The 55,414-nt window shown below is 38.1% G+C and carries 70 protein-coding genes (1 of these 70 running past the window's edge); 26 read left to right on the forward strand and 44 right to left on the reverse strand.

All coding sequences use genetic code 11. From position 1 onward, the window contains the following. Window positions 1–158: 158 nt before the first annotated feature. Both NST66_RS16430 and NST66_RS16435 read left to right on the forward strand, forming a co-directional pair. A complete protein-coding gene (locus NST66_RS16430) occupies window positions 159–461 on the forward strand; it encodes a TM2 domain-containing protein (RefSeq protein ID WP_080963371.1) in 303 nt (100 codons plus the stop codon). Between the two features lie 808 nt (window positions 462–1,269). Beyond that, window positions 1,270–1,470, forward strand: a complete 201-nt coding sequence (locus NST66_RS16435; protein WP_099331191.1) for a hypothetical protein — start codon at window positions 1,270–1,272, stop codon at window positions 1,468–1,470. A 62-nt stretch (window positions 1,471–1,532) separates the two neighbouring features. Here the strand turns inward: NST66_RS16435 and NST66_RS16440 are convergent, their stop codons facing one another. Next, a complete protein-coding gene (locus NST66_RS16440) occupies window positions 1,533–2,030 on the reverse strand; it encodes a hypothetical protein (protein ID WP_340843532.1) in 498 nt (165 codons plus the stop codon). A 108-nt stretch (window positions 2,031–2,138) separates the two neighbouring features. Here NST66_RS16440 and NST66_RS16445 point away from each other — a divergent pair, with 108 nt between their 5' ends. Then, a complete protein-coding gene (locus tag NST66_RS16445; protein WP_167387326.1) occupies window positions 2,139–2,309 on the forward strand; it encodes a hypothetical protein in 171 nt (56 codons plus the stop codon). 14 nt (window positions 2,310–2,323) lie between these two features. After that, window positions 2,324–3,097 carry a Cof-type HAD-IIB family hydrolase gene (locus tag NST66_RS16450; RefSeq protein ID WP_340843533.1) on the forward strand — a complete coding sequence of 258 codons (774 nt, stop codon included), beginning with the start codon at window positions 2,324–2,326 and terminating at the stop codon, window positions 3,095–3,097. 26 nt (window positions 3,098–3,123) lie between these two features. On the opposite strand, the gene NST66_RS16455 is transcribed toward NST66_RS16450, so the two are convergent. The 3 genes from NST66_RS16455 to NST66_RS16465 all read right to left on the reverse strand — a co-directional run bounded on the left by NST66_RS16455 (window position 3,124) and on the right by NST66_RS16465 (window position 5,978). Then, window positions 3,124–3,489: a cupin domain-containing protein gene (locus NST66_RS16455; RefSeq protein ID WP_340843534.1), complete on the reverse strand. Its 366-nt coding sequence runs from the start codon at window positions 3,487–3,489 to the stop codon at window positions 3,124–3,126. Between the two features lie 31 nt (window positions 3,490–3,520). Next, a complete protein-coding gene (locus NST66_RS16460) occupies window positions 3,521–4,774 on the reverse strand; it encodes an erythromycin esterase family protein (RefSeq protein WP_340843535.1) in 1,254 nt (417 codons plus the stop codon). A 139-nt stretch (window positions 4,775–4,913) separates the two neighbouring features. Beyond that, entirely contained in the window at window positions 4,914–5,978 is a 1,065-nt protein-coding gene (locus tag NST66_RS16465; protein ID WP_049165707.1) for a hypothetical protein, read from the reverse strand. A 189-nt stretch (window positions 5,979–6,167) separates the two neighbouring features. Here NST66_RS16465 and NST66_RS16470 point away from each other — a divergent pair, with 189 nt between their 5' ends. Further along, entirely contained in the window at window positions 6,168–6,461 is a 294-nt protein-coding gene (locus tag NST66_RS16470; protein WP_049165710.1) for a hypothetical protein, read from the forward strand. A gap of 258 nt (window positions 6,462–6,719) precedes the next feature. Here the strand turns inward: NST66_RS16470 and NST66_RS16475 are convergent, their stop codons facing one another. Then, window positions 6,720–6,848 (reverse strand): hypothetical protein, encoded by a 129-nt coding sequence (locus NST66_RS16475; protein WP_255256928.1) that lies wholly within the window; start codon window positions 6,846–6,848, stop codon window positions 6,720–6,722. A gap of 42 nt (window positions 6,849–6,890) precedes the next feature. Beyond that, a complete protein-coding gene (locus NST66_RS16480) occupies window positions 6,891–7,217 on the reverse strand; it encodes an antibiotic biosynthesis monooxygenase family protein (protein WP_049165712.1) in 327 nt (108 codons plus the stop codon). A gap of 232 nt (window positions 7,218–7,449) precedes the next feature. Between NST66_RS16480 and NST66_RS16485 the strand changes: the two genes are divergently transcribed. Both NST66_RS16485 and NST66_RS16490 read left to right on the forward strand, forming a co-directional pair. Further along, window positions 7,450–8,274, forward strand: coding sequence for a hypothetical protein (locus tag NST66_RS16485; protein WP_049165715.1), 825 nt, complete (start codon window positions 7,450–7,452; stop codon window positions 8,272–8,274). Window positions 8,275–8,565: 291 nt separating this feature from the next. Further along, complete coding sequence (locus NST66_RS16490) at window positions 8,566–9,432, forward strand: alpha/beta fold hydrolase (RefSeq protein WP_258524408.1); 867 nt, start codon at window positions 8,566–8,568, stop codon at window positions 9,430–9,432. Between the two features lie 232 nt (window positions 9,433–9,664). On the opposite strand, the gene NST66_RS16495 is transcribed toward NST66_RS16490, so the two are convergent. The 9 genes from NST66_RS16495 to NST66_RS16535 all read right to left on the reverse strand — a co-directional run bounded on the left by NST66_RS16495 (window position 9,665) and on the right by NST66_RS16535 (window position 16,583). Then, window positions 9,665–11,128 (reverse strand): sensor histidine kinase, encoded by a 1,464-nt coding sequence (locus tag NST66_RS16495; RefSeq protein WP_340843537.1) that lies wholly within the window; start codon window positions 11,126–11,128, stop codon window positions 9,665–9,667. Then, window positions 11,116–11,793 (reverse strand): response regulator transcription factor, encoded by a 678-nt coding sequence (locus NST66_RS16500; protein ID WP_071272509.1) that lies wholly within the window; start codon window positions 11,791–11,793, stop codon window positions 11,116–11,118. Before NST66_RS16500 ends, NST66_RS16495 begins: the two co-directional genes overlap by 13 nt. Before the next feature lie 7 nt (window positions 11,794–11,800). Continuing rightward, the gene (locus tag NST66_RS16505) at window positions 11,801–12,574 is read right to left on the reverse strand and encodes an ABC transporter permease (RefSeq protein ID WP_081356372.1); all 774 of its coding nucleotides are present in this window, start codon (window positions 12,572–12,574) and stop codon (window positions 11,801–11,803) included. Window positions 12,575–12,587: 13 nt separating this feature from the next. After that, on the reverse strand, window positions 12,588–13,415 hold the full coding sequence (locus tag NST66_RS16510; protein ID WP_071272503.1) for an ABC transporter permease: 828 nt from the start codon (window positions 13,413–13,415) through the stop codon (window positions 12,588–12,590). After that, window positions 13,412–14,137, reverse strand: a complete 726-nt coding sequence (locus NST66_RS16515; protein WP_340843539.1) for an ABC transporter ATP-binding protein — start codon at window positions 14,135–14,137, stop codon at window positions 13,412–13,414. The genes NST66_RS16510 and NST66_RS16515 overlap by 4 nt, the downstream gene beginning before the upstream one ends. 63 nt (window positions 14,138–14,200) lie before the next feature. Then, entirely contained in the window at window positions 14,201–14,464 is a 264-nt protein-coding gene (locus NST66_RS16520; protein ID WP_340843540.1) for a YesK family protein, read from the reverse strand. 67 nt (window positions 14,465–14,531) lie between these two features. Next, window positions 14,532–15,611, reverse strand: a complete 1,080-nt coding sequence (locus NST66_RS16525) for a DUF4030 domain-containing protein (RefSeq protein WP_340843541.1) — start codon at window positions 15,609–15,611, stop codon at window positions 14,532–14,534. Next, complete coding sequence (locus NST66_RS16530; protein WP_340843542.1) at window positions 15,595–16,122, reverse strand: RNA polymerase sigma factor; 528 nt, start codon at window positions 16,120–16,122, stop codon at window positions 15,595–15,597. Before NST66_RS16530 ends, NST66_RS16525 begins: the two co-directional genes overlap by 17 nt. Before the next feature lie 149 nt (window positions 16,123–16,271). Further along, window positions 16,272–16,583, reverse strand: a complete 312-nt coding sequence (locus NST66_RS16535) for a hypothetical protein (RefSeq protein WP_340843543.1) — start codon at window positions 16,581–16,583, stop codon at window positions 16,272–16,274. A gap of 449 nt (window positions 16,584–17,032) precedes the next feature. Here NST66_RS16535 and NST66_RS16540 point away from each other — a divergent pair, with 449 nt between their 5' ends. The 3 genes from NST66_RS16540 to NST66_RS16550 are packed head-to-tail and all read left to right on the forward strand — an operon-like array spanning window position 17,033 to window position 18,253. After that, the gene (locus NST66_RS16540; RefSeq protein ID WP_071272491.1) at window positions 17,033–17,515 is read left to right on the forward strand and encodes a DUF2975 domain-containing protein; all 483 of its coding nucleotides are present in this window, start codon (window positions 17,033–17,035) and stop codon (window positions 17,513–17,515) included. A gap of 29 nt (window positions 17,516–17,544) precedes the next feature. After that, on the forward strand, window positions 17,545–18,024 hold the full coding sequence (locus tag NST66_RS16545; protein ID WP_016766552.1) for a DUF2975 domain-containing protein: 480 nt from the start codon (window positions 17,545–17,547) through the stop codon (window positions 18,022–18,024). Between the two features lie 10 nt (window positions 18,025–18,034). Beyond that, window positions 18,035–18,253: a helix-turn-helix domain-containing protein gene (locus NST66_RS16550; protein WP_013058154.1), complete on the forward strand. Its 219-nt coding sequence runs from the start codon at window positions 18,035–18,037 to the stop codon at window positions 18,251–18,253. Window positions 18,254–18,521: 268 nt separating this feature from the next. On the opposite strand, the gene NST66_RS16555 is transcribed toward NST66_RS16550, so the two are convergent. From NST66_RS16555 to NST66_RS16570, 4 genes are all read right to left on the reverse strand, one after another. Beyond that, on the reverse strand, window positions 18,522–18,941 hold the full coding sequence (locus tag NST66_RS16555) for a GNAT family N-acetyltransferase (protein ID WP_340843544.1): 420 nt from the start codon (window positions 18,939–18,941) through the stop codon (window positions 18,522–18,524). Window positions 18,942–19,138: 197 nt separating this feature from the next. Further along, window positions 19,139–19,546, reverse strand: a complete 408-nt coding sequence (locus NST66_RS16560; protein WP_340843545.1) for a universal stress protein — start codon at window positions 19,544–19,546, stop codon at window positions 19,139–19,141. 14 nt (window positions 19,547–19,560) lie between these two features. After that, window positions 19,561–21,027 (reverse strand): SulP family inorganic anion transporter, encoded by a 1,467-nt coding sequence (locus tag NST66_RS16565; RefSeq protein ID WP_340843546.1) that lies wholly within the window; start codon window positions 21,025–21,027, stop codon window positions 19,561–19,563. 231 nt (window positions 21,028–21,258) lie between these two features. After that, window positions 21,259–21,462, reverse strand: coding sequence for a helix-turn-helix domain-containing protein (locus NST66_RS16570; RefSeq protein ID WP_071272476.1), 204 nt, complete (start codon window positions 21,460–21,462; stop codon window positions 21,259–21,261). Window positions 21,463–21,693: 231 nt separating this feature from the next. Here NST66_RS16570 and NST66_RS16575 point away from each other — a divergent pair, with 231 nt between their 5' ends. Then, entirely contained in the window at window positions 21,694–22,236 is a 543-nt protein-coding gene (locus NST66_RS16575) for a recombinase family protein (RefSeq protein ID WP_045290869.1), read from the forward strand. A 62-nt stretch (window positions 22,237–22,298) separates the two neighbouring features. Here the strand turns inward: NST66_RS16575 and NST66_RS16580 are convergent, their stop codons facing one another. The 3 genes from NST66_RS16580 to NST66_RS16590 form a co-directional block, all read right to left on the reverse strand. After that, window positions 22,299–22,910, reverse strand: a complete 612-nt coding sequence (locus NST66_RS16580) for a DUF421 domain-containing protein (protein WP_045290871.1) — start codon at window positions 22,908–22,910, stop codon at window positions 22,299–22,301. 175 nt (window positions 22,911–23,085) lie between these two features. Beyond that, the gene (locus NST66_RS16585; RefSeq protein WP_340843547.1) at window positions 23,086–23,469 is read right to left on the reverse strand and encodes a DUF302 domain-containing protein; all 384 of its coding nucleotides are present in this window, start codon (window positions 23,467–23,469) and stop codon (window positions 23,086–23,088) included. A 124-nt stretch (window positions 23,470–23,593) separates the two neighbouring features. Next, window positions 23,594–24,310, reverse strand: a complete 717-nt coding sequence (locus NST66_RS16590; protein WP_071272470.1) for a DUF4396 domain-containing protein — start codon at window positions 24,308–24,310, stop codon at window positions 23,594–23,596. Window positions 24,311–24,492: 182 nt separating this feature from the next. Between NST66_RS16590 and NST66_RS16595 the strand changes: the two genes are divergently transcribed. Next, complete coding sequence (locus tag NST66_RS16595) at window positions 24,493–24,822, forward strand: four-helix bundle copper-binding protein (protein ID WP_045290877.1); 330 nt, start codon at window positions 24,493–24,495, stop codon at window positions 24,820–24,822. Window positions 24,823–24,905: 83 nt separating this feature from the next. Here the strand turns inward: NST66_RS16595 and NST66_RS16600 are convergent, their stop codons facing one another. Beyond that, window positions 24,906–25,748 (reverse strand): LysR family transcriptional regulator, encoded by an 843-nt coding sequence (locus tag NST66_RS16600; protein ID WP_340843548.1) that lies wholly within the window; start codon window positions 25,746–25,748, stop codon window positions 24,906–24,908. A 117-nt stretch (window positions 25,749–25,865) separates the two neighbouring features. Here NST66_RS16600 and NST66_RS16605 point away from each other — a divergent pair, with 117 nt between their 5' ends. Beyond that, window positions 25,866–26,609 carry an SDR family NAD(P)-dependent oxidoreductase gene (locus NST66_RS16605; RefSeq protein ID WP_088048609.1) on the forward strand — a complete coding sequence of 248 codons (744 nt, stop codon included), beginning with the start codon at window positions 25,866–25,868 and terminating at the stop codon, window positions 26,607–26,609. Between the two features lie 68 nt (window positions 26,610–26,677). Here NST66_RS16605 and NST66_RS16610 read toward each other — a convergent pair whose 3' ends face one another. Beyond that, window positions 26,678–27,409, reverse strand: a complete 732-nt coding sequence (locus tag NST66_RS16610) for a nucleotidyltransferase domain-containing protein (protein ID WP_071272461.1) — start codon at window positions 27,407–27,409, stop codon at window positions 26,678–26,680. Between the two features lie 222 nt (window positions 27,410–27,631). Between NST66_RS16610 and NST66_RS16615 the strand changes: the two genes are divergently transcribed. Together NST66_RS16615 and NST66_RS16620 are read left to right on the forward strand one after the other, a co-directional pair. Further along, complete coding sequence (locus NST66_RS16615) at window positions 27,632–27,892, forward strand: HPr family phosphocarrier protein (protein WP_049165740.1); 261 nt, start codon at window positions 27,632–27,634, stop codon at window positions 27,890–27,892. A gap of 197 nt (window positions 27,893–28,089) precedes the next feature. After that, complete coding sequence (locus NST66_RS16620) at window positions 28,090–29,151, forward strand: NAD(P)-dependent alcohol dehydrogenase (protein ID WP_013058175.1); 1,062 nt, start codon at window positions 28,090–28,092, stop codon at window positions 29,149–29,151. Window positions 29,152–29,229: 78 nt separating this feature from the next. On the opposite strand, the gene NST66_RS16625 is transcribed toward NST66_RS16620, so the two are convergent. The 3 genes from NST66_RS16625 to NST66_RS16635 all read right to left on the reverse strand — a co-directional run bounded on the left by NST66_RS16625 (window position 29,230) and on the right by NST66_RS16635 (window position 30,475). Then, entirely contained in the window at window positions 29,230–29,619 is a 390-nt protein-coding gene (locus tag NST66_RS16625) for a MerR family transcriptional regulator (protein WP_028414679.1), read from the reverse strand. A 248-nt stretch (window positions 29,620–29,867) separates the two neighbouring features. After that, window positions 29,868–30,044: an aspartyl-phosphate phosphatase Spo0E family protein gene (locus NST66_RS16630; RefSeq protein WP_223260221.1), complete on the reverse strand. Its 177-nt coding sequence runs from the start codon at window positions 30,042–30,044 to the stop codon at window positions 29,868–29,870. Between the two features lie 242 nt (window positions 30,045–30,286). Continuing rightward, window positions 30,287–30,475, reverse strand: coding sequence for a hypothetical protein (locus NST66_RS16635; RefSeq protein WP_028414680.1), 189 nt, complete (start codon window positions 30,473–30,475; stop codon window positions 30,287–30,289). A 275-nt stretch (window positions 30,476–30,750) separates the two neighbouring features. Between NST66_RS16635 and NST66_RS16640 the strand changes: the two genes are divergently transcribed. Then, on the forward strand, window positions 30,751–31,278 hold the full coding sequence (locus NST66_RS16640) for a cupin domain-containing protein (RefSeq protein WP_049165744.1): 528 nt from the start codon (window positions 30,751–30,753) through the stop codon (window positions 31,276–31,278). 465 nt (window positions 31,279–31,743) lie between these two features. Here the strand turns inward: NST66_RS16640 and NST66_RS16645 are convergent, their stop codons facing one another. From NST66_RS16645 to NST66_RS16665, 5 genes are all read right to left on the reverse strand, one after another. Then, window positions 31,744–31,899 (reverse strand): hypothetical protein, encoded by a 156-nt coding sequence (locus NST66_RS16645; RefSeq protein WP_186807063.1) that lies wholly within the window; start codon window positions 31,897–31,899, stop codon window positions 31,744–31,746. 185 nt (window positions 31,900–32,084) lie between these two features. After that, window positions 32,085–32,789, reverse strand: coding sequence for a hypothetical protein (locus tag NST66_RS16650; protein WP_049165748.1), 705 nt, complete (start codon window positions 32,787–32,789; stop codon window positions 32,085–32,087). 16 nt (window positions 32,790–32,805) lie between these two features. Continuing rightward, window positions 32,806–33,963 (reverse strand): ParM/StbA family protein, encoded by a 1,158-nt coding sequence (locus NST66_RS16655; protein ID WP_340843550.1) that lies wholly within the window; start codon window positions 33,961–33,963, stop codon window positions 32,806–32,808. Between the two features lie 338 nt (window positions 33,964–34,301). Continuing rightward, window positions 34,302–34,436, reverse strand: a complete 135-nt coding sequence (locus NST66_RS16660; RefSeq protein WP_255256570.1) for a hypothetical protein — start codon at window positions 34,434–34,436, stop codon at window positions 34,302–34,304. A 132-nt stretch (window positions 34,437–34,568) separates the two neighbouring features. Next, complete coding sequence (locus NST66_RS16665) at window positions 34,569–35,441, reverse strand: STAS domain-containing protein (RefSeq protein WP_228307354.1); 873 nt, start codon at window positions 35,439–35,441, stop codon at window positions 34,569–34,571. 231 nt (window positions 35,442–35,672) lie between these two features. Here NST66_RS16665 and NST66_RS16670 point away from each other — a divergent pair, with 231 nt between their 5' ends. Then, window positions 35,673–35,885 carry a cold-shock protein gene (locus tag NST66_RS16670; protein WP_049165754.1) on the forward strand — a complete coding sequence of 71 codons (213 nt, stop codon included), beginning with the start codon at window positions 35,673–35,675 and terminating at the stop codon, window positions 35,883–35,885. 446 nt (window positions 35,886–36,331) lie between these two features. Then, a complete protein-coding gene (locus NST66_RS16675) occupies window positions 36,332–36,838 on the forward strand; it encodes a hypothetical protein (RefSeq protein WP_028414687.1) in 507 nt (168 codons plus the stop codon). Between the two features lie 113 nt (window positions 36,839–36,951). Here NST66_RS16675 and NST66_RS16680 read toward each other — a convergent pair whose 3' ends face one another. The 4 genes from NST66_RS16680 to NST66_RS16695 form a co-directional block, all read right to left on the reverse strand. Further along, window positions 36,952–37,449, reverse strand: coding sequence for an ankyrin repeat domain-containing protein (locus NST66_RS16680; protein WP_028414688.1), 498 nt, complete (start codon window positions 37,447–37,449; stop codon window positions 36,952–36,954). Between the two features lie 136 nt (window positions 37,450–37,585). Further along, the gene (locus NST66_RS16685) at window positions 37,586–39,097 is read right to left on the reverse strand and encodes a methyl-accepting chemotaxis protein (RefSeq protein ID WP_049165757.1); all 1,512 of its coding nucleotides are present in this window, start codon (window positions 39,095–39,097) and stop codon (window positions 37,586–37,588) included. A 16-nt stretch (window positions 39,098–39,113) separates the two neighbouring features. Further along, the gene (locus tag NST66_RS16690; RefSeq protein ID WP_034328140.1) at window positions 39,114–40,757 is read right to left on the reverse strand and encodes a sensor domain-containing diguanylate cyclase; all 1,644 of its coding nucleotides are present in this window, start codon (window positions 40,755–40,757) and stop codon (window positions 39,114–39,116) included. Between the two features lie 338 nt (window positions 40,758–41,095). After that, the gene (locus NST66_RS16695; protein WP_221817660.1) at window positions 41,096–42,436 is read right to left on the reverse strand and encodes an SH3 domain-containing protein; all 1,341 of its coding nucleotides are present in this window, start codon (window positions 42,434–42,436) and stop codon (window positions 41,096–41,098) included. A 347-nt stretch (window positions 42,437–42,783) separates the two neighbouring features. On the opposite strand from NST66_RS16695, the gene NST66_RS16700 reads away from it, so the two are divergent. From NST66_RS16700 to NST66_RS16710, 3 genes are all read left to right on the forward strand, one after another. Then, window positions 42,784–43,995: an AGE family epimerase/isomerase gene (locus NST66_RS16700; RefSeq protein ID WP_310877647.1), complete on the forward strand. Its 1,212-nt coding sequence runs from the start codon at window positions 42,784–42,786 to the stop codon at window positions 43,993–43,995. Window positions 43,996–44,123: 128 nt separating this feature from the next. Beyond that, window positions 44,124–44,429, forward strand: a complete 306-nt coding sequence (locus tag NST66_RS16705; protein ID WP_243494952.1) for a hypothetical protein — start codon at window positions 44,124–44,126, stop codon at window positions 44,427–44,429. Between the two features lie 17 nt (window positions 44,430–44,446). After that, the gene (locus NST66_RS16710) at window positions 44,447–44,749 is read left to right on the forward strand and encodes a hypothetical protein (protein ID WP_205689803.1); all 303 of its coding nucleotides are present in this window, start codon (window positions 44,447–44,449) and stop codon (window positions 44,747–44,749) included. Between the two features lie 199 nt (window positions 44,750–44,948). On the opposite strand, the gene NST66_RS16715 is transcribed toward NST66_RS16710, so the two are convergent. Beyond that, entirely contained in the window at window positions 44,949–45,890 is a 942-nt protein-coding gene (locus NST66_RS16715; protein WP_243494953.1) for a magnesium transporter CorA family protein, read from the reverse strand. A gap of 165 nt (window positions 45,891–46,055) precedes the next feature. Between NST66_RS16715 and NST66_RS16720 the strand changes: the two genes are divergently transcribed. Further along, window positions 46,056–46,913: an STAS domain-containing protein gene (locus NST66_RS16720; protein WP_099331198.1), complete on the forward strand. Its 858-nt coding sequence runs from the start codon at window positions 46,056–46,058 to the stop codon at window positions 46,911–46,913. A 42-nt stretch (window positions 46,914–46,955) separates the two neighbouring features. Here NST66_RS16720 and NST66_RS16725 read toward each other — a convergent pair whose 3' ends face one another. Together NST66_RS16725 and NST66_RS16730 are read right to left on the reverse strand one after the other, a co-directional pair. Continuing rightward, the gene (locus NST66_RS16725) at window positions 46,956–47,180 is read right to left on the reverse strand and encodes a hypothetical protein (protein ID WP_243494954.1); all 225 of its coding nucleotides are present in this window, start codon (window positions 47,178–47,180) and stop codon (window positions 46,956–46,958) included. A 32-nt stretch (window positions 47,181–47,212) separates the two neighbouring features. Then, window positions 47,213–48,082, reverse strand: a complete 870-nt coding sequence (locus NST66_RS16730; protein WP_028414695.1) for an SDR family oxidoreductase — start codon at window positions 48,080–48,082, stop codon at window positions 47,213–47,215. A 222-nt stretch (window positions 48,083–48,304) separates the two neighbouring features. Between NST66_RS16730 and NST66_RS16735 the strand changes: the two genes are divergently transcribed. Next, window positions 48,305–48,643, forward strand: coding sequence for a general stress protein (locus NST66_RS16735; RefSeq protein WP_243494955.1), 339 nt, complete (start codon window positions 48,305–48,307; stop codon window positions 48,641–48,643). Window positions 48,644–48,724: 81 nt separating this feature from the next. Next, window positions 48,725–48,880 carry an intracellular growth attenuator family protein gene (locus NST66_RS16740; protein WP_141483553.1) on the forward strand — a complete coding sequence of 52 codons (156 nt, stop codon included), beginning with the start codon at window positions 48,725–48,727 and terminating at the stop codon, window positions 48,878–48,880. A gap of 22 nt (window positions 48,881–48,902) precedes the next feature. Here NST66_RS16740 and NST66_RS16745 read toward each other — a convergent pair whose 3' ends face one another. From NST66_RS16745 to NST66_RS16770, 5 genes are all read right to left on the reverse strand, one after another. Continuing rightward, a complete protein-coding gene (locus NST66_RS16745) occupies window positions 48,903–50,558 on the reverse strand; it encodes a M14 family metallopeptidase (RefSeq protein WP_243494956.1) in 1,656 nt (551 codons plus the stop codon). A 580-nt stretch (window positions 50,559–51,138) separates the two neighbouring features. Further along, window positions 51,139–51,723 carry a hypothetical protein gene (locus NST66_RS16755; RefSeq protein WP_155009934.1) on the reverse strand — a complete coding sequence of 195 codons (585 nt, stop codon included), beginning with the start codon at window positions 51,721–51,723 and terminating at the stop codon, window positions 51,139–51,141. Between the two features lie 156 nt (window positions 51,724–51,879). Then, window positions 51,880–52,959: a DNA alkylation repair protein gene (locus NST66_RS16760; protein WP_049165773.1), complete on the reverse strand. Its 1,080-nt coding sequence runs from the start codon at window positions 52,957–52,959 to the stop codon at window positions 51,880–51,882. Between the two features lie 2 nt (window positions 52,960–52,961). Continuing rightward, window positions 52,962–53,444, reverse strand: a complete 483-nt coding sequence (locus NST66_RS16765) for a GNAT family N-acetyltransferase (RefSeq protein WP_047750316.1) — start codon at window positions 53,442–53,444, stop codon at window positions 52,962–52,964. A gap of 81 nt (window positions 53,445–53,525) precedes the next feature. After that, complete coding sequence (locus tag NST66_RS16770) at window positions 53,526–54,011, reverse strand: hypothetical protein (RefSeq protein WP_047750315.1); 486 nt, start codon at window positions 54,009–54,011, stop codon at window positions 53,526–53,528. A 160-nt stretch (window positions 54,012–54,171) separates the two neighbouring features. Between NST66_RS16770 and NST66_RS16775 the strand changes: the two genes are divergently transcribed. Further along, window positions 54,172–55,302 (forward strand): GerAB/ArcD/ProY family transporter, encoded by a 1,131-nt coding sequence (locus tag NST66_RS16775; RefSeq protein WP_028414702.1) that lies wholly within the window; start codon window positions 54,172–54,174, stop codon window positions 55,300–55,302. 74 nt (window positions 55,303–55,376) lie between these two features. After that, a protein-coding gene (locus NST66_RS16780; protein WP_028414703.1) for a hypothetical protein crosses the window boundary here: on the forward strand, window positions 55,377–55,414 show its 5' end (the start). The gene runs 433 nt beyond the window's last position; the window shows 38 of its 471 coding nt (coding positions 1–38); the start codon lies at window positions 55,377–55,379; its stop codon lies off the right edge, out of view.

Here is a 55,414-nt window from a genome sequence, read left to right on the forward strand (position 1 = left end):
AACCATTTAATAGTAAGAAAGCGTTTATATAGGAGCAAATTGTTACATTAGAAGAGTATAATACACCATATGGAAATTAAATGAGTCTTTAGACACCTATATGTGGTATATTATTAATCGTTGAAAAAATATATATAAATATTCGGGGGAAGTAAAATTTGAATAACTTATTAGCAAAGAAAGACTTAACAGCCGAGCAACTAGCAATGGTTCAATCAGAAATGAATAAAAAAGGTAAATCAAAAGGAATTGCTTATGCTTTATGGTTCTTTCTAGGTGGCCTGGGCGGACACCGTTACTATTCAGGAAACATTGGAATGGCAATTGCAATGACTTTAACACTTGGTGGATTAGGTATCTGGGCTTTCATTGACGTATTTATGATTGGTGGAGCAATTGAAAAGAAAAACGAAGAGATTGAATTTGAAGCTATTCAATTAGTGAAAACGCTAAATAACTAATTAGAGGCGCACTAGCTCTCTTTTTTTAATAGATCAATATATTTAAATTGAGTTCATGTAAATATAATAACAAAGTAAACACCACAAAGAACAAACGGCAGCTGCAGTTTGTTCTTTTTATATGCTATTAAGGCAATTCATCATTAAAAATCCTCTGCCACGGCTCCGCTGTTTGCGTACGTGTAAGTAAACTGTAAGAGTTCTTGCCCATATTGATTCATGCTCAATTTCATTGTTGTACTTCTTATGTACGTGCTACGAGAAAAGATAGCCGGTAAAGACAATAAACCCTGTAACGAGGATTAGTACACCGCTAATTACCACTGTTAGAATACTTCTTAGAGCCGATGTCCAATTGTTTATTCCAAAAAATCCTGCGATGCTGATGAAAAATAGAATAATTGCTAAACATAAATTTATATTCAATAATGAAGGGTGATTAAAAGCGATGAAAAAGAAAACCACACACATTAACGCACATATAAATGACCAAATGTTGATAATTCGTGCCACTATAACTAACCTCCCTTATCTATAAAATAAACCATATTACCTTTTAAATCTCAGTAATTATAATACCTTTTCTTCTTTTACTACATCCGATACTGTCATAGCTGTCTTAAAAAAAGAGCTATACTATACGCTATGGATTCTACCATAATACGGTAGTTTATACTAAACCGTTAACTACCTTATATAAAAACTCACCATAGATTTCATAGGAGTTTCATCATTTTGTAATTAATTGGATAATAAGGTATATTGTTATAAATGGTAATAATTTCATAAACCGAAAGCGAGGATACATATGGGCCTGTTACTAATTGCGGTTATTATCACGCTATCCATCATTTTAGATTACTTTATTTTTGACTATGAAGATAAGCACTGGGGCTGGTTGAAGAAAGCTTCTACACCCTTTAGAAGAAGTGTTATTGGCTGTTACTTGCTTATGTCGTTTGTTATTTATTTTGGTTTGAGTCTTCCGTATATTAAGCCTTTTTTATAAATATTAGTCTGCCTAAACTGGTTAGCCTATAACTCTTATCTAAAGGTTACAGGCTAACCCACTCATTTCACCACCACTACAAATTGTTTGTCTTCAAATTTGAACATTTCCCCTAATTCATAGATATACTTCTTTTTGTCTAATTTATAATACTTTCCAAAATACAGCGTTTTCAAGTTAATACTTATATCTAGACTTGAATCTTTTTCTTCCGCTTCACCTCCGTCTAAGCAAGAGTATAATTCAATGTAACAGCCCTCTATAAGGTGTTCTTCAATATAAGTAAATAACTCTCTTATCGATTTAGGATGTGTATCACAAGATAATTCATAGATATATGGCAAGGTGAATACGTGCTTGATGTCGCTATACCCGTCGGTTAAACGATTAACACTAATACCGTACGCATCTTCTTCTTTTTCATAGATTGTAATTATCTTTTCTTTCTTTGAATTTCGATTAAAGGAAGAAACTTCGGATAAAGGCACCAACGTTTCTTTTGTGCCAAAACTTCCTGTAGGCAATTCATAAGGAGATCCTATATAGTGATGTACAGTCATATTCGTCACTTCTCTTTGCTTATGTAAAATACTATTATTCTATCACTCTTATTAAGATTACATACAAATACAAGGAAAATATGTATAATAAAACCAGGAGGTGACAGCATGAAGAAACTACTGCCTTTTCTATTTTTAGCCGCTCTCTATTTGTATGACTCTTCATACAATCATACTGCTTTTTTACATAAACCGGTTGTTTCGGCGTTTTTATATGTAGGTGCTATTTTTGCCTGTTCGCTACTGCTTGTAAATGTAAAAAAAGAGCGTGCTGTTTAAATAAGGAGATTACTATGAGCTATAAAATTGTATTCTTTGACGTAGATGGAACTCTTACTCATCACGAAAACGGGACTATTTCCACCAAAACTCGAGAGATTGTAAAAAGTTTAAAGCACAAAGGATTAAAAATCGTAGCCGCTACCGGAAGGCCTTTATCTCTCTGTGAAGAAATTAGAGAATTAGGTATAGATACGCTTATTACCGCAAACGGCGCGTTTACTGTACATAATGAAGAAGTCATCCATAAGCTTTCCATGGATAAGGACGTTGCGCGTGAAGTCTTTGAATACGCAGCCTCCCAAAATCACGGCCTTTCATTTTACACAAAAGAGCTCAGCATGAACGGTGTCAAAGATGACAACATTTTAAAAGCACTAAAGGAAACATTATCGCTCAGTGGTTATCCTCAAATGAATGAGCGTATTTATGATGAAGACATTTATTTAATGTGCTTGTATGCCAATGAGGAAACCGCCGAGCAGTATGCACAGCGATTTCCTCAGTTACTATTTAAAAGATGGCACCCTTTTATCGTAAGTGTGCTTCAAGAAGAAATTACAAAATCGGTAGCTATCCTGAAGGTCTTAGACTATTTTAACATCCATCAATCCGAGGCTATTGCATTCGGAGACGGAGAAAATGATATTGATATGATAGAGTTAGCCGGCCTTGGAATTGCGATGGGTAACAGCTCTGATAAATTGAAAAGCGTCGCAGATTTTGTCACGAAGAAATCGAGTGAAGACGGGATTGAGTTTGCCCTTAAAAAATTTAAAGTCCTATAGAAAAGTCACACGCCTAGATAACTTATCTAAGCGTGCTTTTTCCTTTCCATAAATGTTTCAGGATTTAGCTCCTCCGATTGAATGACAATGGCCGCCATACCGGTTTCACTTCCCGATGTATGCCATTCTCCTTTTTCCCACAGTGCTGCTTCTCCACGTTTAATGGGTATTCTTTTTTGATTCTCTCCTGTTACCCACCCTTCACCTTCGACGACGATAAATAGCTGAGGTATAGGTGCTTCGTGATATCCTACGGTTCCTTCTCCGTCTATATACATATAACCGATCATAGCTGCTTTATTTGTTTGTGTTATTTTTACATAAGTAGCTAAATGCGACTGATATTTTTCTATTTTTTTGCTATGTTCTTTACTGAATTTGTAGATTTTCAATGTACACCTCTTCTTTGTTCATTACGATTTCTTATTTATTTTTACTGCGTTTAAGATACTCAGGCGTAGACACAGACTCAACAAATAAAGCACCATCTAGCTGGTCACGCGGTACAAACAAAGTAGGCATAGTACCGCTTTCTAAAAAGATCGTTTTAGTGAATATCCACTTGTTGTCTGAGTTTTTTTCAAGCTGTGAGAAATCCGTAAATAACGCCGGTGACTGCACTTGATGCATGTAATCTTCTAGACTTTTTTTAGGCGGCTTCTCTATTTTATATGCCTGCCCTGTATCCGTATGTATTTCACCTTCATACATAAATAAGCCTAAGTAATAAGACTGTTTTTTTATTTCATTAGAGACAATCGCTCCTAGAGGTTCAAATCCCATAAACGTTTTGTATTGTTTAAAAATATGAAGATTATGTGCCCAAATAATGATATTTTCCTCAGGATACAGCTCCTGACAAACCCACTCTAGATTTTCTTTCATTCTTTTTTCTCTTACTCTTTTATACGTTCGGTGATTATGGTGAATATGGTTAATAAAATACAAGCGATTTTGCAGGCATCGAATAATCATTTTAACCTTACATACAAGCTCTTGATTTTCAAGATACAAAACGTATTCTTCATGTAGATAGGCTTCTAAATCTCCTATCACCGTGCTTACTTTTTCTTTAAACTCTTCAAACTCACGTAGCATTTCTGTTGGGACTTTTTTTCTTCTCGCTTTATATTGCCCTAGCTGGTAGTACCATTTATATACGCCTGCTTCAAAGTATTCTATCTTTTCTATCACGTCTTCAGACACTACGGGACTCAGCTGCTGAACAAATTTTATGAAGAGATCAGGATTAGAAGAAGGATTAATATCGATTCCTATTAAACTTAAATCTGATTTTTTCATCAGCTGAAACAAAGGCAGATTTTCTTTTGTTGCCCATAAAGAATAAATCGCGTTTTTTAAAAAGTCTTCATCTGTAAACTCTTTCTTTAACTCGTTAGCGCTGTAGCATTCCGCTAAGCCGCTCTCAAATGCCAGTACGGTAAAATTCATTTCTTTATGTAGAAATTCTATTATTTTTGACTTCATCATATTATGTTCTCTTATGTTATGACCGTTTTCCCCTAACCACACAATTCTCTTATCTTTTACGATATGACGGAGAAATTCAAACTCTTGCAGCGTACATTCAGTTGGTTTGCTTAAATGGATTGAGTTTTCAGATAGCCATTCTATAGAGTTTAAATACTTCTCTTTTCCTTTTGAAAAAATTCCCATTCCTATCCCCCTTCACTATGTTACCTATTACTTCCATTTTACTAAAATACAGCTAGCACTTCACTATTTATGTCCGGTAACTAATCAACAGCAAAAAGACCTTATAGATATCTCTATAAGGTCTTATCTTTCTAGAATTCTAGATCAGCTCATCCCGCTTAGCTTTCTCCAAACGTTCTTTGACTATTTTCTTAAACGCATGTGGATCATCTACGCGAATGGCGACCTGCTGGTATTTCTTTTTAATTCCCATAAAAAGCGTCGCCTCTACTGGAGACTTTAATGTTAGTAAAAGATCAGGATGAACGGTTTCAAAATCGCGTGCGATAAATTCAATCGTGGTGCTGGGTATTTTTTGTTTCAGGATGTGAGTGTCCTCTATTATTTCTTCAATATCTTTAAAAGAGATTTCCATACGCTTAGCTAAACCAAACGAAATGTATATGCGATCCTCTTCCACTCGTAAAGGGTTAAGCCTTAATGCTTGAATATCTCCTATAAAGAAAATAATGCTATAAATATTAAGGATTAGTAAAACGATTGAAAGAGTCATAGACGTGTTGTGCAGCAGCCAGTGAAGTCCTAATGTTTCAATAACAATCGCGTGAATAATCATAATTTGAAACGTGACAAAACTTGAGCGTTTATACAGAGTAAACGTATTCTCTTCAGTACTCGGCTGCTTCTTCCACGTTCCAAACGCATAGTAAAACATCAGCATTTCTGAACACAGTACGTGTATAAACGGTTGTTTAGAGAACTTTTCGTTTACAGCCCGTGAAAAGGAAAATAACAGCGGTAAAGAGCTTGATTTGATCCTTCTTAAAATAGGCGGTACGTTTTTGACTAGCATAAATAGCAGTGAAAGTTCAAATAAAATGAGTACTCCTTCTATGCCAACTCCTAGCCACATAACCGACTGAAAAGAAGCCAAGTATTCACTTGGAATGATAAAACGCGCAGCAATAAGGCCTGTAGCCATTAATACAATAAAGTATTTTAGACTGAACTTACGCTGCCAAGCTAGAAATAAGAGCGGAGCCACAAGGCTTAAGTCTAAAATAGAACCTACTACTACTCCGTTGAAATTACCAGGCAACGACTGAAGTCCAAAAGAAGAATGATATAACACGTAATTTGAACTTATTACTAACAGCAGTAAAAAAAGAGCGACCAGAGACACTGTTTTTTTATGAAGAACCAAATAACCCACCTCACTTTTAGTTGGTGAAACACAAAAATTCCTGTTACTTCCATTTTACCAATGGAGTTGATTTAAGTCACTTTGTAGCGTGACATTGTGTTATAAAATCATTTTTTATTTACCAATTCTTCTATACAAATAATTTACAATGTAAAAAGAGTTTTACATTTATTGTAAGGAGGAGTAAGAATGGATTGGGTTAAAATTGTGTATTCATTCATCCTGTTAGTTTGCGGAATTTTGATTTTTGTTTCATCATCTTCTCGAAAAGGTGATGAAAGAAAGAAGTTTATCAGTACGAAGGCTCAATCATACTCATTTGTGGTAGTTATAGGTATGCTGATTTTAGAAGTTATAGAGTCCATTTACCGGACTTTTCAAGGGAAAAGTTCTTATGATGGCATTGGCATTTCGCCGCTAATATTTCTAACGATGATTTCAGTTATATATTTGATAACGTTTCTTACCTACAGAAAAAAATAAGGTGATTAAATGAAAGCTCACAAGTAAGAAATAAAGAAATTGAGCTCATATTTTCTGGTGAAACGATAAATATAACCTCACTTTATAATTAGCCTCTAGATGACATCGGACAGTAAATGAGCTTGTTATAAGTGCTTTTTTAAAAAGTAATAACTAGACCTCCTACTGAGGTTTTTTTTATGCACTCTTAAAATAAAACATCTCCCTTAACTAAACTCAGGAGATGATATTATAAACGGTGAGTTCATTAGCGTTTTCTCACTCTCTATTCTGTTTCTCAAGTAAATCAATGATTCTATCATTTTGCTTAACGATTGTTTTTAGCTTTGCTTCTAATGAACACAAAGTAATAAAAACGGCTATAAATCCTATAACGCCATAAAACATAACGGCTTCTCCCTTGTTGCAAAATAATCAGCCATATACGTCCTACATCTCAAAAAAGCTATGTCTTTCCACTTTACACACTCTAAGCGAAAACGTTTGATACCATTCTGTTTTTCCTTTGTGCTGGGCTGCGCGGTGAGCTGAATGTTCTTTCCACATTTTGATTGATTCTAAGGAATCCCAGTATGAAACGGTAATGCCTAAATCTTGATCTCTGGCACTTTCTATTCCTAAAAAGCCTTTTTGTTTAGATGCAAGCTCGACCATTTTATCTGCCATTAGTCCATAACCCTTCTCACCTTCCGTTCTTTCAGAAGCAAAAATAACGGCATAATAAGGCGGTTCGGGGGTTTTAGCAATTCCACTCATATTGATTTCCTCCTTTAGACATCATATTAATAATAAAAAAGTATAAATGCATAATTAATTTTTCTATTACCTTTATCTTCTTTTAGTACTATTTTTATAAATTCCATTATAATACCTTTTTAAGTTTACCTATACAAAATGTAACATTTAATAGTATATAAAGATAAATATTCCATTTATATGATATAGTCTTTATAAGTAAGTAATAAACAAATAGAAATGGAGTTTCAACATGAGGAACATAAGCAAGATAACAACTGGGACCATTACGATCGCTTTGGCGCTTGGATTAATGGGGTGCAGTCACGCACGTTCAAACAATAAAAGCATAGATGAAACCGAAGCAAAAAAAGAGCTGACCATAGAGCTGAAATTTCTGCAAAACGAGTGTGAACGGTTAATCAATAAAGATGGAAAATTAGACGATAAAACGTTTCAAAGCTACAAAAATGATTTTAACCTGCTGTCTGCGTCTATTAATAGTACGTCAAAAGTAGAAACACAAAGTGATAGCGAGCTAAAAAAAAGCATAGCCCACTTAGCAAAAGACGTGGATACTTTAACAGAAAAAGAGTATGTAACATCCTATAAACAATTCAATTCAAGCAAGACGATCTATGAAGTTACGCTCATGAACAATATGCATGACGTCATAGATGCAACGAAAACTTCAGAAGAAAGCAGTAACGTGTTAGACTCATTTGATGATAAACACTTTCATTCTTCCGAAGCACAAATAAAAAAAGATATGGGGCCTGCGATTAATCATATCAACACCGCATCTAAATATAAAATAGAGCTCATGCAAGACGAAATCCAAAAGCACCGCGATAGTTTCACCAAGCTCCAGCTCGAACAATTAAAAAAAGCCACTCATAATTTTGATTTGTCTCTTAACGATCAAATTAAATCGATTCAATCCTATAAACCTATAAGTGGAGATTATAATATAAGTAGAAACTTTCGCTATAATTCCTATGATAAATATACAAATGCCTGTGTATACATTACTGACTTTGAATCTAATTTAGGAATTGCCAAGGCCGGTGATTTTTAAAAAAAGGCTCTCTATAAAGTACTTTTAGAGAGCCTTTTTGCTGTATTCATTACAAACGCGATTTCTTTATTTCTAGCGTTCTATAAATATTTTCTTCTCATGAGCCAGATAAAGCATCGCGTACATCCTAGGAATATCAAGGTTATATTTCATAAATAATAACCAAAATAAGGGTTTTAAGAGAGCTTTATAGCTCATTTATCGCGTAAGGAAACCTTATTGTTTGATACATCAACTAATAAAGAGTAAAGTTTTTCTATAATAAAGGTTAAAAGCGAAAGGATGAGTAACATGTTTAAAGACGGTTATGTAAAAGTAAATGATGTAAATCTTCATTATGTAACAAAAGGTGAAGGCGAGCTTATGCTGTTTTTACACGGATTCCCTTACTTTTGGTACACGTGGCACCATCAGTTAGAAGAGTTTTCCAAAGATTATCGCGTGGTAGCTGTAGATATGCGAGGCTATAACTTATCAGATAAGCCAGAAGAAATTTCTTCTTACAGCATGCCCATTCTAATGGAAGATGTAAAACAGCTAATTGAAGCATTTGGTGAAAAAGAGTGTGTGCTAGTGGCGCATGATTGGGGCGGCGCTGTAGCATGGGCATTTGCTTATACATATCCGCAGTATGTCAAAAAATTAGTGATGTTTGATGCACCGCACCCTTACACATTTATAAGAGAGCTTGCTGAAAATCCTGCTCAACGAGAAGCAAGCAGCTATATGAGCTTTTTCCAAAAGCCAAACTCTCAGGATGAGCTACTCGCGAATCATAGTAAAAAATTAAGAAACATGCTGACGGAGCCTGGCATCAAAAAAGGCTATTTAACAAAAGAAGAAGAAGCTAAATACGTAGAGGCGTGGAACCAGCCGAATGCAATGAAATCCATGCTTAACTACTACCGTGCGTCTTCCCTTTATCCGTTTGAAGAGCGCGTTCATAAACCTGTAGCACTGCCGCATAAAGTATTCGAATCTCCAACTTTAATTGTATGGGGAAATGCGGACGAAGCGTTTGAAAATAGTAATTTAGATGGAATTGAAGAGTACGTTCCAAACGTAACGATTCACCGCTTAGATGGTGTAGGACATGCTCCTCAGCATGAGCAGCCAGAAAAAGTGAATGAATTTATGAGAGAGTTTTTAAGCAAATAAACGAGAGAAAGACTGCAGAATACGGTATACCGCCGTTTTGCAGTCTTTTTTTAAATGCTAAAAGCTGATTTCATCTATTTTTTACATGATTGGTTTATTTTTCAACGTTTTAACAAGTGCATACCGGGTATAAATTTTACTGTACAGATGCAGTCCCCCCAAAGGAACATGTACATTTCTTTCTTACTTACCCTTTTTGGAACTCTCTTTTTGAGGGTTCTTTTTTATGCGTTTACTTCTTTCCCATCGGAAGAACAATCTTAAATAATGCCCCTCCCGTCTCTTTATTATCGACCGTGATGCTTCCTCCGTGGTTTTTCACAATGGAATGAGCAATATAAAGACCTAGCCCTAAGTTTCCGTGGCCGCTTGTTCTCGATGCATCTTCTCTGTAAAACTTTTTAAACACCTGCTCTTTGTTTGATAACGCAAAGCCGGGACCCGTATCATGTATTTCAAAGATTACTTCGTTCTGATGAATGACGGTATTCCACGCTATCTCCCCTCGTTCAGGCGTGTAGCGAATACAGTTTGTAATGATATTATCTAGCACTTGAGAAATACGCTGAGGATCTCCATAAAATTGGTTTGGTCCTCCTGTTTCACTAAGCGACGATACAAATGTAATCTCTTTTTTTTGACATAAAAGCTGAAACTCGCCTGTTTTCTCATGAACAAATGAGGATATATTAATAGGCTCACGCTTTACGGCAAAGCCCGGATTTTCGATCACAGATACTTCTTGCAGCTGATTTAATAGTTGAATAGATCGAAGTGTGTTCGTGTAAATGGTATGTAAATATCGATTAAGCCTCTCCGGATCCTTTTTGCTTCCTTCTACTAAAATTTCCGTATGCCCATGAATAATCGTAAGAGGCGTTCGTAAATCATGCGCAATAGCAGCCGTCATATCTTTGCGGTCTTCTTCTAGCTGCCACTGTTTAGTTAGCGATTGCTTTAATTCTTTTCGCATTTCTTCAAAGGCGTGAAGCAGCTGACTTAATTCTTTTGCGTCTTGAGTCAGGGACAGCGAAAAATCTAAATTATTATGCTGAATGTTTTTGGCTGCGGTCATCAGCTCGTTAAAAGGCCGTTCAATTTTTTTACTAAATCGTCTTCCAAATAAATAAGCAAACAAGTAAAAGTAAAGAAACGGACTGACTAACGATAAAAACGTTACAAGCGCAACGATCCATTTAATATTAGGATTAGTAGAGGCCATATTTAGTTGATATCTTAGCGCAATCGCTCCGTTTACTTCGTCTTTTGAATTAAAAAGCGGATAAACTTTTATAATATATTTACCTGAATGGATATTGGTGTTGACCTGAGAATAAAGATCACGTTTATTTTTTATGTATGAAGTGGACATGGACCCATACACGATTTGCCCTTCTCTATTTATAATTTGATAATCCATTCCTTCTAGCGGAATAACCGATTCTACTTGGTTTTTAGCATCTTTAGAAATGAGCGCATCTTCTTTTTCTTTGACGAACTGAAGAATATCGGGAATTTGTTTTTCATAATAATTTGCGGGATTCAGTGCTCCGGGCATAAGAAACCAGTTTACTGCAATAACGATTCCCCACGTTAAAAGCGTCGCAAGCAGGCTATACAGCAAAATCAAATGAAAAGATAAAACAAACTGCGCTTTTAACGTCGCCCGGTTCATCCATTCTTTTATTTTACCCATTTGTAGCCAATGCCCCAAACGGTTGAGATATAAGATGTTTCGTCATATTTTAATAGTTTTGCTCTAATTTTTTTCACATGTTCTGTAATCGTAGATGAATCTCCTTCCGCGTCGTAGCCCCACACTTTTTCATACAGCTGCTCACGTGTAAACACCTGACCTGGATGAAGAGCGAGGAAATGAATGATCTCAAATTCTCTCGAAGTAAACGGAATTACTTCATTGTTATGTAAAATTTGATACCCATTTAAATCAATGGTTAACTCTCCAAAATGAAGCCTGTTATAGGAATTGCTGCTAATTCTCTGCTCTCGGCGCAGATGGGCATAAATACGGGCTTTTAGTTCTTTCATGCTAAAAGGCTTAACTAAATAATCATCTCCACCGACTAATAGTCCTTTTACCCGATCCTGCTCCGTTTGTTTGGCGCTCAAAAAGATAATGGGGCATGATATGCTTTTTCGAATCATTTCACAAAGTGCAAAGCCGTCCATGCCTGGCATCATCACATCCAGCACAATTAAATCTGGATTTATCTTTAACTTTTTTAAGGCTTCTTGCCCTTCGTAAGCGAACATCACCTCATATCCTTCATCTTGCAGCGCATCTTTCATAAATGAAATAATGTCTTTTTCGTCGTCCACTAGTAAAATTGTTTGATTCATCTCCAGCTCACCCTACCCATTCTTTCTTTTTCCATACGAATAGGTTTATTATAAGACTAATAATCAAAATTGGAAATAATAGGTTTACTAAAAATTCAGAGTTTGACTTACTTAGTTCATGAAAAACAGAATCGGTTACGGAGAAAAAGAAGCTTAGTTTATCTGACACATACACACTTCCAATTAAGGCACCAATAGTTGCGATGTAAGATAAAATAGAATTAGGCATAAGAACGCTCAGGATACTCCCGATACTGATAACTGCCATAAAGATACAAAAACAAACGCCGTAAAATTTCAGCGAATATAGGAATGCTCCAGTAGTTCCTACAGTCTGTCCTCCTAAAAACGTTGTTTCATTCACATGAGGCATAGCTACTTTTCCAACAACCGTCCCCACTACCCAAGTCAGGCTAAGAAGAAGAAAGACTAGCAAACATTGAACGGCCCATTTTACAAAAAACAGCTTCACACGATGATGCGATCGAATTAATACCATGCGCAGAGCTCCTGACGTGTACTCGCTGTTAAAGCTATCTGCCACAAACATTGGAATGACAATAAACGTAATCACAAACGCTAGCTCTCGGAGAAACAAAGGCGCTGAATTTAAAGAGTCAATTTTCACGTCATGAGCCGCATCAAAAAACGAAGTACCTCCCATTCGAAATAAAAAGAACCAAATAAAAGCAAGTAACCCTACGTACACGGCCAATACAGCCGCTGTTTTTTTTCGTTTAAACGTTCGCTCTAATTCACTGATGAAAAGTCCTGTCATCATCTCTTCTCTCCTTTTATAAAAATGATTCTTTTTTTCGAATAGCTACATACGTTAAACCGCTAAAAAATAGAATATAAAAACCTAAGATACCCAGATTCCAGCCTACAAACTGCGGTTTTTCTGCCATCATGACTGTAATCCCCTGCCATTGAATCATCGGTACGGAAGTAAAAAACAGCTGTCCAAAAAGCTCTTCACTCATCCACTGCCTAAACCCTGTTAATAAATTTGGATATGAAAAGGAAATCAGTATAAAAGCAACCCCCATTCCAACAGCCGTAGTGGCTGTTTTGCTGATAACAGAGATAAAAAACAGCACACAGCATATCGCAATAGTTGTTAAATAGGCATACCCATAGAATGAAAGATTATATACTAGCGCTTCTTTTATGTTGAAAACATGACTGTGATAAAACACAAAGTAGCTTTGCGGATGTTCAAACAGCATAAACCCTATCACATAGCTCATACAAAAATACGTAATAAAAAACAGTAAATTAAACAGCAGAATCACTGCGGCTTTTGCTAGGATGATTTCTTTAAACGAATATGATCGTATCATGACCATTCGCAGCTGTCCTGACCGGTACTCGCGGGTAACGACGAGCGTAATAAAAACTAAGAACATGGCATTAAAAACGGTAAATAACATTTCAACTAAGCTCAGTACAGGGAAGTTTCCGGCAAACGTATACTGTGGTAAATTGACTGTGAGTGCTCCGTTTTCTTTTTGGAGATAGGAAGAAGCAACTAACAGCACAACAGGAACTAATAAAAAGGTCAGCCACGCCACTTTTCGTTTCCAAAGTCTTTCCCACTCCGCTACTAACAGCTCCTTCATTGTGACACCAGCTCTACAAACGCATCTTCAAGATTTTTACCGGATGCTAGCTGGTCCAGAGCGCCGTCCCATGTTAACTCTCCTTCTCTCATTACCACAATTTGATCACATACTCGCTGTAATTCATCCAGCAAATGACTAGAAATCAGAATCGTTTTGTTATAGTCGCGTTTTAACGTAAAAAGTAGCTCGCGCAGTTCACGTACGCCCATTGGATCTAAGCCGTTGGCCGGCTCATCTAGTATTAATAAGTCCGGGTCGCCTAAAAGCGCTTGAGCAATGCCGAGCCTTTGCTTCATCCCAAGAGAATACGTTCGAACTTTATCGTTTTCTCTGCCGGTTAATCCCACAATATCAAGCACTTCTCTTACTTTTTGCTGCCTTTCTTGCTTTGTATGAAATGAATGCAGTCGAGCTAAATTTGTCAGGTTTTCTTTTCCCGTCATATAAGGAAAAAAGATGGGCGACTCCACAATTGCACCAACGTTTTGCAATGCTTCTTTTCTTTGCGAAACAATATGTTTATTATTAACAAAAACTTCTCCTCCGGTTGGTTTAATCAACCCCGTCAATAAACGAATTAACGTCGTTTTACCAGCTCCGTTTGGCCCTAGCAGTCCACATATTTCCCCTTCGCTAATTTGAAACGATACTTCTTTTACTAAGTGACGGCGTCTTACTTTTTTTGAAACGCTCTTTGCCTCTAAAATAATATTTTTCATCTTAAATCCCCCCTACACGTAGTATAGGAGGGATTTATAAAGAATTTATAAAGTTTATAAAAATTATCGTACAGGTTTTTTGGCAATGATAAATGCTGCAGTTGCAAACAAAAGTAAGCATACGGATAAAAACAAATAGCCCGCACCTTTAAAGCCTCTTACTTCTACATAACCAATATAAAAAAGAACAGCCGCAGCCATAAGGGTTAGTATTGAAGGGTTCATTCTAATGACCTTGTTCCATTTCATTTTTCTGAATAGCCAGGTTACAAGAAGTACAAGTACACCTAGAAGCAGTGCAATAAGTAAAGGACCGCCTATCATCATTGTCTATCAACCTTTCAAGATATCTGTTATTGAGGAGCAGGTATAGAGAAATATTTAAGCGCTGTGTTTAGTTTAGTTTCTTATTCCCTTTTCCGTAAATCACAACTGTGTAAGAATCACCTTTCACTTTATTTTTCATTTCTTTTGTTTCAAGAAATTCATCGATAATTCCTTTAAGTTCATCGGCAAATTTCTTATTATCTTCGGAAACGCTTAATGAAGTGTAGATAAATAATTGTGGTTCGGGATGAACAGAATAGCCTACCATCTTGACATGATATTTCTCTTTCCCTAATAAGTCTTCACCCACATCCGTAACAATAGTTCCCCATCGATTGTCTTGGTCACGTTTCTTAAGGTTTATTTTCTTTATTTTTATAGAAGCATTCTCTGCTTTATTTTCAGCCAGAACAGCACGAATAATGGTTTTTATTTCTTCCACTCTCTTTTCTGTATTAGGAATTTCCAGCTCTACTGTTGGCGGAGAGCTAAAACTAACGTTAGCTATTAAAAAGTCATAATGATGCTTCTCCAATTCTGTAGAAATATCAGTTTGAATCTTTTCAATTTTTTTCTCTTGTGCATTCGGTTCCGGATAGACATACGGCTCCATTCTTTCGATTTTAAACGTATAGGCATCATATTGCCTTTTGGACAAAATATTGGTTGCAATATCAGTTATGTCTCCTCGTACCTTATTAAAATACTTCTCCGACCCTTCTACCGATACAACTAATTCTTTTTTTCCTCCATAATAGGTCTGTCCGACACTAGCCGTTTTATATCCCTTTTTCTCAAGCTCTTGATACAATACATCGGCTACAGGCTTTTGCTTAAAAATCTGTCCTAAATAAGGGATTTTAGCAGCCACTTGCGCCATTGCTGGAGAAACAAATGCTGAACTAATCAATGCACCGCTCAAAAGAAAAAGGGCTATACCACAATATACAATATTTCTTACAAAGTGATTTTGTTTGATAGAAAATAGATTTCTTTTAGACTTTACAGGTGGTGAAGATGCTAATTGATCAATTGTTTCTAAAAGCCTTTGTTTATGCTTTTGCTTCCTCGTTGGTTTCCAAATCAACTCCTCGTTCAATTTTTCTAGAGAATTGTCATCTATATAAGAATTAAACGGTTTCTTCATATACGTATCCATCCTTTACTAACTGCTTTCTTAAAGCAGGAATTGCCCTGAACTGCGCTGATTTCACTTTGCTTTCAGACCAGCCTAAAATGGTGGCTGTATCTTTAACGGAAAAACCTTGAACTTTGCGCAGTAAAATAACTTTACGATGTGAATCTTTGAGTTTTCCTAACGCTTGATACAGTTCTAGAGAAGTTTCCTTAAGCTCAATCATTTCTTGAGGTAAACGAGCATGATCCTTTTTCGAAAGAAGAAAATCTTTTAAAAGACTAGTAGGCTTTTGTTTTCGAAAATAATCAATCGTTACATTATGGGCAATACGAAATAACCACGTCTTTTCACTAGCATTTTGCTGAAATAAATCATAGGAAAGATAGGCTTTTACAAATGTTTCATGGGTCAAATCTTCAGCTTGCTGATAATCTTTTAAAAGCATCAAAATAAATTTTAATAAGGCGTCACTATGTTCGTCATACCAACGCTCAATCTCTTCTTTTTTCGTATTTTCCAATGTCCTGACCATCCTTTTAACTAGTATTCGTTACTTAGACGTAATTTTTCAAAAAAAGTTGTGGTTTTTATTTACAAAAATAAAAAAGCTCTCCTAATTAAGAAAGCTTTTACTATTGCAATCTATGAAATTTTTAGTTAACCAAAGGCTTACGGTTCAGAAATACCATTTGCAATCGCTAATAAAAAAATCCACCCCGAAAGCAACACAAAAAAGATGCTGTTTGCGATAATGCTAAACCACACCACGCACGGCTTCTTTGTTCGGACTCCTAAAACTAATGCCACAATAAAACCAACGTCTATCGCCAAAAACAGCCATAGGGGAATAGTCAAATTACCGCTTCTACTTGGAAAAATTGAATTTGATGGGAATATCCGATTCGCAAAAAACACTACAAACGCAGCTGCCAGCAAAATAACAGTTAATAAAATCGGCTTATTTTCTTTTGAAACACTCATTTCAAATAACCTCCTAACTAAAGAAAATAATACCATATATTATTAAATAGAAATATACAGATTCCATAGTCTCAACATCAAAAAGAAAAAAAGACATAGAATTTCATTTACGGTTTTTTTCTGGGGTGCAAAACTTAATTTCATCATGCATTTTTAGCGTGAATTATTTAGTGAGTTTTAAAGATATTATTTATTTCAAGTAGGGTCTGAGATCTTTCGTTGTTGATTCACTTTATTAAACTGTTTGGAAGTTTTGTTGAACAAGTTGTAAATTTAACCTTCTAAAGTAAGAACATTTCTTTGTATTAAGAAATGCTTTTTATTTTGTTTAAAATTAAAAGGATATTTCAATAACAACAATAATATAATAAAAAACGATAATATTTTATTGTAAAACGATAAATCATGTGTTAAATTCGTATTATTATTAAATAAGTGAGGCGTTTTTTATGAGTGTTAAACGAGGTTCTACCACTTTCTTAAAGGTAATAATTTTTCTGATTGGAATTGCAGTGCTTGCCGCATGTATATTTTTGTTGCCTGAAGCAGCCAGAAGAGATGCTGTAGAGCGTCCTGGTGATTATTCGTTATATCCACTTTTGGTATGTACATATGGAATATGTATCACATTTTCTTTGGCGTTGTATCACACTTTTAAACTTTTAACCTATATCGAAAAGAATAATGCTTTTTCTGAGTTATCTCTTCAATCTTTGAAGGTAATAAAAAAATGCACTTTCACTGTCATTTTCTTTGTTTTGTTAGCAATAGTTTATTTAAGGGTGCATGCTCAATTCACTGGTGATGATGCAGCAGGCCCAATATCTCTAGGCCTAATGGGCATCTTGGCAACAAGTATCATCGCAGCCATTGTGGACGTGTTTCAAAAACCTATAAAGAATGTCATGGATTCACAGCCAAAAAACAATTAACATTTAGAAATATAGAAGAGGTGTTTTTTATGAAGATAGCAACCACATTATTTTTGAAGATAGCAGTTATTCTCATTGGAATTCTGGTTCTCACTTTGTGCATATTTCTGGTTCCTGAACTGGCAGATGCGGTAGCGGATTTCTTAGGTATTCATTCCATAAAATATATCATTTTCATCCTTTTATATGGAGGAACATTACCTTTTTACTTCGCCCTTTATCAAGCTTTTAAGCTGTTGAGTTATATTGACAAGAACATTGCTTTCTCTGCATTGTCTGTTCGAATTTTAATGAGAATCAAATACTGCGCCCTTTCTATCTGTAGTTTGCATGTCTTGGGTTTGCCCGTCTATTATCTCGTGGCAGATAAAGACGATGCCCCAGGTCTCATATTTGTTGGAATGGTCATTCCTTTTGCTTCGTTGGTTATCGCAGTTTTTGCTGCTGTTCTCCAAAGGCTTTTGCAAGAAGCGATTAACATAAAATCAGAAAATGATTTAACGGTCTGAGGTGGAGGATATGGCAATTATTATTAATATTGATGTGATGTTAGCAAAACGAAAAATGAGCGTAACGGAGCTTTCAGAGAGGGTTGGAATTACTATGGCGAATCTTTCCATCCTGAAAAATGGAAAAGCAAAAGCGGTTCGTTTTTCAACATTAGAAGCAATATGTAAGACTTTGGATTGTCAGCCAGGTGATATTTTGGAGTACAAAAGCGACGAAGACAATCAATAATAAAAGACAACAAATTTCTTCAACCATGAGGATTAGGTATTGAAATTAAAATGAAGGGGCAGCTTAATTGCTGTCCCTTCTCTGCTTTTATTGATTTATTTAATTAGAGAACTCGATTGAGAATTATATTGATATTGATGACAAAAAGTGTGATGCGATTTCAATGTTTGCACTTCAAAAGGGAACACGTTAGATTTTTCTACGTCCTCTTTATTATTCATTTGGTACATACTCTAAAATGTCCTTGGTTTGCAATCTAACACATAGCTTATTCTAAATATTCTTCCGCTAAAGAAGGATTTAAATAACGAGCCATGCCGGTTTTCATTTTACGAAACCCTGCTTTTTTATAAAACTCTTCATTACCCGCTGTGGAAACAAGGTGAATGCAGGAAATATCATTAAGCTGAGCCAGCAGGTTCTCTATAATTTGCTGTCCAATTCCTTTGTTTTGATACTCCTTATCAATCACAACATCATAAATCGCAGCATTAAACACACCGTCGGAAAGAGCTCTGCCAAACCCTGTTATTTTATTTCCATCATAAGCAATCGCTACTACGCTGCTTGCTTGAAATATTTTTTTGATTTTTTCTTCATCATGGTTCTTCCATCCGACAGAGCGGTAAATTTCTTTCATCCTCGACCACTCAACGTTTTCTATAGAATGTGAAAAGGAAATCTTCATAGAATCTACTCCTTTTGTTTTTTTATAAACTATTTCTTTTTTCAAAAACAAAAGTCCTTGGTAGATCATTACCAGTATGTGTATACGATAAAAAGCATCATACATGTCAGTAATGATGTATAAACGTTAACTTCTATATTTAATCGCAAAAAAGGTACAAATCATCTGCGATTTGTACCTACAACAACTACGTTCGTTTACTTAATAATCATAACCGGACAGTGTACTCGCTTAGCTACTTTATGACTGACGCTGCCTAGCACCATTTCTTGAAGAGAATTTAAGCCTCGGCTTCCTATTAACACCAGATCAAAGTTGTTTTTATTGGCGTAGGCTACAATGGTTGGCCCCGGGTCGCCGCGTTCTATTTTAAGCTGATGCGCTATCTGCTTCTTTTCAAAGCAGCTCTTTATTTCTTCGAGCGCTTGCTGTCTTTTTTGTTTCAGCTCTCCGTGTAAAATTTCGGTTTTCGCCTTTGATAAGTCAATAACCGAAATAATTTCTACTTTTGATTGCGGTATGAAAGAAGCAACTTGTATCGCATGCTCCGCGGCTCTTTTTGAATGTTCTGATCCATCTACAGCTAACAAGATTTTTTGATACATTCATTGTCCCCCTATTAATGAGCTGATGCTCTTGCATTTGACTTGTTGTAAGTCGCTAATCTTTGAAGTAATTCTTCACTTACATCATTTAAACCTGTCAGCTTCACCTCAGCAGACGTTTGTTCTTTTAGCTTCAGTACAATTTTATCGATAGCCGCTACGGCTGAGTCATCCCAAATATGCGCTTCTGAAAAATCAATCAAAATTTGATCTTGTTTTTCTGTAAACGTAAAAGAATGAACAAAGTCTTCTACAGAGGCAAAGAACAGCTGACCTTTTACCTTATAGACCGTTCGATTTTCCGATTTCTTTGCTGATACGTCTAGCTTTGAAATTTTTGCAGCAAAGAAAACTGCGCTTAAAATAACACCCGCAATAACTCCTTTTGATAAATCATGTGTTGCTACAACCGTAATTACCGTCACAAGCATCACGAGGGTATCTGTTAAAGGGACTTTCGTGAGCGTACGAAGTGAAGACCAGTCAAATGTTCCGATCGATACCATAATCATGACGCCTGCTAATGCAGCCATTGGAATTTTGACAACCCAGTCCCCTAGCACCAAAATGAGAAACATAAGAAAGATCCCCGCTACAAACGTTGATAAACGACCGCGTCCGCCTGATTTTACATTAATAACGGTTTGACCGATCATCGCACAGCCAGCCATGCCGCCAAAGAAACCAACGACGATATTCGCAATTCCTTGCCCTCTGCTTTCCTGGTTTTTATTACTAGACGTATCTGTCATATCGTCCACAATCGATGCCGTCAGCAGCGATTCCGTTAATCCAACAATAGACAGCCCTAGCGCTGTTGGAAAGATGATGGACAATGTTTCCATATTCCATGGAACGTTAGGAATAGAAAAGATCGGCAGTGACTTTGTGATTTCTCCTAAGTCTCCTACTGTACGCAAATTAAATCCTCCGAAAATAGCTACAATTGTCATGACGACAATGGCTACTAATGGAGATGGCACTGCTTTTGTAAAGCGCGGTAACACGTAGATAATGACAAGAGTTAACGTCACAAACACATACGTCATCGTTGAAATTCCTACGAAGTGCGGAACTTGTGCCATAAAAATTAAAATAGCTAGTGCATTCACAAACCCGACCATCACGGACCTCGGAATAAATTTCATAAAGCGAGCAATCTTAAAAATGCCAAACAGAAGTTGAATCACACCCGTTAAAATAGTCGTTGCCCATAAATACTCCATTCCGTGTTCTTTTACTAGTGTTACCATCAGCAGGGCCATCGCGCCGGTAGCTGCTGAAATCATCGCAGGACGCCCTCCTACAAAGGCCATCACAACGGCGATACAAAAAGATGCGTGTAATCCTACCATCGGATCTACCCCGGCAATAATGGAAAAAGCAATGGCTTCAGGAATGAGCGCAAGCGCTACGACAATACCTGAAAGGATATCTCCTTTCACGTTGCCAAACCACTCCACTTTTAATTTATTGAACATGATAACAAAAAACACCTTTCTCTCTATAGTCATAAACGTTTACTGTACGCTTTTCTAGATTTTGAACAATAAAAGTAGTAAAATAGAAAATAAACAGCACCTAAATGGAACGTTTATGGTACTTTTAATATATAAAAAAATGAGTGAAAACAGCCCAGCATATCCTATTTTCCTCAAAAATTATATTCACGTACATGAAACGTTTCGCTGCATTTTTTAACTACGCTCTTATTAAATTGAAGCAATCAGCTCCTTTATTTTTTCCTCATTTAACCCAAACGCTTTTTTCACTTTATTCTCCAAGTCCTGTGTGACTCTTCTTTTTCCAACTTCCACTAATGCAATGAGTGAAAAACTGCAGTTTACTCTTTCAGCGAAATTCCGCTGATTCAAATTGTAGCTTTTTCGAATCTGTTTAATGGTCTCTTTATCCATATTACACCTCGCTTTTCTTTTATAAGTGGCTTCCAACTCTCATAGAAGCCGAGACGTTGTGAACAACTAAAACTCTAGCAGACCTAAACCAAAATGTCTATCATTTTTTGTTCCAAAAACGATCTTTTTTGGAACTATAATTCTTTCTATACTGAAAAGAAATGTTATGAGCGGAAGGAATTTGGTACAATAGGTAAATATAAATAAACAATCCATGCAGGAGATGGTGTAGTGATTATTGGTTATACCCGTCCATATAGCGAAGATGAAAACTTGGACAAACAGTTACAGGCGTTGCAGCCTTTTAATTGCGATAAAATTTATCATGAAAAAACAAATTCCATAAAAAAAAGAGTAGAATTCGATGAGATGGTAGCTTCACTTCAGCCAAGCGATACAGTCGTTGTGTATAAATTTTACTGTATCGCAGACTCCACTCGGCACCTCATTGAATTAATTGAGTATCTTTCAGATAATCATGTTCACTTTGTATCGATCTTGGATGACGTTGATACATCCACCGAACAAGGAAAAGCCTTTTTCAGTACCATTAAACGTATTGGTGAATTTCAACATGACGTCATCAGTGAACGCACAAAAGCCGGTCTTCAAGAAGCAAAATCAAAAGGAAAAAGCGGCGGCCGGCCAAAAAAACCTGACTATAACGTCCACCGAGCGCTTGATATGTACTGGAGTAAAAACTATACGATTGCTCAAATCACAGAAGCTACAGGTATAAGCAAGACGACTTTGTACCGTTACTTAGATAACTAAAGCACATGTAAAAAAGACGTCCTTTTATTCGGTAAAAAGGCCGTCTTTTTTTAGTGGCTATATCACTGAAGATATTTAGGATTCGGTTTAGAATGGTGATTAATTTCTTCAAATATATCTGAAGAAGGTTTAGAAGACACTTTGTTATGTAAATCTTGCGCAGGCGCGCTGGTTTGAGAAAAAGATGACATATATAATTCCATCAACTGTTTAAAGTCACCTACAGTCAAAGGTTTTGCATCTTCTTGAAGTTCGTATCCTAACTGTCCATTTGGTTCAATTGTGGCGGTTTTAACATCTTTTATGTTTGATATGCCTGCATTTCGTAATCTCATTTCTAATTGATCGGCGGTTAAACGTAATTTTTTAAGCTGCTTAGTATCTAATTGACCATTATTTATAACGATTTTAGATTTACCTGTCAGAAATTTTTCAAACCCATTAAACTTTAATTGTAAGTACTCTAAAACTAAAATAGCAAGAACAAAAATTGCTGCCCCGCCAATGGCTTTTAGCATACTTTTCTCAACAATAGGTTGTACAATGATGGTACCTAAGGAAATCATAACGACCGTTTGAGCGAGCGTCATTTGAGCAATCGATTTTCTTCCCGCTATTCTCAACAATAAGATTCCCGTTAAAATCAAGATTACAGATTGCCAGATAAAATTCATAATATCATCCTTTTTATTACAGTCTGCTTTTAGATTAGGCATCTGAAAGCAAATTATTCATGTATCAAAAATTTCGTTTCCACTCCTCATACCCTAATAAAGTTAGAAAACAAAAAGATACCTTACGTAAAGGTATCTTTTTGTTTTGTTATTTTCTTTCTCGGAATCACAGGACTTATACAGATTGATCAATGCAGCGTATTAATCTTGTTTCGATGTCTTCTGCTAGTGTTTGGAGCTCTTCATTATGAAGCATATTAATCATAGCCGTAGGCCTAGGTATGCCAATCTTTGTTTCACTTTCATCTTGATATACAAACATTTTACAAGGGAGAAAATATCCTACTAAAAGATTTTGCGAAAGAACACGCTGAGCTTCTTTCGGATTACACACTTCTAATACTGTAAACGGTGTATGAAAGTCCTGCCCTTTTTCCTGTAGCTTTGCAGTTAAATCGAAATTACACAAAACACCGAACCCTTCGCTTTTTAAGTTTTCTTCTAGAGAACTAATCGCTTCTTCTAGGCTTTTCGAGGTTTTTACCGTGTAATCAAACATCCAATCTCCTCCTGTTAAGTTAGAATGAATTCCTTTCTTCTACGAAACTTGAAGTTCATGTTATTCTGCCCCATCCTTAAAGTTTAAATCTATAGAATATCAATGGCAGCAGCTCCAAGTGAAATTACATCGCATGTTTTACCCCTTTTTTAACAAGTACCCAGTTAGCAGGATAGCTCGTACAAAAGCCAATAATCATGGCGATTTGCATCATAAACCAAAAGACCGCGCTGTCTGGTTTGGGTGCCTGTGTAAAAAAGACATAATGTGATAAAGCCATCCAGCCAAACATGCCGATTTCAAAGGCAATAAGCGACCACGTATCTGCTTTTACCGCGTTTTTCAGCTCCTCTTTTGAGCTATTATCTTTCATACTCATGCCGTAGTATTGAAAAGCAATTCCCGCTATATAAGCAAGAATAAATTCCACTACGTAATCTGCAAAAAGGACGCTTCCGGCAATCGTCCATCCTGTTAAAAATACGATTGGTGCGCCAATTAAATCTCCGACCGAGCACCCGCTGCTGCAGTGGGTCGTAGATACAAAAACACTTTGCCAAAAAGGCTTCTCACTATGATGGTGCTCGTGATGATGACCCTCATGAGCATCATGCGTATGATCAGAGGAATGATGAGCATGATCGTGTTTTTTTCGATCTTTACGGCCTAATTTAAAGTAAAACCATATCCCGGCCACAGGAAAATATAGGCCCGTAATAGGCCACACAACATTCATCACAAACATCACCTGCGGATGCCTGATCACGTCGATTGTAATAACTAAAAATTGAATAACTCCGATTGCAATAGCGATATAAGAAAGTATTTCTAGCCAGCTCATGTGCTACACTCCTTTAAGATTTATCTATCAACCACATACCCTCCACCCCTATATTTAAACGTAAAAAGAGAGACTGCTCATTACTTAATAAGTTTTACAGCACTCTTATGTTTATTATGTTTACTAAACTAAACTATAGTCTAATGTAATAGAGAGAAGAAAAAATAAGGAGGAATTTTACAATGTCTAACGAAAATTATCAAACTGTTATTCAAACGCTGCATGAATGTATGAGTGCCTGCAACCAATGTTTTGATGCTTGCCTAAAGGAAGAAAATGTAGGGATGATGGTGGACTGTATCCGTTTTGACCGAGAATGTGCAGATATCTGCGGATATTTGGAACAAGCTTTAGAAAGAGGAACGCCTTTCGTTGCTGAACTAGCGGGAGTTTGCGCTGAAATTTGCGAAAAATGCGGTAACGAGTGTAAGAAACACGATCATGACCACTGTCAAAAATGTGCAGAGGCCTGCTTGAAATGCGCGGATGAATGTAGAAAATTAGCTGCATAATCTTTGGAATATAAGAAAGCTAGAACCCTTGAAGCGCATTTCAGGCATTAAGGGTTCTTTTTAGTGATAAGGCAAGAGAGAATCTATAGGCTTTCTAAAAAACGACTAAACTTTTTAAGACTTTGCGAGCGCTGCTTCCCTTTCTTTACTACAAAATCAATTTGAACGTCTTCTGCAAGCTCTTGGTATTCAATTCTTTTCATATCACCACGAGAATTTACTACGCTAGCCGGGACTACACTCATACCAAGCCCATCACGAACGCCTTGTAAAATCGCTTCTAATGAATCAAATTCCATCATGTTGGCTTTATGTGTATGATATTCTTTTGAAAACGCTAATAGTCTGTTTCTATAAATGCAGTTTACATCACTATTGAGGAGTAGCGTTGGCGGGGCTTTTTCTTCTATATCTTCATCCGTAGGTAAGATAAGCACCATTTTTTCTGCATAGCGATAAACTCTTTCAAACTGAGCTTCGTTATAAGTACCGCTAAGAAAAAGTCCATCAATTTCCCTGTACGAAAGCATTTCCTGTAAGGCGTGTTTCCTATCTGTTTTTATTTTAACCTCAATATCCCGATGTTCTTTCAAAAAAGACGAGAACAAAAAAGGAACTGTAGTAGCAGAAACTGTCTGCGACGCACCAATGATTAAAGATTTTCTAAACTTATTCGGATTAACTTCTGCTTTAGCTTCCTCCATTAACAGTAAAATACGCTGGGCATAGTTAAACAAAGCTTCTCCTTCATCCGTTAACGTAACTCCTCTATTTGTACGTGTCAGTAATTTAGTACCTAACTCTTCCTCTAAGTTTTTTATTCGCTGACTGATATGCGGTTGAACATACCCTAATACTTCCGCAGCTTTTGATAGTGATTTTTCTTCTGCCACACATTTAAAAATTCGTAAGTCTTGGCTTTCCAATTTCAATTCCTCCGCTGATATCATTTTAAATGATACCTCTCTTAGTATTACCTATTATATCCTTTTTTCGATCGAAGATATAATAAAAGATGTTGAGAGAAAGGAAGGTTAAGAGAAATGAACGATTTTAAAAATAAAGTATTTATTATTACCGGCGGCGGCACTGGTGTAGGTAAAGCAACGGCTTTAAAGCTAGCTGACATGGGCGCGAAACTTGTTATCAACTACAGCAACTCAGAAACAGAAGCGAAAAAAGTTGTGGAGGAGATTACTGAAAAAGGAGGCATCGCGTTTGCTTTTAAAGCGAACGTAGCCAACGAGCACGAAGTGAATGAAATGATTCATCAAACCATTACACGATTCGAACGGTTAGATGGATTAGTGAATAATGCTAGTATTACAGCTCAAATTCCGATGAATGACTTAGAGTCTGCAACGGATGACGTATGGGATTCTTTATATGATGTAAACGTAAAAGGCATGTTTCACTGTGTAAAAGCAGCCGTTCCACATATGAAAAAGCAAAAGTCAGGAACGATTGTTAATGTAGGAAGCGTTGCGGGTACAACTGGAATCGGCTCATCTATTCCCTATGCAGCCACAAAAGCAGCAATTCATACGATGACGAAGTCGTTAGCGATTGCCTTAGCACCCCATATTCGAGTCAACTGCATCTCTCCTGGAGCAGTCGACACAAGATGGTGGGCTGGCAACGAAGATAAAATGTATCAGCTGGCAGGAAATTTACCTCTTCAGCGCATATCTTCTCCTGAAGATATCGCAGATGCTATTCTGTTTCAGTTAAACCAAGAGTCTGTGACGGGCCAAGTGTTTACGATTGATAACGGGCAAACTCTTTAAGCATACGTGAATTTCCCTAAAAATAAACCCCACTACTAGCAAAAACTAATAGTGGGGTTCTAACAAGGCTACTGATTCAATCTCTCTTTCCCCAGTGAAAATCCTTCAAACAGCCTGCCTCCGTATGGTTCTAATACTTTATCAACCAGTTGAATCACTTTATCTTTACTCCCTGTTTTATAAAAGGTATCGAATGCCTCCACAAACTCTTTACTAAAGCCCTTATTGTAGTTATTTAAAGACCGTATAATCCATTTAGAATCCCCGATCCAATGACCGTTTGTCCTTAACACAAATTCGTGCGTTATGTAAGCGAGCGTATTGGCAATAAAAAGAGCTTCACCTGTATTTGAAGAACCGATTAAATCATCCAAGGCATCGCTTATAAAATATCTTTTTAATCTGATCGTCTCTTCCGACCATCTTTCCGGGCCTTTTTCTAGTAATTGTGCAGCTTCTTTTTTTATAGACTGCACCACTCCTTTATCTACTAAAATAATTCCCTCGGAAATCATTCTCGGCAGTGACGGTCTAGCCCTTTTGCAGTCGCTTTTAAAAAAGGCTTGGTATGAAGTCAGATTATGAGCAAAAACTTCAATAGGCCATCCAAATTCAATGAGTGACTCCCTAAAAGAAGAAATAAGACTATCGTCAAAAATAACAAGATCAAGGTCGGACGTATGTGTAGCCTCTCCTCTCACTACACTTCCAGCAAGTAATGCGCCTTGACAGTTAGGGTAATGCTTAAAAATAAATTGTGCAGCTGCTTGCAGCGGTTCTAACCTTTTTAGCTCTTTCATCGTATTCCTCCAGAAAATGATATACATTGTTTTTCTGGTTAGAACGTGGAAATTCCTTTAACAATCAGTTTTTATTTAACCTTTCTGAACATGTCTACCGTATTTACTTTTAGTTACCGTCATTTAAATGACTCTTTTATCCAAGTTCCCTCTTGCCTTAAAGTATACTTTAACGTTTAAGCTAGTTTTATAGTTTTTAAAATACAAAAAAGGGGAAACACTATGCTAATTAAAAGAATAACGGTGCAACTTTCCGGTGGACTTCTAGCTAGACATACAGCTTTGTTTGTACGCGAAGCGTGTTCGTTTCAAAGTGATATTTTTCTTGGTAAAGATGGAAAATGTGTAAGTGGAAAAAGCATCATGAAGGTAATGGCTTTGGCTGTTAAGAAAGGAGATGAAATAACACTGCTGACAAATGGAGTTGATGAACAAGCTGCCGCTCGCACCCTTGAAGAATTTCTTTTAACTAAACATAGATAGAAAGCTGCCATGCTATTCCTTCCTTTCCTTTTTTCATAAAGTCATAGAACGAAATTTTTTTCAAAAAACTCTTGCTTTAAAGTCGACTTTAACGTTTAAGCTAGTATTGTAGTTTTTAAATACATCAAGCGTAGTCAGTGAATGCACGTTTAGTAGCAACTGGTTATGTTTAATACGAAAGGATTGTGTTTTTACTTATGTGTAATAATCATCAACATACAACAACATCACGTGTTTTAAGTGCACCGCACGCAAAGGCAAAATTTGAAAATACGACAATTGAACGCAGAGAACTGCGAGCAGACGACGTTTTAATTGATATTAAGTTTAGCGGTATCTGTCACTCTGATATTCATAGTGCATTTGATGAGTGGGGCGGCGGGATGTTCCCGATGGTTCCTGGTCACGAAATCGCAGGAGTGGTTGAAGCGGTTGGCGAAAACGTAACAAAATACAAGGTTGGCGATCGCGTAGGCGTTGGATGTTTCGTTGACTCTTGCGGAGAGTGCGAGTACTGTGTGAACGGTGACGAGCAATACTGTACAAAAGGCGTTGTTCAAACGTACAATTCATTGGATTACGACGGAAACCGTACATACGGCGGCTACAGCCAAAAAATCGTCGTAAAAGAAGGATTCGTTGTTCGTATTCCTGATAACTTAAGTATGGATGCAGCAAGTCCGCTTCTATGCGCAGGGATTACAACATTTTCTCCATTAAAGCACTGGAATGCTGGTCCTGGCAAAAAAGTGGCGATCGTGGGAATGGGCGGCCTTGGACATGTAGCGATTCAATTTGCACATGCAATGGGTGCTGAAGTGACGGTATTGAGCCGTTCTAACAATAAAAAAGAAGAAGCGCTAAGCTTTGGTGCGGATCATTATTTTGCAACGAGTGATGAGACGACGTTCACTGAATTAGCAGGTCGCTTTGACCTTATCTTAAACACGGTATCGGCTAACTTAAACGTAGATCAATACTTATCATTACTTCGCGTAGATGGAACGCTTGTTAACGTTGGTGCACCGGCTAACCCAGATCAATATAGCGTATTCTCCCTTATCATGGGACGTCGCAGCATTGCGGGTTCACTTGTAGGCGGCATTCGTGAAACACAAGAAATGCTTGATTTTGCGGCTGAACACGGCGTTGCTCCTATGATCGAAGTTATCGATGCAAATCAAGTAGACGAAGCGTATGAGCGCGTTCTTCGCAGCGACGTTCGCTATCGATTTGTTATTGACATTTCTACACTGTAAGTTTAGAAAAAAGCGGGCAGCTAATTGGATTAGCTGCCCGCTTTTTATTTCTTTATAAAATAAAAAACAAACGGTAAATTAGGCTTTAGATGAAAGCTCTTCCCGGTACTTTTGCTCTAATTTATCATAGTAGTCAATTTTCGTTTCCACTTTTCTAAAAGCTGCGTCCAGCTCTCTTTGTTTTTCCATCATTTTCTCTCTATGCTTTTCAAATATCTGCTTGCGCAAACCGATTGTATCATCACCTTCTTGTGTTAATTCAACAATTTTACGTAACTCTAAAAGAGAGATGTCTGTTTTTCGTAAGCAAATAATAAATTCCAGCCACTCGATATCCGACTCGCTAAAAATACGATTTCCGTTTTCGTCTCTTTTTATAAAAGGCAAAAGCCCTTGCTGCTCGTAGTATCGAAGCGTATGCGTAGGCAGCCCTACCTTTGCAGCGGCCTCTTTAATATGATATTCCATTCCACTATACCCTCCATCGCCATTCTTAGTACGGCGTTTGCTTTATGTATCTAAGCTTCCCTTTTCAAGGGTGCTTTCAACTCATCTTCTAGGTTTCTACTATACGATATATATAATCAAATCCCCTATTTTCTTTGCTATGAGATAACTGTATAAATAGTATCATAAACATTAAAGCAAACGTGAAGGCAACTTATAAAGAGCTGCCGTGAAATCAGCAGCTCTTTTCATTTATATATAAAATACGATTAATCTGCGGCCATCACTTTACTTAGTTCATTTAATAAATAATCCAGGGTTTGACTGATTCGAACTGTATTACGACTTGTAAGACCTTCTGTAAGTCCCAACATAACCATGTGCTCTCTTGCTGTTTCGATTTCTGTCATTAAGACTTGCATGACAACTCCTTTATACCACTTCACAGCTCATCACCCCTTTTTACTATACATATATCTCATATGCGGCAATCTTAAACCTATCATACAGGTTTTTGGGGGTGAATAGCGAGTTTTAGACCTTCAACAGCTGTATTTTTTATGAAGTAAATATACTAATATACTTATTGAAATAGAAAGTATCACTCCACTTACTACTAGAAGTGAAGAAAAGGCCCCCTAAATGGAGGTCTTTTCTTATTTCTTATAAAGCAGTCTAATACAAAGCCTTAGCCTTTAAAATATTCTCGGTAATACGAACCTTTCTCACACTCTATCTCATAGCGCAGCCTCGTTTGCTTCCTGTAAAGCTCTTCGGACAGCTCATTAAATTCACCTTCTGTGATAGATCCATGAATTAAATTGTTGAATAAATTATTAAGATGTTCAGTTAATTCTTGAAGTTTTTTTTCTTTCAATGAACGTCACCCTTTAAAATAATTTTCATCTTCTAAAATTATATCAAATAAAACGTTTTCATACGATATATTTTTTACTGAATTATCGTATTAAAGTGATGAAAGTATTTTTTAACCACCGAAAAACAATCAAAGAGCTCAGAGAAATCATTAATTACATGATTTGGGCAAAAAATAAGTGGATAAAGACCGCGGACAAAAAGGCAAATGGTATCAACCGTTTTGACAAAAGCATAGGATGAAAAGAAAAATGAAACGAGAAAAGGAGAATGAGTATGCACTATGCACCTTATTATCATCAGTGGCAGACCCCAGTGTACTATGGCTGGCAGCCATATAGTTATTATGTGCCGAATCACTATCACACCAGCGAACAGTTTCAACAAAGAAACGGTAAATTAAAGGACTACGGACCAAGGCCATTTGTTATTAACATTAATGAAGCGTCAAAGCAAAACAATACGTACCGCACTGCTTTATGGACGGGAACACATTTACAAGTGACGCTAATGAGTCTCAAGCCCGGTGAAGATATCGGCTTAGAAATCCACCCTAACGTTGATCAATTCCTGCGCATTGAACAAGGGCAAGGCGTTGTTCAAATGGGCAAAAGTAAAAACAACCTAACCTTTAAACGAAAAGTCTACGATGATGATGCGATATTTATCCCTGCCGGAACGTGGCATGATCTCACTAATACGGGTACCACTCCGCTAAAGCTTTACTCCATCTACGCTCCTCCAAACCATCCGTTTGGCACAGTTCATGTGACAAAAGCAAATGCCTTAGCTGAAGAACATTAACTAACATAAGCTCGCTAGAAAATCGGTGTACTACCTTTTCTAGCGAGCTTTTTTTAACTTGCTATACATAAAGGGTTTTATAGCCAAAGAAAGAATTATAGAATAAACGAACCTTTTTAAACAGCTTAAAATAACTGAAAGGCAAACGGGCGATGAAATTATTTTATAAAATTCCTAAATCAAACGTAAATCCTTTCCTTAAACTAGCAAGAAAAGTTCTATATATATCGGTAGAAGCAGTCATTATGACTATGCTTGTGATTAAATCTTTTACTGTGGCTTATGAAAACGACATAAATTTAATTCTCAGGCAGCTAAATGAACTAAAAGCTTCGATTGGCGGATTTGGCATAAACGAAGCTCTATTTTGGTTTATGATAAAATGCAGTATTTGTACCATCGTTACATTTGATATTTGCTTATATTTTCGAAAAAAGCTAAAAAGAAACAAAAGAGGTTTATGACTTATACGCTAAAGCTTTTATATTGGACCGCTGTTAATTTCCGTACAAGGCTTCGCTTTCCGCGGGCGGTCGATGAGCCTCCTCGTCGCTTGCGCTCCTGCGGGGTCTCACCTGTTCCGCTTTTCCCGCAGGAGTCTTCGCCTTGCCCTCCAATCAACAGCTAGAAGCATTTAAACACATGAAACCTACATTCAGCATACCAATAAAAAACCGAACAAGTTGGATTCACAATCAAGAATCAAACTCGTTCGGATCTTCCTTTAGCAAAAATACTTTTGCCCCAGCTCCATTTTTAATAGAAAAATAATAAAAGTAGAGGCATATCACGCCTCTACTTTCTGTTTAAAAATCTACATCGATATCTTCTTGAATGGTTCCGGTCACTTTTTCACTTTTAATTAATTGACCTTCTTTAAACGTTTCTTCCTCATCTGTAACGGGCTTCAGCTGCTTATAAGAAGGAACTGACGCAGAGCCAAGCTCTTTTTTAAGCAAGTGAATTTCTCCTAACAGCTCGCTTCTCAATGAATGAACTAACGATTGAAAATCTTCTTCGCGGCTGTCTTTCTGCCCGTTTTGTTCCACAAGCTTCGCTACATAATCCTGAAGTTCATTTGCCTGCGAGGACTCATATTCCTCACGATTTGCAGCAAAACGTGAATTCATTTCTTGTTTTAGCAAGTCAATTTCGCCCAACAGCTCTTTTCGAAGTGAATGAACGAGCGACTCGACTTCATCTTTTTTATTCATTTTTTGCAAGTCTTGCTGTATGAGTCTCACTATATAGTCCTGCAGCTCGTTTGCCTGCTGTTTTTCTTTTAGAAATGAAGACACTTCTGACGGAATGTCAGCAGTTTCAATTGTAAAACTTGCATGTTCATCTCTATTACTTACGGTCTTTCCCCTTGCTCCCATCATATCTGCTGATAGATTCCCAGCTGTTAGAAACGCATTTGATAATAAGTAAAATGGTGCAGCCACCTGGGAGCTTAGCTGACCGTACCAATCGTCTAGTGCTTCCTTAAGGCGAGTGTGTTGATGACTCATGTATGGCTCCCCCTTTTTAAGCGTGAACCGCTGCGTTTGTTTCATGTCTGCTTAAAATTTCAAGACCGTATAAATTTAACTTTCGTGTCTCCGGCAAGAAAAGATGGTTTTCTTCTCTGATTTCTTCCCCATACATGTTATCAATCTGCTCTGCAATAAACTGTTGAAGGATAGGAGCCAGTCCTCCAATATAAATATATTTATAGACTTTATCTTTTGGCGATGGAAATAGATTTTCAACTTTTGTTAATAAAATTTGCGTGTATTCTCTAAGCGAAGCGTGAATAGGCTCCGTGAGATCGACTTTTTTCCCGCTGTTGCCGTCTCTTTGCTCCATTTTTGCTTTATGGATATTGGCAATAATAAATTCTTCTAATGAACGAACATCATCAAAATACTCAAGCAGCTTTTCATTTCTTAGCTTTTCAATATGCTTCAAATATGAAATATCCGTAAGACACTTCAACGAATTTCTGCTTTTAGGAGCTTGAAGTCCTGCAGGAAGCAGTGCCAGGTCAACCGTACCTCCGCCCAAATCTACAATCAATGTTTCAAAATGTTTGAATGTATTTGCTTCTTCTCTATCTTGTAATTCAAAATCTTTTTTGATCGCCCAGCGAGCCACTTCGCTTTCAATACGGCATTTGCTCGTTTCAATGTTCACAGTGACCGTTTTTTCTAACCCAGGAGTCAATACCGTTACTGTATGCTCTCCTTGAAAACGTTCGGCCATCTTCTGCTGCATTTCACTGAATTTATTTGTTTTCTTAAGCAGCCAAATCGGAAGCATAGTCGAGAAAAAATTAATCGCCACATGATTATCCTCTTTGTCTTTTCCTTTAAGTATGTTGTAATAAGCAACTGAAGCTAAAAACATTACATAAGGAATATCAGATTCAGTTTTATTATGTAACTTATTAATATGGATATTGCCTAGCACGTGTTTCTCTGCGGCGTCTCCTACTAAATAATACTTTTCAACCCCTTCAATTGTGGTAGAAATCAGTAAATTTTGAAGAAGTAATTCCGGTTCATTTACACTTGAAGGAAAATGCCCCTCTGCCTGATCTTTTGTGATTTCTACTACGTTTGTAGGAATTTCATAGTAATAACCATCCACTAGCGTTTGAAAAATTGAGTTACCAAAATCAACGTTTTGACGTTTGATATCCATCCTTGTTTCTCCCCTTTATCTTTTCGTGACAACACTAATAAGTATATATTTTCCTCATTTGTTTGTCTAAGTATTTAAATAATTTATGTTATTCGAAATTGACAATTAATTAATTTTAGACGGCTACTGTAATTGAAAAGCGCTTGAAATGCTTCTTTTTACCAGTACCCCTTTTTACAAAGAATGTAACATGTGACGCTGTGACTTCCCCTTAAATTTTTCGTAATATAAGCCGTTCTTTTATTTTTTAGAGACACGAGAAAATAAAGAGGTGGAAACATAATTAAATCAACCCAATCGAAAGACGAACAAATGAGATAAATGAGTTGGACTGCTTTTTACACCGCTGGTGATTTCCGTGCAGGACTTCGCTTTCCGCGGGCGGCCGGTGAGCCTCCTCGTCGCTTATGCTCCTGCGGGGTCTCACCTGTTCCGCTTTTCCCGCAGGAGTCTTCGTCTTGCCCTCCAATCACCAGCTAGAAGCAGCTACATACATGAAACCTACGTTCACCATAACAACAAAAAAACCCGAACCATCAATCAAATTAATGGTTCGGGTTTAACTTCAACTAACATACTTTGTCTAAGCCTCTTACTTTTTTTACTTATTGAAAAGGCCATTTGTTTGGTTTTCTTTGCGGATTTTCTGGCAGTTTACTGAAGCCTATTTCTTCAAGACCTTTTTCTAGCGTTGCTCTTGTTTTGATTGTTCCAAAATCGACGCCTAAATCAACAACGGTTTGCGCGATTTCCGGACGTATTCCAGTAATCATCGTTTTAGTGCCGATAAGCTGTAAGGCTTTTACAATTTGAAAAATATTGTCCGCTACCATCGTATCGACGATCAAAACACCTGAAATATCAAATATTAAATAACTCAGCTGCAGCTGAGCGCTTTTTTCTAAAGCCGTTTCCATAATAAGCTGCGAACGATGCGTATCAATTTGTCCAACGATTGGCATCACAGCGATTCCTTCAGAAAGAGGAACGATGGGAACTGATAATTCTTCTAGCGCTGCATAAGCTCGTTTTATGGTTTCGGTATTATGTTCTTCATAGATCTCGACAAATATATGATTAAGCTCATCAAGCATCGGATCAATTTTTTTACTTACATCAAGCATCGTAATAGGAGCAAACTGCTTCTGCTGCAGCTCTTCTGTAAAAACGCCCCATATCACTGTTCGAAACAGCGCGAGTGATTTTAACGTTTGACTCAACGAAAGTCCGTTTTCCACAGCCACTTTTCCTATATCTGTACCCCACTGAATGATTTTCTTTAAAACGACCGAGTGCTCTTCGAATAACGACTCGCCTAAATACTCAATGAGTTCTGCTCTCCATTTTAAAACTTCGCTTTCTTCATGGTAAACAAGCTTCCGCTTATATTCAGAGTCCATCAGATCAGAAAATTGTATCGCTAATTCCTGTTTATTATCGATAATTTTCTTCCCTATATATAACAACTCATCCCTCATTTTTTTCTTTATCTCCTTTAGTTAGCAGAATTAACGATTACATTTTATAACAATAGTTATATCACAGACAATATAAAAATATAACCGAAATGAAAAAATTGTTAAGCCCTCCCTATTTGCTTTTCCCGACTCTTCTAATCGGTATAACGATCATAAAAATGATTGAGATTTCAGCGTTTGGGTAAAAACCTATTAAGAAATTATTTCTATACTTATGAGGGGGATTTATCAATGAGCAAACATAAAGGAACCGTTAAATCGTTCAATGAACCAAAAGGATCTGGATTTATCACACCCGAGGACGGATCAAAAGAAGTGTTCGTTCACTCTAATGCGATCGACCGTGAGGAATATAAAAACCTGTCAGAAGGACAAAAAGTAGAGTTTGAAATCCAAGAAGGAGCTAAAGGACCCAGCGCTATAAAAGTACACCCTGTTGACTAATAGAGTGACATTTACATACAGGTTATGAGTAGACTCTCGAATCGAATACTCTTCGAATAAAAACACCTCTTCGACTTTCGTTCGAACGAGGTGTCTTTTATGATGCAAATACTTCTACATTCAAAATTAGTTACTAGTGGCTATTAAAAAACACAGTTCTAAAGTTGTCGGACAAGTATCCAAACATTTCCTCTATGAGTGAATACAGTATAGAGTACTGCAAAGAAAGGGTGATTATTATAAAAAAGTATTATTTCCATTACAATGATAAAGATGATAAATATTATGTAGAAAAATCTTATCCTCACAGGAAGAAAGCTTCCCTTAACAATAAGAAAGAGCAGCATCAAGAAGATGCTCCTGAGGAAGCACGCGGCTGGGCTTATGGTCACGAAGAAGATAGCTCTGAAGAATCACAAGTTTGGACTTATGGACGCGCAGAGGATTTGTATGAGGAGTCACATGATTGGGCTTCTAAATGTAAAGAAGATAAAGACAAAAAAGGAAGCACGCGGGAGTCAGCATTTAGAGCGCTCAATTTAACGATGCCTCAAAATGTTCCTGCAAATACGTTTGTAAAAGCCGTTTTTCCAACTGAACAATTTGATTTAGCAAATGAATATAACCCGATTACTTCTACCTTCCGCCCCAAAAAAGATGGCGTATATTCCATCATTGCTACAATTGGATTCTCTCCTAACGACCAGATGCTAGATTATAGAACTCGCATTGAAATACGTGTAAATGGGACAACCGCTATTGCTATCGATAACGATTTCTTTGGCGGGAACACACCGTTTGTTAATGCGGTATCCGTTTCTACTATTTATAATTTAGAAGCTGGAGACCGCGTTGAAGTTTTTGTTCAAAGCAGCATAGCCGGTACAATCGTCACATCCGAAGATGGCTCACATTTTGAAGCAGCAAGATTTCCTTCTCCAACAAACAACTAAACAAATGGAACATTAGCTTTTAGAGAAAAGTATGAATCCCCTTTTGCAGATAGCTTCATATCTCAAAAAAGGGGATTTGTACTAAATTCAGTGATCTAACGGCAGAAAATTTTTTAAGCGTTGGTATTTACATAATTTTTTAATAGATTTATTACATTTTCTTGTCCATTCTCTATCGCTACATCAAGCGGCGTTTGATCATCATCTTTTTTCACCTGAATCTGAGCTCCGTTTTCAACTAAAAGTTTGACGATGTCTTCTGCGCCGAGCAGGGCAGCTTCGTGAAGGCTTGTCCATCCGCCGCTTTGCTTGGCGTTGCTGTCTGCACCGCCCTGTAATAAAATCTCTACCACTTTTGTCTGTTTATTGGCAACAGCTGCGTGAAGCGGCATATTTTCATTGCTATTTTTCGCCCGAGCTTTCATGTTCGCTCCTAATGATAGCAATAGTTTTACAGTTTCTTCTTTCCCAAAATACGAGGCTAAGTGAAGCGGTGTCCATCCGTCTAAATTAAATTCATTAATAAGTGCAGGGTTTTCACCAATCAAAACTTTTATTTCTTCATTATTTCCACTCATTGCGGCCTGTGTAAGTTCTTCCATTCTATCCATATGCCATTCCCCCATATAAAAGATGAATTACTTATCCTTCCATTTTATCACATATAACTGGAAAATAAGCGAATCGTATTTCTAATGAAGAGGCTAAAAATTATGTACGTCTACGTCATCTGCTGCTCTACCTCACTCACGCTTGCTTCGCTAACTTTTCCGTTACGCTGCCAAGCTCTTCAACTAACTCACTTAAAAATTCCGCCGTTTGGTCGATAGTCTGCAGCGATTCCAGCTGACGCACGGAAGCAGAAGAAATGCTGCTGCTACTTGCCGCTGATTGGTTCGCAAAAGCGGTCATCTCGCTGACGGCATGGAGCACCTGCGTAGATCCGGCTGCTATTTGCTGTGCGGAAGCAGCCGTTTGCTGAATTTGTTCGTGAACGTACGCAGATGCGTCGGCGATTCGATTAAAAACATTTTCCGCTTCGTTGGCTAGTAAAATACCGTTTTTTACATCAGCAGTTCCTGATTGAATGAATGCTACGGCTTGAAACGTTTCTTGCTGAATATGCTGAATGAGTCTTGCTACTTGTTCGGCTGACTGATTGGATTGTTCTGCAAGTTTGCGAACTTCCGCTGCTACGACCGCAAACCCTTTACCATGTTCGCCTGCGCGCGCTGCTTCAATTGCAGCATTTAGCGCCAGTAGATTTGTTTGTGCAGCAATGCCTGAAATCACACTCATAATATCGTTGATTTCTGCAGAACGTTCTTTTAACTGATGAATAACGCTAGCTGCATGCTGAACAGAAGAATCGATTGTATGAATTTGTTGAATGGCTTCTTGAATTTTTTCTTTTCCCTGCACGGCTTCATTTGCTGTTTGATCAGAAGCTTCGCTGACTGCCGCTGAAGCCTCGGCTATTTTGGTTACGCCTTGCGTCATCTCTTCTAGAAACTCACTGCTTTTTTGAGCCATTATTACCTGCTGGTCCGCTCCTGCGGCTAGTTCTTGCATTGAAGCCGTCGTATGATGACTCGCTGCTTGCGATTCTTCTAAGCTTTCCTTTAAGTCAGCAACCGTTTGTCTTACCTGACCATTCGTTTCATGCAGCTTTTTCATCATGTCATAAATGATGTGCTGCTTTTGTTTATTTTGCTGCTGAAGCTGTTCTGTGTATTTTTTCTTTGAAGTAATTTGCCAAGCGGTTGCCCCTGATGTAAAAATCAGATAAGCGGCGTGAAGGCAAAGCATCGAAAAGGAATAAGAAGACGTTCCGAAAATAATCGGTGTAAAAAATGGCACGAAAAATCCCACTAGATGCTCGACGACAAAAATACCCGTCATTAACAATAATAGCTTTACATTTTCATAGTAGGAAAGAATGGCTATCACCATAAAAATTGAAAAGTGATACTCAACCATTCCTCCTCCGCCTATAACCGTGCTGATGCTTGAAAACGTGAGCGTTAGCGTCACAAACGCAGGTACTAGCTCATGCTTTTTAACATACAGTACAAGCAGCACACCAAGAAAAACAATAGGAAGCATCAAAAAGATCAATGACACTTCGCCTGGCGCTGAATTATGTTCCATCGACATGCCGGACATCTTCATCGGCCAAATACGATGAATGATATGTATGAGCAGAGAAAGTATCACTGCTCCGCTTGATAAAACAACCATTAATTTATGTTTATTCATATTTATCCTTTCTATATTAAACAATACTTTCTTTATCTATAGAATCGGCTACAGATTGGTTTTTTTTATAGAAATTCACGTTATTTTTCCCCTGTCGTTTTCCTTCGTACAGCGCTTGATCCGCCTGTTTTAGCAGTTCTTGAAACGACTCTCCGTTTTCTGGATAATAAGCGGCTCCAATGGTCGATGTAGCTGTAAAAATGCAGGATTCAATACTCCATTCTTTTTGAAGCTCTCGGTGAATTCGTTCCATGATCTGCTGGATTTCCTCGCGCCTTTCAATGTGCCGAAGCAAGATAACAAATTCATCTCCTCCGAGGCGATAAGCTTCGTCACATGTGCGAATGCAAGACGTTAAGCGATGTGCGTACTGGATTAAAAATGCATCGCCGATATCATGACCAAATTGATCGTTCACTTCTTTAAAATTATCACAGTCTAAAAACAGCAGGCCAAATCTTTCCTTTTGCTCGATCGCAGCCTGCACTTGTTTTTGCAGCATCATTCGATTCGGCACCCCCGTCAAACTGTCATGAAACGCCTTAAACTTCAGCTGATTTTCTAGGTTTTTTTGCGCAGTAATATCAGTTTGAATCAGCACGTAGCTTGAGATTCGGTGATGAATATCGGTCAGCGGAACGATGGTCTTATGGCTCCACACGATGACGCCTTCTTTTGTTATGCTTTTGACTTGCCCTCTCCAAACCTTTCCTTGGCCAATACTTTCAAGAACCCGAAGGTCATAGCTTACATCAAATAACTTGTATGATTGTCCGATTAGCTCTTCTTTTTCATAGCCAAATATTGTACAGAACATATCATTGACATACCTAATCGTTCCATATGGATCCAGGACGCTTACGATTGCGGACTCATCAAGGGCATACTTCATGTTTGCTAAATCTTTCACCGTGTTTTCCAGCTTTATTTCAGCTACCTTTTCTTTCGTAACGTCCTGAGCAATCAAGTAAATACCCATCCATTCATTTTCCACGATGATGGGCACGTTTGTAACATATAAATAAATCATTCCTTTTTCTTTGTGCCACGCTTGGATTTCTTTGCTGTAGCTTTGGTCGTATATGATGTGATGCAAAGGCAAAGCACGGACATCAATCTTCAGCTCTTTTAGAAGCTGCATGTAAGAACTATTGATGATCTCTTGCGTATCGTAGCCGAACATTTGCTCACAGGCAGGATTTGCTTGAACAATTTTACCGCTTAAATCCATCATACATATGGCGTTTTCATGGTTCATAAAAAGCGACTTATACCGCTCCATACTTTGGGCTAAATCTTTTTTTAACTTTTGGATATTTTTACTCATCACTAATAAGTGCGTACTATTGTCGGTATCATCAAAAATGGGGGTAAGCGTTGTTTCAAACGCTTCAGCTGCATCTGAGAAGGTATTTATGTCATGGTAGGTAACTGGCTTTTTTGTTTCCATCGCTTTTATATAGTAAGGGTAAAGGGAGTGATACGCCCGCTCAGGGAGTACGCTTTCTAGCCGCATGCCCGCTTCTCCTTGGTACCGTACAAGCTTAGCAGCCGCTTTATTCATTTTTTTATAATAAAGATGCTGGTTCTTTACTTCCGCCAAAAAAACCAGCTCATTCATTTGATCAAAATAAAATTCAAACATATGATCTTTCAACATGATAGGATGCATCTCCTTCGTTTTTTCACAGATGAACGCCCCCTGTACTTTACACTTCTGTATGAAATATACACTAGATCTTTTCACACACAAACTCAACTTTAAATGTACAAACAGTAGTTCTTTTGTATCATTACCTACCCTCCTTCACAAGAAAGGTAAACATGATGAACAAAAATAAAAGAGATTGAGGCATAACAAACCACTAGAAGCACCTACATACATGAAAGCTATCTTTACCACAACAATAAAAAGATCCGAACGCGTTTGATTCTAAATCAAACGCGTTCGGATCTTCCGTCAACTAAGCTACTTTTATTCCAGCCTCTTTTTTAAACCTACTTAATTCCGTAATATTCTTCAAGCGTAATGCCTTTACTCTTAATCGCCTGCGCCACTGGTTTGCCTACATAGCGTAAATGCCACGGCTCATATTTATAGCCGGTTACCGCGTCTTTCCCTTTTGGATAACGAATAATAAATCCATATTCGGCTGCGTGGGCATCGAGCCAAGCTGCTTCTTTTGTTCCGCCAAAGCAGTCTTGAGCAGCACATGTGCCGTCTCCTTTTGTTACATCAATTCCAAGACCCGTTTCATGTTCACTCGTGCCTGGCAAGGCGCTATAAGTTGCCGCTTTATCATAACCGTCTCGTTGAACATACGAACTAAAAAGCGCGCTTTGCGTTGCATGTGAACGGTAAGCTGATACGCCAAGAAGCGTAACGCCTTGTTTTTTCGCACCTGCAAATAACTGTGCAATAGCAGCGGCTGCTTCACTGCGCATTTTTTTCTTTTCCGTTTGTTCTTTGAATGTAAACGGAATCGTTGTATATACTAAATCTTTCGGAACGTAGTTTTCCGGAAGCTTGTTTTGTTTATTCACAACAACTTGTATACTTTCAGGGTTCGAAACCACTTTCATCCCAGCTAATGCTCGTACGTATTGACCGCTTACATAGCCAACCTTCCCTTGATACGTAATTTTCAGCCAGCCGTTTGCTGCTTTACCCGTGACGTCGAGCTGTGTGCCGGCTTTCAGTGTTGCGATAACCGCACCAGAAGTTGAAGCAGTTGTTCGAACATTTAAATTCGCCGTTGCCACATAGACAGAAGCCTCCGGAGCTGGAGCTGGAGCTGGAGCCGGTTCAGAAGAACCCGTTGATTCTTTTACGTACTGCGTGCTCACGTAACCCGTTTTCCCTTGATAGCTTACTTTTAGCCAGCCGTTCGCTGCTTGTGCTGTCGACGTTAGCTGCGTGCCTTGTTTGACCGTTACAACAATCGCGCTTGACGTCGATGGAGCGCTTCGAATATTTAAATTTGCCGTTGTTACATAAGTTTTGGTCGTTGAACTCGCTGACTTTTTAACATACTCACTGCTTACGTAGCCCGTTTTCCCTTGATAGCTTACTTTAAGCCAGCCGCTTGCTGCTTGTCCAACTACCGTTAGCTGTGTGCCTTGTTTAACTGTCGCAATAATCGCGTTGGACGTCGATGGACCGCTTCGAATATTTAAATTCGCCGTGGTTGTATAGGTTTCCGCTGCTGCGCTTGCGACAGTTGGCTCACCCGTAAAATGTAAGGAATGAAGACCTAGAGTTCCAGCTCCTACAAGTGTAAAAGCAAGACCTGTTACCGCTAATTTTTTGTAAAATCTTTGCTTGTTCACTTCTGTCATTTTTTATACCTCATTTGCAAAATATAATAGAAATACATGTTGCCAGTTTAATAGATTAAGTGAAAACAGGATCCGATGTTTAAGCTCAACCTTAAACTAGCCACACTAAATAAAATCATTTGACGTCTAGAGGCTCTGTACATTTGTTCGTTCCAGCTAGCACGTACTTTTAGAATACCGGATAATCGTGTCAAAAGTATATCAAAATATTTCAAACTTGTTTCCAAACTGATACATTTTCAACAAAAATAGAATAATAGAGCAAAAACAGCAAAAAAACCCTTACGTTTACTCCCAATGGCTTAGGGTAAAAAACAATTAAAAACAAAGATTGAGATGGTGATAAAATGAACACGGCAACGGATTTTTCCTCAACTGCGTTTCGAAAACCCCACACATTAAAACAGCATATTTTTGATACGCTTCATTTCTACTACCCAGCTTGTATTGACCAAAAAAACGGCGGGTATATCCATGAATACTACGACGACGGCACCGTCAACAACACGCATTCAAAGCACTTGGTAAGTACGGCGCGCTTTATTTATATCTTCAGTGTAGGGGCTCTTTTAGACGGACAGGATTGGTGCAAAGAAGCAGCTCAGCATGGCATTCGTTTTCTACAAAACAACCATTATGATAGAGAGCACGGCGGGTATTTTTTTGAAATAGCCGATGACGGAAAAGTCAAAGATGATTCTAAACAAGCATACGGCCACGCTTTTGCTCTTTTAGCTTCTTCCATCGCGTATCAAGCCGGTATTCAAGAAGCAAAAGAAACAATTGAACAGGTCTATGACGTGATGGAAAAGTACTTTTGGGAAGATGCGCACGGCTTTTACCGAGACGAATGGGACGCATCGTGGTCAGCTTCTTCTTTGTACCGCGGCCAAAATGCAAATATGCATATGTGTGAAGCGATGCTTTCTGCCTTTGAAGCAACAAGAGATAAAAAATACGTAGACCGAGCGTACACGCTTGCAAAAGGTGTTACTCAGCAGCTTGCTGAACGATCTGGCGGCATGATTTGGGAGCATTATGATACAGACTGGCAGCCGGATTGGGACTACAATAAAAACAATACAAAAGATGAATTTCGTCCGTACGGCTTTATACCAGGACATCAGTTTGAATGGAGCAAGCTGCTTTTATGGCTTGATCGGCACCGTTCGGAAAACTGGATGACAGAACGTGCAAAGTATTTGTTTGATAAGGGCTGGAACCGAGGCTGGGATGCTAAGTACGGAGGTCTTTACTTTGCGCTGTCTCCTCAAGAAGAGGTCATTGACCCCGATAAAAACTACTGGGTGATGGCCGAAGCCATTTCTGCGGCTTCACTGCTCGGGGTAAAAACCGGAGACAGCGGATATTGGAAAGCATACGACGCCCTGTTCTCCTACTGTCAGAAACACTTTATCGATCACACATATGGAGGCTGGTATCAGCTGTTAAATCAGCAAAACGAACGCTACAGCTCGAAAAAAAGCCCGGCTCCTAAAGCCGATTATCACCCTGTGGCAGCTTGCTATCAAACGCTGATAGCACTGAATTCTCTCTAAGATAACAATCATAAAGAAACCGTTTTCTTCCAAATGCGTTTATTTTGTTTATTTAAGGGAATTTACTTACTAACAATCAATGTTTCTACATTTCAGCAAAAGCACGACTATATATATAAGGAGTGAAGATGATGTATTTTTACGCGTTAGCACAAGGAACAGATTCTGGAGATCCAGTAACACTGCATCATGAGAAAAAATTTTCAAAAAAAGAATTTTTAGAGATGTTTAATGAAGCGTTAGATGAGCTTGATACGCATCCAGCTCCAAGCGAGGTCGGCGAATACCTTTGCCGTGCATACGGATTTCAAGAAATTGAAATCGAGACGGGTGTTGTCTGCTACTGCGCTCCTTTTAGAAAGCTAGACGACTCGGATATTATAGAAGACCGCACGTACATGGACGCCACGACAGGAACATTAAAATACAACTAATCAAAAAGAAAGGTTGGATGCGTGTGAAGACCGTACAGAACATTTATCGAACGAGTGAAGCTGTACCAGAATCGGGCGCTTACATTTGTGCGGAAGGTGAAATTAAACTCTTTCAAAAAGATGATCTTTTTACACCTTGCCCGCACACACGTGAATCAACGACGTGGAAGCCCGTAGATGACGCCTTTTCAACCGGAGAAGTGGTTCCGCAAACTGGGCGCTATACCGACGAAAACGGCAATCAAGTAAAGCTAAAAGAAAACGATTTATTCCCAAGATGCCTTCGTTCAGGTGAGCCTACGACGTGGAGGCGAGGATAACAAACAACAAAGAGGCTGAGATTTAGCCCAAGTGAAAAACGAACCACTCATTAATATATTTGATGAGTGGTTCGTTTTTTTGTGATGGTGAATATAGTTTGATCTGTTTTGTTCCTTCTAGCAGTCCAGCTCATGTATCTCATTTGTTCGTCTTTAGGTTGGATTCATTTAGTTATGTCTCAACCTCTTTTATTAAAGCTTATTTAAAAAATGAGTTCTTTTTTCTTCCTTTTAAAAGATCGCCCGTCCACCCTTTCATTCGTAAATAGAGATAAATGGCAATGGTCGAAAGCACAATTAAAATGAGTGCATAGATATATCCAAACTTCAAATCAAGCTCCGGCATCCCTTTAAAGTTCATTCCCCAAAGGGCTCCAAAAGCGGTTAAAGGCGTACTAATTGCTGTTAAAAGCGTTAAAGCTTTCATAATCTCATTTCCTCTGTGAGTAGACACAACTTCTTCTAATTTAATTAACGCGTCAAATTCTTTTTGATATTGTTCAATCAGCGTGAGGCCAATTTCTATTTTTTTACACATTCGCTGATATTGAATCGTTTGGTTAATTTTTTTATGAAACGCTTCTTCTATTCCCATGGTAACTTCTCGAACAGAACTGATTAAATTTGTCCATATAAGCAGGTCATAGCGCGCTTTATGAATGTCATCTAACACGTCGATGTTATTATTATGGCGCACTTCCCACAGAAGCTCTCTGAAATGACTTTCAAACTGATCAAACCCATTTAAGTGTTTTTTCATAATTTCGCCTAAAAGAATAAAAAAACTTTCCGCCGTGTTAGCAGCCTGCTTCATGCGTTCAATCATTCGTTCGTGATTGGTGTTCTCAAGGATTTTCAAATCGATTCCTGCCGTTATAATAAATTCCTCAGTAATATAAAAATGAAACGAATCGTAATTTTTTTGATCAAACGACTTCTTATGATAAATCAGTGAACCATAAATGAGCTCACTTTCTCCTATTACATCTACTTGAATATGATTAGAATTTTTCTTTTGAAGCTGCTGGCAAAACCATTCATCTCTTGGATACTGATAGTCTTTGATTATATCAGCTATTCCATCGGCTTCTTCTAAATCAAACTGATACCATTTCCACTGATCGCTCGTCACGGTATTCATACTTTCCCTCTTTCCCCTTTTATTAAAATTTTTCCCTATATACAATCACTTAAAACCTCACACGCAAAATAAACATACATTTCATATCCATCTTTATAGAAAAGATGCTATAATAAATACGTTGCGCACCTGCGCATGTTTTATCAGTTTGAGAGGAGAATAACAGTGAAGAAAGATATCGCTTTACGTTCTTATCTGCTAGAAAGCGCACCAGCTATGACGGAAGAATGGTATGAATCTTTGGATAAAACATCTTCTGAAGGCGTATATACCTCTAATGATCCTGACGTCATTCAACGCTTAAAAGCGCAAAACTATGAATTTCATTTATATATTAGCAACGTCTTTATAGAAGATGAAAAAAGCTTTTTTGACTCTTTTAACACGTGGCTAAATAAAGTTGCCAAAGACCAACAGCATCTCAGAACCCCCATTCAAAGTATTATTAAAGAATTTATGAACGTCCGCAAACAATACTGTGAGTATATTCGCCGATTTGCAGAACTTCATGATGACATCACTCAGCAGCATATCGATATGTGGAATGAAAAAGTAGTACGGGTATTTGATATTATTATTTTGAAATTCATCACAGAAGCGCAGGAATATGCCTCAAACCGCCTTCGCTCTCAGCAGGAAATGATTCATGAATTAAGTTCACCTGTTATTGTGATTAAAAAAGACGTGGCTCTTTTACCGTTAGTCGGAGATATTGATACGGCAAGGGCCAGAATGATCCTAGAAAGCACGTTAAAACAGTGTGCCGAGAAGCAAATCTCTCATTTGTATATTGATTTGTCAGGAGTGGTGATGATCGATACAATGGTCGCGCATGAGCTGTTTCAGCTGATAAATGCGCTTGATTTAATTGGCGTTAAATCGATTTTATCGGGCATTCGTCCTGAATTAGCCACTACTGCGATGCAGCTTGGTTTAAGTTTTGACCATATACGAATTAAATCGAATCTTGCTCAGGCATTAGAAGATGATTCAAAAATTGTCATTGCTTCTAATGCTCATTAATATAGAAACACAGATAAAAAAACAGCCCGAGAAGGCTGTTTTTTATTTTCGATAATGGATGTTTTCAGAACCCGATTCATCTTTTGTTTTTGTTTTATTTTTCTCTTCTTTTTGTTCAAGTCTTATATCTTCCATTGGCATAGGATCCACCGTTTCTTCTTCTTTAAAACGTTCAAACAACGTTTCGTCTTGATCTGTTACACGCTGCTCCGTTTCATCTCGTTTTTTTGGTGTATTTGAAATAGATCTTTTCTGGCGCTCTCCCATCGTTTTCTCCTCCTTTATAATAGGTGAAGCAATTATGTGTTCATGAAATCTCCGCCGTTGACATGAAGCGTTTGACCCGTCATATAAGATGAATCATTTGAAGCTAGCAGCACATAGCAGCCTACGTGCTCCACAGGATGCCCAGGTCTTCCCATAGGCGTATCTGTACCGAATTCTCCTACTTTATCACTTGAGAAAGTAGACGGGATAAGCGGTGTCCAGATTGGTCCCGGCGCTACGCCGTTCACACGAATACCGTCTTTGACAAGCGCTTGCGCCATACTGCGCGTAAAGCCGTTAATTGCACCTTTTGTCGCCGTATAATCGATCAGCTGAGGATTCCCGCGGTAAGGATTAATGGACGTTGTATTAATGATCGCACTGCCTTTTCCTAAATAATCAAGCGCTTTTTTCGTAAAATAAAAGTATGAATAAAAGTTCGTTTTGAACGTTCGTTCAAGCTGTTCACTCGTAATTTCTTTAATGCTTTCTTTTGGATGCTGCTCTCCTGCATTGTTCACAAGGATATCTAGCTTTCCAAGCTCACTCACCGTTTTTTCTACCGCTTCGTTACAGAATGATTCGTCTCCTACGTCTCCTGCAATCAGCAAGCATCTTACACCTTCTTCTTCAATGCGGGCTTTTGTTTCCTCGGCGTCGCTATGTTCGTTTAAGTAAACGATGGCTACGTCCGCTCCTTCTTTCGCATAAGCAATGGATACAGCTCGTCCAATTCCGCTGTCTCCCCCGGTAACCAGCGCTACTTTTCCTTTTAATTTTCCTGTACCAATGTAATTGTCATCCTCATAAATAGGGAGAGGATTCATCTCACTTTCGATACCCGGCTGGCGGTCTTGCGTTTGCTCGGGCTGGCCTTGTGTTTGTTGATCTTGTAAATTCATTTTAATCTCCTCCTATTTTTGATGGAACTTTTTAGTATAGTCTAGGTTTAGCCTTCTGTTTTGAAGTTCAAACATCTTTTTTTGAAAATTTATGATGTTTCTATTCTCTTTTACTATCTGAGAAAATTGATAGAAAACAAGTTTAAAGTTGGAAACAAAGGCTACATGATGAGTAGAAGATGTATTTCGGAAATATCTTTTATCAGGAGGTTTGGTTCGTGTATGAAACACATTCAAGTAGCAGAAAACCAAGAGGAGGCAGTCTGCGTCATCCGTTCTTTTTTAAAGAAAGGATTTACAAGCAAAGAGATTTATCTGCTGGCCTACGATAAAGAATGGGCTCAGCATTTAACGGAGGCAACACATACAAAAAAGTACAGAATGGCAGAGCAAGGTATTTTTGAAACGGCGGTCAATATGCTTCTTTCAAGAGAAGATGAGCTTCTTTCAAAGATGGCTTCACTCGGCTTATCTAACAGGGAGGCAAACCGGTATATAGAAGAGATGAGACAAGGTCATGTCGTGGTTGTGGGCGCACGGAGTCAATCCATTCCCTACTAAAACAGCTGAAACGTTTTCTATTAGCTTATAAGGGTATTTAGTAAAATAAACCATTTTTTATCAAGAAAGGAAGTTATGATAATGTTAAACTACTTGGGCATTCAGATAGGCTCTCTTTACTTTCCTACTAGTATTCTTCTTATTACACTTCTTGTATTAGCCGGCTTTTTTATTTATTTCTTTTCTAGAAGAAGAAAAAACCGACAGCAGTCACGTGATCATAATGAAAAAGCGTGAAGCCAAGCTCCACGCTTTTTCATTATTTACGGGATTCTTTTTGCAAAGGCGATTTTTCAATGGAACGTGTAAACCGGTAAACATCAAGTTCTTGTCCTACTTCTGAAGGCAAATAACCAAACGTTGTGAAGCTGTCCACAGATTCTGGCTCAAGCGATAGAGACAATAAATTGTTTTGCGGCTGAGACGTTAAAAAGACGTAGCTTCCTTTTGGGAACGTCACCGTTTTTGACTTGACGATTGTTTGCACGTCCACATTTGGTTTATTTTCATAGACTTCATTTTCAATGCGGCTGCTGACATTATACGCTTCTACTGAAAGAGCCGTTTCTTTCGTTAACTTGAAGCCTTTTACGCCTTGTCCCTGCAGTTTTTCTGCTAACTCTTCATGTCCCGGTTTTAAAAGGTAAGCAGTCGGACGTTCGCGGACAAGCGTCGGCGTTGCTTTCTTTGCACTGTAGTACGTCACAGGAATTTCTTTAACAGACGCGCTTTCTACATCGACCATTTCTAACGTCGAGTTTGGTATTTTTTTATTTTCACTGTTCACCACAATTGGATCATGATCATTTGCATTTTTGCCTTTTTTGACAAGCGCCGCTTTTTCTTTGGCAATCAGCGCTTTAATTTGTTTGGCGTGATTGGCTGTTTGTGTAATCAGCTTTTCTTGTGTAGCAATTTGCGCACTCACTCGCCGCGGAAAATCTTCTCGGCCAATGCCGATTCCTCTGCTTTCGACTAAAAATGAAAACGATGGATACAAGCCTAGTGAGTTTCGGCCGATTCGCGGTTCAACTGAGCCTTCTTCTACTTCCAGCTTCCCTTGTTTATTCACTTGAGACGTATAGTATACTTCTCCTGAATAGCCTTGCTTTTCAATGGCTGTAAGCGTACTGTTCACAAACAGCTCATCCGACACGTCGCGAATGTTCTGCGGAATATTTAAGTTTCGACCGGACTGCAGTAAAATATCGTGATACTTCCACACGCCTTCTTTACCGATATTTTTAAATCCGCTGCTGTAAGGCGTATATTCATGAGCGTCGATGACGACTTCTGGTGAAAAACGGTTAAATTCAGCTCGTACGCTCTGTACTTCCGGGCTTTCAAGCTTTATGTAGTCGCGGTTTCCGTCTAAATTATTTGCTAGCTGACGTTTAAATGCATAAGATCCGTCAGGATTAATGCGTGGCACAATGACAATGTTGACTTTATTTAACACATCTTTTCCAAAGTCTTGTGTCAAACGCGTTGCAACGGCGAGTACGGATTCACCGCTTGCCGGTTCATTACCATGAATTTGACTTTGAAGCCAAATCGTTGGCTTTTTAGATGTCTTTCCATCAGCAAACTTCTTTTCCTTCGAAAAATATAGAGCTGGAATGTCTCGCCCTTGCTGTGATTTACCGATAATCTTCAGCTTTACGTACGGACTTTTATGAGCAAGCGTTTGAACATAGCTCATCATTTCTTCTTGAGTCGTAAATGCGTCTTGCCCTTTCAGAAATGCCGGCGTTGCTTCATTCACCTTTATTTCCGGATAAAGCGCTCTAATTTTTTCCGGCTGACTGTAGTCTTTTCCGTAATAAGGCACCTCAGCTTGTACCGCAAGCGGCGACAGCAATAATCCAATTGACAAAATCGCCGGCACGGCCGTTCGTTTTACAGTTTTTTTCATTCATTTACTCCTCCCCATCCCCTTGATTAGACATTTTAAATTTTTAAAATATTTAAAATGTTACATAAGTAATTATACCGTTTAAGGAAATAACTTCAAGATAAGGGAGCTGAACCTTTTTGACTATTTTTAATGTATCAAATGAGTGCATTTATATAAAAAAGGATTGAGACATAGCAGAATCAATTCAATCTGAAGACAAATAATCTGGATTAACAATTCGGACTTCTTGTTCAACCGCAGTTGATTTCCATGCAAGGCTTCGCTTTCCGCGGGCGGGCGCTGAGCCTCCTCGTCGCTTGCGCTCCTGCGGGGTCTCACCAGTCCCGCTTTTTCCGCAGGAGTCTTCGCCTTACCCTCCAATCAACTGCTAGAAAGAATGAAACACATGAAATATACGTTCAACCTAACAAAACAACGAACCACTAATCAAACATGTTGATCAATGGTTCATTTTTCCCTTCGGCTAAAATACATTTGGTCCAGCCTCTCTTTTATGTATGAACTGCTATAAACTTTAGTCCTTCATTGAGCCCCCACTGTCCGTAATTTAGCTGCACATACTCCATGCAGCTATTGATCATTTCTTTACAGATTCTAACGTCTCTAAATCATATCGACCAATTTCTTTGTTATTTCTTGTAATGACGAGCTTTCCCTGTCTCGCCACCTTTTGGAGGTTTTTTAATTTCTGATCGGACGGAGCGAGAGGCATTTCTTTGTTTTTAACAGTCGCACCCAAATCGTAGTGCACATCGACTTTTCCTTTTTTCATATAGTTAAACTCTTCAATTCCCATACCTGTACCGAACTGCTCATGCCCTTCATCAAATACATTAACGCCTACTGTATTGATAGATGCTTTCTTTAAATCTTCATTCGGTATAATTTTAGCTTCTATTTCGTCTTTATCATTTTGATAGAATTTACGCTTGCCTTGCTGCTTCATTTTAAACTCGTAATACAGCGCTTTTGGTTTTACATCGACCATTTTTCCTTTGCTATCTTGTATACCAACTTTTCCAATTAAATTGGCATCATCTGTTATCTTGACTTTCACTTTTTGAATGCTATAGCCGCTCTCTTCTTTGCTAGCAGAGTTTGAGCACGCTACCAATGACATTGCCAAAAAAGCACTCAATGTGCCCACCATAAATTTCTTCACTTTATCACTCCCTAAGGATTAATATACCATAAAAGGAATTTAAATGGATGTTTCTCAGTCGATTTTGTAAATAAGTAAAGAGGCAGCAACCTATTGATTTAAGTTTCCTTATCAACTCTATAGAAACATAAAAAAACTCTCTCCATAAGGAAAGAGCTACTCTATCACAAAGTCCGCTTCTGCTTTTACCACTCCGTTTACAATAACAGAAAGCGTATGCGTACCGCTGTAATGTTTTCTTGTACTTAAATCTTTAAATGCATGCTTTTTTGTGACGGTAAGCGTTTGGCCGGCTTTTGCTTGAACATTTTTTAGCATAAACACTTTTTGAGTGCGGTTTCCTTTTGCTTTTACGTAATGAATTCCATACTCTATGCGAAGCGGCATGGTTTTTTCCACGGATAGCTCAAATGAAAAGTCAATGCTATCACCGATTGTAATCGTATGTGGATGTAAGCCAAGACCTGTGACAATTACGCCTGGGTCATCTCCATAGCCAAAAAGAGACAGAGCTTCAGAATCTCCTTTTTTCAGCAGTGAACGGCACGCGTGTTTAACAATCCAGTCGGTTTTAGCATCTTTTCCGTACCAGCTTTTCATCACATCAAGCATCCAATCTTTTTCTATGTACGAAATATCGTTTAAATGATTGGCTACGCTTTTGCGGACATAGAGCGATTCATCGCGTTTTAACTGCTCTAAAATCGGCAGCGTTTGTTTTGGATCCTGCTTTAACGCAGGTACTGATTGTCCCCACGGAAGTCTAGGTCGGCTCCCTTCGCTTGCTAATCTGCGAATATGATGGTTTTCATCTCCTGCCCACTCAATCATTTGCTGGAGCATTCGTTTTTGATCTTGAATTAAAAATGGACGCACCGCAAATTCTGATGTGGAAAACGGCGTAAAAAACGCGAGTGCTTTTATGGAAGCTTCCCAATCGTTTAATCCGTATAGTTCCACGTAATCTGGAAAAACCGTGCCTTGAAGCCCTCCTACCGTTGGAGCCGCTTTATATAAAATATGAAGCGCTTCTTCATAATCATCTGGCAGCACTTCATGCATGGAAAACGTAATTCTTCTCATGCGCTCTTTCAGCGCTAAGTCTTCCCAGTCCTGTTGAAAAACCAGCTCATGAAACGCTTTTTGATCAAATGAGCTCATTTCACGTGAAAAAGTGTCGCTTAAGTGCGTAATCAACTCTTCATTAAATACGCTTTTACGTAACTCTTCAGCCATACCTATCCCTCTTTTCCAGGCAGTATTTTATTTTCTTTTGAATAAAGCGCCCGCTCGTACATGCCCTTTTTAAAAATTTGCATAAACAGCTGTTTGTTTTTGACTTCTTTGAATCCGTACTGACTGTACAAACCGTGAGCATCTTTTGTCGCTAGTAAAATTTTTCGTACGTGTTGAATCGGCTGATAGCGAATCATTTCTTGTACCAATGCTTTTCCAAGGCCGTTGCCTCGCGCGTGCGGAAGAATAAACACATCCGCAAAATAAGCAAACGTCGCAAAATCTGAAATAATCCGTCCAAACCCTACTTGTTTATCGCACTCATCATACACGCCAAAGCAAACGGAGTGTTCAATAGACGTTTGAACAAGGTGAAGCGGAATTCCTTTTGCCCAGTACGATTCATGATGAAGGTACGAGTAGATAACATCTATATCAAGCTTTTCTTTATCTGTATGTATGGTAAACTGATGATTTTCTTTCATGCTGTATCCTCCTTGCTTCTCTATCATAGCACAAATGTTCGCCATAGAAAAAAGCCTTTTATAGAGAAAAGGCTTTTTTCGTTAGTATGATATTTTTTTAGAAACGGAAGGATTTTTTCGATAGCGTCTTCCGACTAAGTAAATAAGCGGACTGCCAATAATCGTCGGCAAAAACCAATAAAAAAGAGGCGGAAGCATATTTAACAGCGGAATACTGTCTCCAATATTCACAAGCAGCGCGGTAACCGCTCCGATATAAGACCCCAGCATCCCGCGAATATGATGCTGAAGCCAGCTCTTCCATTTTTGCTTGCGTGCTAAGTACCCGTATACCGCTAATCCGTATGAAAACACCGCAATATAAAATAAATAGGCAATTTCATTCCATTTCCAAATCGCTAACATGATAGCTGTAGCGGCTAGGGCTGCGTAAACACCGTGGTACACTTCTCCCCATTTGGTATGCCCTCCTTTTTTCTTAGCCGCTAGCATGGACACCGCTCCTGAAAGCAAACAAATCATTCCGAGTCCAATATGGATACTCAATATAACTTCAAATAAATCCAATACGCTCTCTCCTTTTACGTACTTCTCTCTTATATCTTCGGCTAGCGCACTTAGTTTTTAACAAAATATCCCTTTTTCCTTTCCAACTCTTTACTTACATGATGCATATGCTTCACGTTAAAAAGCGCATACTAGCTGTAGAAAAGGAGGCGGATAGGCAGTGGAAAAAGCTCGAATTAGCGGATGGCAGCTGTTTGTGTTAATTACGCTCTTTGAGATTGGCAGCGCCTTTTTAGTCGGCTTAGCAATGGATGCTAAGCAAGATGCTTGGATTGCTATTTTAGTTGGTATGATCAGCAGCTATGCACTTATTTTTATGTATTATCGCTTGCACCGCTATTATCCGGATTTAGCCCTGACGGAGTATATCGAAAAAATTATTGGAAAAGTGCCGGGACGCATACTTGCTTTTCTTTACATATTATATTTTGCGAATGGAGCCGCGCGGGTGCTGCGCGATTTTGGCGCGATGCTTCTTACGTTCGTCTATCCCGATACGCCGCTTTTTATAGTGAACGCTTTACTGATGCTCGGAATTATCTATACCGTTCGCCAAGGAATTGAAGTAATGGCACGTTCGGCGGAACTGCTGTTTTTCTTCATTTACGTACTCGCCGTTGCTGGCTTTATTCTTATCTTTGTTTCCGGCCTCATTGATTTTACAAGCCTGCGGCCGATTCTTGAAAAAGGCATCGCTCCGGTGCTTCGCGTTGCCTACAGCCAAACGCTTTATTTTCCTTTTGGTGAAGTGATTGTATTTGCAATGATTTTCCCGTATACAAAAAATGTGAAAAAGACCGCTCTGATTGTATTCAGCGCAATCACATTAAACGGTATTAATCTTATGATCACAATGATCGTGAATATAGGTGTGCTGGGCGTTACCTTAACATCGAGGTCTGCTTTTCCGCTTTTAAGCACCGTTCAAAGCATTCAATTTGCAGGGTTTTTAGAGCGGCTTGATGTATTTTTCATGGTGGCTTTAATCACTGGCGGCTTCTTTAAAATCGGTCTGTTTTTCTACGCCACCGTGCTGGGCCTTTCTCACGTGTTTGAGCTTAAAAACCCGTCACCGCTTGTATTTCCAATCGGCTTGGTCATTTTGTTTTATTCATTGTCTCTTGCTCAAAACTATTTCGAACATGTCTATGAAGGTTTAAAAATTATTCCGTTCACTTTACATCTTCCGTTTCAAATTGTCATTCCTGCTTTTTTACTCGTGATCGCCTTTTTAAGAAATCGAAAAAAAGTACAGTCCGTCACTGTGAAAAAGACCGCAGAAAATTCGTAGTATGTCCATTTCTCTATTGGATTTAATCTCCTAAAATTATACAATATAGTCAAGAAGCCAAAAGGAGAACCAATATGATTGGATTAATTCTTTCTATTTTAGTATTTAACGT

The sequence above is a fragment of the Priestia sp. FSL W8-0524 genome (assembly GCF_038005965.1).
Classification (GTDB): Bacteria; Bacillota; Bacilli; order Bacillales; family Bacillaceae_H; genus Priestia; species Priestia zanthoxyli.

Excerpts from the sequence above, each read along its gene's own strand:
- NST66_RS16435 (WP_099331191.1), top strand. The coding sequence starts at position 1,270 with ATGGGCCTGTTACTAATTGCGGTTATTATCACGCTATCCATCATTTTA.
- NST66_RS16440 (WP_340843532.1), bottom strand. The coding sequence starts at position 2,030 with ATGACTGTACATCACTATATAGGATCTCCTTATGAATTGCCTACAGGA.
- NST66_RS16445 (WP_167387326.1), top strand. The coding sequence starts at position 2,139 with ATGAAGAAACTACTGCCTTTTCTATTTTTAGCCGCTCTCTATTTGTAT.
- NST66_RS16450 (WP_340843533.1), top strand. The coding sequence starts at position 2,324 with ATGAGCTATAAAATTGTATTCTTTGACGTAGATGGAACTCTTACTCAT.
- NST66_RS16460 (WP_340843535.1), bottom strand. The coding sequence starts at position 4,774 with ATGGGAATTTTTTCAAAAGGAAAAGAGAAGTATTTAAACTCTATAGAA.
- NST66_RS16470 (WP_049165710.1), top strand. The coding sequence starts at position 6,168 with ATGGATTGGGTTAAAATTGTGTATTCATTCATCCTGTTAGTTTGCGGA.
- NST66_RS16475 (WP_255256928.1), bottom strand. The coding sequence starts at position 6,848 with ATGTTTTATGGCGTTATAGGATTTATAGCCGTTTTTATTACTTTGTGT.
- NST66_RS16480 (WP_049165712.1), bottom strand. The coding sequence starts at position 7,217 with ATGAGTGGAATTGCTAAAACCCCCGAACCGCCTTATTATGCCGTTATT.
- NST66_RS16485 (WP_049165715.1), top strand. The coding sequence starts at position 7,450 with ATGAGGAACATAAGCAAGATAACAACTGGGACCATTACGATCGCTTTG.
- NST66_RS16490 (WP_258524408.1), top strand. The coding sequence starts at position 8,566 with ATGTTTAAAGACGGTTATGTAAAAGTAAATGATGTAAATCTTCATTAT.
- NST66_RS16495 (WP_340843537.1), bottom strand. The coding sequence starts at position 11,128 with ATGGGTAAAATAAAAGAATGGATGAACCGGGCGACGTTAAAAGCGCAG.
- NST66_RS16500 (WP_071272509.1), bottom strand. The coding sequence starts at position 11,793 with ATGAATCAAACAATTTTACTAGTGGACGACGAAAAAGACATTATTTCA.
- NST66_RS16505 (WP_081356372.1), bottom strand. The coding sequence starts at position 12,574 with ATGATGACAGGACTTTTCATCAGTGAATTAGAGCGAACGTTTAAACGA.
- NST66_RS16510 (WP_071272503.1), bottom strand. The coding sequence starts at position 13,415 with ATGAAGGAGCTGTTAGTAGCGGAGTGGGAAAGACTTTGGAAACGAAAA.
- NST66_RS16515 (WP_340843539.1), bottom strand. The coding sequence starts at position 14,137 with ATGAAAAATATTATTTTAGAGGCAAAGAGCGTTTCAAAAAAAGTAAGA.
- NST66_RS16520 (WP_340843540.1), bottom strand. The coding sequence starts at position 14,464 with ATGATGATAGGCGGTCCTTTACTTATTGCACTGCTTCTAGGTGTACTT.
- NST66_RS16525 (WP_340843541.1), bottom strand. The coding sequence starts at position 15,611 with ATGAAGAAACCGTTTAATTCTTATATAGATGACAATTCTCTAGAAAAA.
- NST66_RS16535 (WP_340843543.1), bottom strand. The coding sequence starts at position 16,583 with ATGAGTGTTTCAAAAGAAAATAAGCCGATTTTATTAACTGTTATTTTG.
- NST66_RS16540 (WP_071272491.1), top strand. The coding sequence starts at position 17,033 with ATGAGTGTTAAACGAGGTTCTACCACTTTCTTAAAGGTAATAATTTTT.
- NST66_RS16545 (WP_016766552.1), top strand. The coding sequence starts at position 17,545 with ATGAAGATAGCAACCACATTATTTTTGAAGATAGCAGTTATTCTCATT.
- NST66_RS16550 (WP_013058154.1), top strand. The coding sequence starts at position 18,035 with ATGGCAATTATTATTAATATTGATGTGATGTTAGCAAAACGAAAAATG.
- NST66_RS16555 (WP_340843544.1), bottom strand. The coding sequence starts at position 18,941 with ATGAAGATTTCCTTTTCACATTCTATAGAAAACGTTGAGTGGTCGAGG.
- NST66_RS16560 (WP_340843545.1), bottom strand. The coding sequence starts at position 19,546 with ATGTATCAAAAAATCTTGTTAGCTGTAGATGGATCAGAACATTCAAAA.
- NST66_RS16565 (WP_340843546.1), bottom strand. The coding sequence starts at position 21,027 with ATGTTCAATAAATTAAAAGTGGAGTGGTTTGGCAACGTGAAAGGAGAT.
- NST66_RS16570 (WP_071272476.1), bottom strand. The coding sequence starts at position 21,462 with ATGGATAAAGAGACCATTAAACAGATTCGAAAAAGCTACAATTTGAAT.
- NST66_RS16580 (WP_045290871.1), bottom strand. The coding sequence starts at position 22,910 with ATGAATTTTATCTGGCAATCTGTAATCTTGATTTTAACGGGAATCTTA.
- NST66_RS16585 (WP_340843547.1), bottom strand. The coding sequence starts at position 23,469 with ATGTTTGATTACACGGTAAAAACCTCGAAAAGCCTAGAAGAAGCGATT.
- NST66_RS16590 (WP_071272470.1), bottom strand. The coding sequence starts at position 24,310 with ATGAGCTGGCTAGAAATACTTTCTTATATCGCTATTGCAATCGGAGTT.
- NST66_RS16595 (WP_045290877.1), top strand. The coding sequence starts at position 24,493 with ATGTCTAACGAAAATTATCAAACTGTTATTCAAACGCTGCATGAATGT.
- NST66_RS16605 (WP_088048609.1), top strand. The coding sequence starts at position 25,866 with ATGAACGATTTTAAAAATAAAGTATTTATTATTACCGGCGGCGGCACT.
- NST66_RS16610 (WP_071272461.1), bottom strand. The coding sequence starts at position 27,409 with ATGAAAGAGCTAAAAAGGTTAGAACCGCTGCAAGCAGCTGCACAATTT.
- NST66_RS16615 (WP_049165740.1), top strand. The coding sequence starts at position 27,632 with ATGCTAATTAAAAGAATAACGGTGCAACTTTCCGGTGGACTTCTAGCT.
- NST66_RS16620 (WP_013058175.1), top strand. The coding sequence starts at position 28,090 with ATGTGTAATAATCATCAACATACAACAACATCACGTGTTTTAAGTGCA.
- NST66_RS16625 (WP_028414679.1), bottom strand. The coding sequence starts at position 29,619 with ATGGAATATCATATTAAAGAGGCCGCTGCAAAGGTAGGGCTGCCTACG.
- NST66_RS16640 (WP_049165744.1), top strand. The coding sequence starts at position 30,751 with ATGCACTATGCACCTTATTATCATCAGTGGCAGACCCCAGTGTACTAT.
- NST66_RS16650 (WP_049165748.1), bottom strand. The coding sequence starts at position 32,789 with ATGAGTCATCAACACACTCGCCTTAAGGAAGCACTAGACGATTGGTAC.
- NST66_RS16655 (WP_340843550.1), bottom strand. The coding sequence starts at position 33,963 with ATGGATATCAAACGTCAAAACGTTGATTTTGGTAACTCAATTTTTCAA.
- NST66_RS16665 (WP_228307354.1), bottom strand. The coding sequence starts at position 35,441 with ATGAGGGATGAGTTGTTATATATAGGGAAGAAAATTATCGATAATAAA.
- NST66_RS16670 (WP_049165754.1), top strand. The coding sequence starts at position 35,673 with ATGAGCAAACATAAAGGAACCGTTAAATCGTTCAATGAACCAAAAGGA.
- NST66_RS16680 (WP_028414688.1), bottom strand. The coding sequence starts at position 37,449 with ATGGATAGAATGGAAGAACTTACACAGGCCGCAATGAGTGGAAATAAT.
- NST66_RS16685 (WP_049165757.1), bottom strand. The coding sequence starts at position 39,097 with ATGAATAAACATAAATTAATGGTTGTTTTATCAAGCGGAGCAGTGATA.
- NST66_RS16690 (WP_034328140.1), bottom strand. The coding sequence starts at position 40,757 with ATGTTGAAAGATCATATGTTTGAATTTTATTTTGATCAAATGAATGAG.
- NST66_RS16695 (WP_221817660.1), bottom strand. The coding sequence starts at position 42,436 with ATGACAGAAGTGAACAAGCAAAGATTTTACAAAAAATTAGCGGTAACA.
- NST66_RS16700 (WP_310877647.1), top strand. The coding sequence starts at position 42,784 with ATGAACACGGCAACGGATTTTTCCTCAACTGCGTTTCGAAAACCCCAC.
- NST66_RS16705 (WP_243494952.1), top strand. The coding sequence starts at position 44,124 with ATGATGTATTTTTACGCGTTAGCACAAGGAACAGATTCTGGAGATCCA.
- NST66_RS16710 (WP_205689803.1), top strand. The coding sequence starts at position 44,447 with ATGCGTGTGAAGACCGTACAGAACATTTATCGAACGAGTGAAGCTGTA.
- NST66_RS16715 (WP_243494953.1), bottom strand. The coding sequence starts at position 45,890 with ATGAATACCGTGACGAGCGATCAGTGGAAATGGTATCAGTTTGATTTA.
- NST66_RS16725 (WP_243494954.1), bottom strand. The coding sequence starts at position 47,180 with ATGGGAGAGCGCCAGAAAAGATCTATTTCAAATACACCAAAAAAACGA.
- NST66_RS16730 (WP_028414695.1), bottom strand. The coding sequence starts at position 48,082 with ATGAATTTACAAGATCAACAAACACAAGGCCAGCCCGAGCAAACGCAA.
- NST66_RS16735 (WP_243494955.1), top strand. The coding sequence starts at position 48,305 with ATGAAACACATTCAAGTAGCAGAAAACCAAGAGGAGGCAGTCTGCGTC.
- NST66_RS16740 (WP_141483553.1), top strand. The coding sequence starts at position 48,725 with ATGTTAAACTACTTGGGCATTCAGATAGGCTCTCTTTACTTTCCTACT.
- NST66_RS16745 (WP_243494956.1), bottom strand. The coding sequence starts at position 50,558 with ATGAAAAAAACTGTAAAACGAACGGCCGTGCCGGCGATTTTGTCAATT.
- NST66_RS16760 (WP_049165773.1), bottom strand. The coding sequence starts at position 52,959 with ATGGCTGAAGAGTTACGTAAAAGCGTATTTAATGAAGAGTTGATTACG.
- NST66_RS16765 (WP_047750316.1), bottom strand. The coding sequence starts at position 53,444 with ATGAAAGAAAATCATCAGTTTACCATACATACAGATAAAGAAAAGCTT.